Source organism: Rhodococcus sp. 05-2254-6 (assembly GCF_002258565.1).
Lineage (GTDB): Bacteria > Actinomycetota > Actinomycetes > Mycobacteriales > Mycobacteriaceae > Rhodococcoides.
In genome coordinates this window covers 1-51,322 of sequence record NZ_NOZF01000081.1, presented here as the reverse complement: position 1 = coordinate 51,322, position 51,322 = coordinate 1, and the positions used below count along the sequence as shown (strand labels likewise).

Here is a 51,322-nt window from a genome sequence, read left to right as displayed (position 1 = left end):
GTGCTGGTTTTGGGGGTCGGGGCGGGTGCGCACGGCGCACGCGCAATTCTGACGTATCTGGACAGCCCCCACCGCACACCCATCGTGTCCAGGACGGTGCGCCGAGCCCCGGGTCAGTCGCTGTCCACCACGATCGCCACCGGCGTCGACGCCATCCACTCCATCGCCGCGACGATGTCGCTCCCGGTTCAGTTCTCCGCCATCGCCTATCGGGTTGCCACCGATCCCGGCTCGGTCGCCACCAGCGGTACGGCGCGCACGGCCTCGCTCGTTCCGGAAACCGCTGCGCAGGTGCGCTATCTGCGTTTCATCGGGCTGGTGCCCAATCACGGCGTCACCGTGTTGTGCGACATCGGAAGCACCGGAACCACTGTCACCGTCATCGACCTCGCGTCCACTCGCACCCTCATGACGAGGCGAACGGCCACGTTCTGCGGCGACGATCTCGATCACTCGGTTCGGCGGCTGCTCTCGTCCAACGGTGTTCGCATCGGAATCGACGCCAGCCGGTCCATCAAGGAGCAACTGAGCGTCGACTCCGTCGTCAGCACCACCGATCCATCCGGTGCGGCGCGGCATGTGCTGACCCGACGCGACTTCGACGATCTGATCGCCGGACCGGTGCGGTACGCGGGCATGTTGGTGGAGCAGACCATCGAATTGTCATGTGCCAGACCGCAGTCCATCGTCGTGGTGGGCGGCGGCGCGAACATCACCTCGATCGCGCGGTCGCTCGAGTTGCGAACCGGCCTGACGACGCTGGTGCCGTCGATGCCGGAGTTGGTCTCGGCCCGCGGGGCCGCCCTCCTGTCACCCGACAGCTAGGGCGGGCCCGGGAGTGGAGCCTGCGGAACGACCCCGAAGGTCAGCTACCGATGCTGGAAGTTCGGCGTTCGCTTCTCGATGAAGGCCGACATGCCTTCCTTCTGGTCCTCGGTGGCGAAGGTCGAGTGAAACACGCGGCGCTCGAACAGAACACCCTCGCGAAGGCTCGACTCGAACGATCGGTTCACTGCTTCCTTGGCCATCATGGCGACCGGGAGCGACATCTCGGCGATGGTGGTGGCGGTCGCGACAGCGTCGTCGAGGAGATCCGCGACCGGCACGATGCGCGAGACCAGCCCTGCTCGCTCGGCTTCCTCGACCTTCATGTTGCGACCGGTCAAGCACATCTCCATGGCCTTGGCCTTGCCCACTGCACGCGTCAGGCGCTGCGACCCACCGATTCCCGGAATGACGCCGAGCTTGATCTCGGGTTGCCCGAATACCGCGGTGTCCGAGGCGATCAGAACGTCGCACAGCATCGCGAGTTCGCACCCGCCGCCGAGTGCGTAACCGGACACCGCCGCGATCAACGGCGTTCGAGCCAATGCCAATCGGTCCCAGGCGGCGAAGAAGTCGTCGAGATACACGTCCATGTAGGACTTGGGCTGCATCTCCTTGATGTCGGCCCCGGCCGCGAAGGCCCGCTCGGAACCGGTGATGAGAATTGCACCGATGTCGGAGTCCGCGTCGAGCTCCTCGACCACCGAGACGACCTCGCGCATCAACTGAGAATTGAGTGCGTTCAACGCCTTGGGACGATTGAGCGTGATGATGCCGACGCGTCCCCGACGTTCGAGCAGAATCGTCTCGTAGTCACTCACAGGTCTGCTCCGTTCGAGCGCTCGCGGATGTCGTTGATGATGCCGGAGAAGTCGACATCGGTGCCGCCCCCGGTTGTTTCCTTGAAGCGAGCGTACAACTCGGCCGCCCGTAGGCCCAGAACACCCTCGACACCGTTGTCGCGCAGTGCATTGGCGGCCAGGCCCAGATCCTTGTCCATGAGCGCCGCCGCAAAGCCGGGCTTGTACTCGTTGTTGGCGGGGCTCGTCGGTACGGGACCGGGCACCGGGCAATTGGTCGTCAGCGCCCAGCATTGACCGGACGCAGTCGAGGCCACGTCGAACAACGCCTGGTTGCTCAAGCCGAGTTTTTCCCCCAACACGAACGCCTCGCTGATGGCGATCATCGACACTCCGAGAATCATGTTGTTGCAGATCTTGGCGGCCTGGCCGTTGCCCGCTGCGCCGCAGTGCACCACCTTGCGACCCATGACGTCGAGAACTGCTGCAGCAGAAGCGAAGTCCTCCTCGGATCCGCCCACCATGAATGTCAACGTTCCCGCAGCCGCTCCCCCGACACCACCGGAGACCGGTGCGTCCAGACTGCGGTGGCCGGCCTCGTGCACCAGCTTGTGTGCGGTGTGTGCGTCTGCGACGTCGATGGTCGAGGAGTCGATGAACAACGTGCCCGGCGCGGCAGCAGGCAGCAGGTCCGCGTACAACCCGAGTACCAGTTTGCCGTTGGGCAGCATCGTGATGACGATGTCGGCATCGGTGACGGCGGCCACGGCCGATTCGACCACGGTGACGCCGTCCTTCGTGGCCTGCTCGAGCGCGGCGGGCACCAGATCGAAACCCTGCACCGTGTAGCCCGCCGCAGCCAGATTGGCGGCCATCGGTCCACCCATGTGGCCGAGGCCGATGAAGCCGATCGTCTTCTCGCTCATGACTGCTCACCTTCTGTGTGTGCGTTCGACAGGCCCAGTTCCGCGTCCCCGAGAGGTGCGAAGTACCGAGCGACGTCCTCGGACGTGACGTCTGCCGACGTACGCGGTTGCCATTGCGGGTTGCGGTCCTTCTCGACCACCTGTGCTCGAATTCCTTCGACGAGGTCGTGACTGCTCAGGGATGCGACCGACACGCGGTACTCCTCGTCGAGCACTGCCTCCAGCGTCGGCAGCGTGGCTGCCCGGCGCAGCGACCTCAGCGTCACGGCCAGCGACACAGGCGATTTGGACGCGATGTCCTCCGCGGACTTCTGCGCCTCCGGCACCGTGCTGGCTGCCAGAGCGTCGACGATGGCCTGAACGTCGTCGCCGGCGTAGCACTCGTCGATCCATCCCTGCTGACCGGCAATCGTGGACTCCGGTGCCGGCTCGCTGAACGTAGCGACCGCCTCTCCGACGCTGACCGTCTCGAGTGCCGAGTAGAAGTCTTCCAGCTTGTCGGACGGGATGTAGTGATCGGCGAAACCGACTGCGATGGCGTCGCCGGCATTCATCCGCGCCGTGGTGAGCGCGAAGTGGGTGCCGATCTCGCCCGGAGCACGCGAAAGTAGGTACGTACCACCCACATCCGGAACGAAACCGATTCCGACCTCCGGCATCGCGATCTTCGATCGCTCGGTGACGATGCGAGTGTTGGCATGTGCCGAGAGCCCGACGCCTCCGCCCATGACGATGCCGTCCATGATGGCGACGAACGGCTTGGGGAATCGAGCGATCGCGGCGTTGAGGATGTACTCCTCGCGCCAGAATTCCTTGCTGCCGCTGCCACCGTCCTTGGCGTCGTGGTAGATGGAGACGATGTCTCCGCCTGCGCACAGTCCGCGCTCACCGGCTCCGGTCAGAAGGACGACGTCGACAGCGTCGTCGGTTGCCCACTGCGCCAACGCCGGCGCGATCTCACGCACCATCGCATGATCGAGCGCATTGATCGCTTTGGGGCGGTTCAGGGTGATCCGACCGATTCCGCCGGAGACCTCGAGGATGACGTCACTCATGCGGCACCCACGATCGAACGTGCGACAACCACTCGCATGATCTCGTTGGTCCCTTCCAGAATCTGGTGCACTCGAAGGTCACGAACGATCTTCTCGACGCCGTATTCGCTGAGGTAGCCGTACCCACCCAGCAGCTGCAATGCGCCGTTGGCGACCTCGAAACCGGTGTCGGTTCCGAAACGCTTCGCCATCGCGCACATCTCGACCTTGTCCGCAGCGTCGTTCTGCAACGCGTCCGCGGCCCGCCACAGCAGCGTGCGGGCGGCTTCGAGTTCGGTCTTGAAATCGGCCAGTCGGAACTGGAGCGCCTGTGCATCGAGCAACCGTGCCCCGAACGCCTTGCGCTCGGCCAGGTACGCAACGGCCTTGTCGAGAGCGGACTGCGCTCCGCCGATCGAGCACGCGGCGATGTTGATGCGTCCGCCGTTGAGTCCGTTCATGGCGATACGGAACCCGTCGCCCTCGTTGCCGAGCAGATTCTCGGCCGGAATGCGGACTCCTTCGAGAACGACCTGCCGAGTGGGCTGAGCGTTCCACCCCATCTTCTTCTCGTTGGCTCCGAAGGAGAGGCCCGCCGAATCCTTCGGCACGATGAACGCGGAGATGCCACGAGGGCCCGGAGCACCGGTACGCGCCATGACGACGTACACCTCGGAAGTGCCTGCGCCGGAGATGAATTGCTTGACACCGTCCAAGACGTATTCGTCACCGTCGCGCACCGCCTTGGTGCCGAGCATCGCGGCATCCGATCCCGCGCCTGGCTCGGTGAGGCAATAGCTGCCCAGCTGATCCATCGTGCACAGGCCCGGCAGCCAACGCTGCCTCTGCTCGTCGGTTCCGTAGGTGTCGATCATCCAGGCGACCATGTTGTGAATGGAGATGTATGCCGCGATGGACGGGTCACCGGTGGCCAGCTGCTCGAAGATCCGCACCGAATCGACTCTGGTCAGACCCGATCCGCCCACGTCCTCGCGAATGTAGATGCCGCCCATACCCAGTCCCGCTGCCTTGCGCAGTACGTCCACGGGGAAATGCTTGCTCTGGTCCCACTCGACCGCGTTCGGGGCCAGAAACTCGTCGGCGAATTCACGAGCGGTGTCGTTGATCGCCCGCTCGTCCTCGTTCAATGTGAACATCGCCGAATCAGTCCATGTTCGGAATGACGAAGTGATTCTGTGCCGCAGCCTCTTTGGTGCCCGACGGCCAGCGCTGCGTGACGGTCTTGGTCTTGGTGTAGAAGCGGATCGAATCGGGTCCGTGCTGGTTCAGATCACCGAATCCCGAGCGCTTCCAACCGCCGAACGTGTGGTACGCGATCGGTACCGGAATCGGCACGTTGACCCCGACCATTCCCACCTGGACGCGGGAGCAGAAATCGCGTGCAGTGTCGCCGTCGCGGGTGAAGATGGACACGCCGTTGCCGTATTCGTGCTCGGTGGGCAGACGCAGCGCATCCTCGTAGTCTTTTGCGCGCACGACGATCAGGACGGGCCCGAAGATCTCTTCCTTGTAGATCCGCATGTCGGTCGTCACTCTGTCGAACAGTGTTGCGCCCGCGAAGAATCCACCCTCGTGGCCTTCGAGGCTGAAACCGCGCCCGTCGACGACCAACTCGGCACCCTCGTCGACACCGATCTGGGTGTAGTCGTTGACCCGCTTCAACGCATCGCTACCCACGAGCGGTCCGAAATCCGCGTCCTCGTCGTCGGAGCGACCGATCTTCAGCTTCGCAACCCGCTCGGTGAGCTTGGCGACGAGCGCATCCGCGGTCTCTTCACCGACCGGAACCGCGACGGAAATGGCCATGCAACGCTCGCCCGCGGAACCGTAGGCGGCACCGAGAAGGGCGTCGGCGACCTCGTCGAGATCGGCGTCGGGCATCACCAGGGCGTGGTTCTTGGCTCCACCGAAGCACTGTGCACGCTTGCCGTGCTTCGCTGCGGTCTCGTAGATGTACTGCGCGATGGGAGTCGAGCCGACGAACCCGATCGCCTTGACGCGGTCGTCGGTGAGCAGCCCGTCGACGGCGGTCTTGTCACCGTTGACGACGTTGAACACACCCGGCGGCAGTCCTGCTTCGAGGAAGAGTTCGGCGAGCTTGAGCGGGACGGACGGGTCGCGCTCGGAGGGCTTGAGGATGAATGCGTTTCCGCAGGCGATGGCCGGGCCGGCCTTCCACAGGGGAATCATCGCGGGGAAGTTGAAGGGGGTGATTCCGGCTACGACACCGAGCGGCTGACGCATCGAGTAGACGTCGATCCCGCCGCCTGCACCCTCGGTGTACTCGCCCTTGAGCAGATGCGGGACGCCGACGGCGAACTCGACGACCTCGACGCCGCGCTGAATGTCGCCCTTGGCGTCGGCAATCGTCTTGCCGTGCTCGGAGGACAGCAGGCGGGCCAGTTCCTCGGTGTCGCGAGTGACGAGCTGCAGGAACTTCATCAGGACTCGCGCTCGGCGCTGCGGGTTCCACTTGGCCCATTCACGTTGGGCCTGTTCGGCATCGGCGATGACGGCCTCGACCTCGGATACGTCGGCCAGGGGAACACGGGCCTGAACCTCGCCGGTGTTGGGGTCGAACACGTCCCCGAAGTTTCCGGAGGTGCCGGCGACGTGCTTGCCGCCGATGAAGTGCGTGAGTTCGCGAGCCATGGAGTTTGTCCGTCCTCGAGCGTGGAAAGTGAAGTGCGCCCATCCTATAGTCGGATGTCCATGCAAGTCCAGAAGTCGTCACATTCGGTCGTAGAACTGCCTCAGATCGGCACCGGCGCGACTGACCTCGGCCTCGGAGGAACCGTCGGCGCGGAAGATTCGACGCAGGATCAACGGATCGAGATCGTCCATCGCGGGAGCGAACGACACCTGGGGAAGTTGGGGGAACGACGCGCGATCGCCGAACCAGTCATCGGGGTCGAACTCGTCGTCCCCGTCGCCGATGCCCTCGATCAGTTGATCGAGATCGACTCCACGCAGTGTCAGGATGGTGGCGGCGGATGCGTCGATGTGCTCGGCGGCGATGTACATCAGCGCCGCCGCGTGTTTGCAGGGCCACCCGTCGTCGGGGCACGTGCAGTCGAAATCGAGCTGCCCCTTGTCGTGCGGCAGCAAGACCGACGCCAGCGCCTGCGGAATGGCGTTGGAGGCCAACTCGGCCAACATGCCGGGGTTCGAACGCACCCGGCCGACCAGTGCGGCAACCTCACCCTGCGTGAGCGGGTCGACGGTGACCGAGGCCGAGAACGGCTCGAGCTGACTGCCCTGCACCTCGCCGTATATCTGCCCGCGCTCGACCCCGAGAGTGAGCACCTGCCCTTGGCGCGCATACGTTCTACCCCGAGCGATCCGGCCCGGATCCGCGAGGTCTTCCATGGCCGCCACGAAATGCCTGCCCCACCACGTCTGCCCGAAGGCGCCGCGCTTGTTTCTGGACTCGATGCCGCCCTTGGCTTTTCGACGCTTGCCGTACTGCGAGAAGTCGACCATCACTCCCCCACCGCATCCTCACTGAGGCGGAACAGCTCCTGTAGCTCCGCGGTGTCCATCTCGGTCACCCAGTTCTCGCCGGTGCCCACCGCCAGATTCGCCAGGTCCTGCTTGGAGACCAGCATCGAGTCGATCCGTTCCTCCACGGTGCCCACACACAGCAGTTTGCGCACCTCGACGTTCTTGCGCTGCCCGATGCGGAAGGCCCGGTCCGTCGCTTGATTCTCCACCGCCGGATTCCACCAACGATCCAGATGAACAACATGGTTGGCGGCCGTGAGGTTCAACCCGGTGCCGCCGGCCTTGAGCGAAAGCATCATGATCGGCGGACCGTCGTCGCTCTGGAACTTCTCCACCATCTCGTCGCGCTTGGCCTTGCTCACCCCGCCGTGGAGGAACGGCACCTCGGTACCGAACCGTTCGGCGAAGTAGGGTGCCACGAGCTCACCGAACTCCCGAAACTGCGTGAACAACAACGCTTTCTCGTTGTCGCCGAGAATCGAGTCGAGCATGTCCTCGACCAAGCCGATCTTGCCGGAGCGATGCTGACCCCTCTTGAGCACCGGCGAGCCGTCGGACAGGAAATGGGCGGGGTGATTGCACACCTGTTTGAGGCGAGTCAGCGCGGACAGCACCGCGCCCTTGCGCTTCATGCCCTTCGCGTCGGCGATCTGCGCCATCATCTCGTCGACGACCGCCTTGTACAGCGCAGCCTGCTCGGCCGTGAGGTTGGCGCGCACGGTCATCTCGTTCTTCTCGGGCAGATCCGAGATGACCGTCGGATCGGTCTTGACGCGACGCAGAATGAACGGCGACGTGATGGCGCGCAGACGCGAAACCGCGCTCTCGTCGTTCTCGCGCTCGATCGGAACCGAGAATCGCTTTCGGAAATCCGACGGCCTACCGAGCATGCCCGGATTGGCGAAGTCGAGAATGGACCTCAGCTCGTCGAGACGATTCTCGACCGGCGTTCCGGTGAGCGCCAGCTTGTGATCCGCGGGGATCGCGAGCGCCGCCTTGGCCTGCACGGTGCCCGAGTTCTTGATGTGTTGCGCCTCGTCGAGGACCACACGACGCCACGTCTGCTCCGCCAACTGCGCGCGATCCTTCGCCATCAGCGCGTACGTGGTGACGATCAGATCGTGCTCGGCGATCGCCCGGTCGAGCTCCTCGTCGCGTAGTCGCGTCGGACCGTGATGCACCAGAACCCGCAGTGCCGGAGTGAATTTCGCCGCCTCACGCTGCCAGTTGCCGACCACCGACATCGGTGCCACCAGCAGTGTCGGCGTCGAACTCTTCTCGTGCGCGAGCAGTGTCAGCACCTGCAGCGTCTTGCCCAGCCCCATGTCGTCGGCAAGTACCGCCCCGAGACCGAGCCGACTCATGAACGCGAGCCAATCGAGCCCACGCTGCTGATACGGCCGCAGAGTCGCGTTCACACCGTCGGGCACCGGGATCGTCTCCGGCACCGCACCGGGCTCGAGCAACGTGGCCGCCCAGCCGGTGGCGCGGATGTCCTGGACCGGAGCAGGTGGCGGATCGGCCAACGTCATCTCACGCATCAGCGTGCTGAGCGCAGTCCCGTCACCGTGATGCTCGGCGACGTACTTGGCGGCTCGCGCGAGCTGACCGCCGTCCGCGAGCACCCACTGACCGCGGAGCCGCACGAGATCGCCCTTCGAGACGGCGAGCCTGTTCATCTCCGCCTCGGTGAGCACCATGTCGCCGAGTTGGAGTTGCCAGTCGTAGGACACCAGTTCGTCCATGCCGACCGCCCGATCGGCTGCCGCTTTCGTCACCGCCGGTGAATCGACGCGCAATCTCATCGACGGATCGAGCCTCGTCCAGGCCCGGGGAAGCAGAACCGTGGTTCCGGTGGCCTGCAGTGCCGTCGCACCGTGTTCGACGAGGTCGATGACCACCGACGTCGGAAGCAACAGATCCAGGGTGCCTTCCTGAGACGGCAGATCGCGCAGTCTCGGGTACGCCGCCACGGCCTCACCGAGCTTGCGCACGGCGATGGAGAGCAGCGTGGCATCGACCTTGCGGCTCATCGGAACCGGTCGCGGCGCTTCGCCGTCCGCGCGCAGACACACCTGCAGCGTCCAGTACGACTCCACCGCTTCCGCGGAGGAACTGTCGACGGCGTCGTCGCCATCGGGTTCGAGCAGCCGGAGCACCAGCGAGGGTTCGTCGACGGTGAGGCTTCCGCGCCACTTCTCGAGCAACGTCGACATCTGTTGAGTGCCATCGGCATACGGGTCGTCGCGAACCAGAGCCGACAACAGTGGATGCTCCGAGTCGGGTCTACCCAGAACCGATCTGACGATCGGATCGGTGAGCTCCTCCACCATGTCGTCGAGAATCTTCTTGGGCCGCTCACCTGCACGCTGCACCGACGGCATCGCGACGGCGAGTTCGCTGAGCCAGGCACGTTGACGCTCGCCCCCGACCAGACGCCACCGTGGCCACCACTGCCCGTCCATCAACTTCAGGGCCGGAACGACGCGACCGCCGCGGACCCAGCGTTCGATTCCGCGGGCGACATGCGCCAGGTAACGGAGGTCACCGGAGATCGCCGCGTGGTCCGGCGGCGTCCGCAACAGCAGATCGGCGCCGTCGTGCGGGGCGAGTGCGATGGCCGGAACCTGCACCGGGGCCTGCGCGGTGGCGGCGCGTCCGGGTGCCGGAAACGACACCGCAGCACGGTGCCGAAACGTTCTGGTGAGCACGTGCGCGTGGGTCGGCGGCAAGTCGGGCTCGTCGCCGGTGGTGATCTCGTCGTCCCACAGCATCAGCCCGGCACCGGGAGACCAGAGACCGTGCAGCATCGGTCCATCCAATCAGCAAGCACCGACAGACTTCGGGTGAGGCGCTTCGAGTGAGTCGCTGGGTGAGGCACAGTATGTGCATGATCGCGTACGGCTTCAGTGAATACGGCGGACCCGACACCGAATACCTTCTGGACCTACCCGTCGCCGAGCCGGGACCTGGCCAGATTCTCGTCGCGGTCCACGCCGCCGGCGTCAATCCCGCGGATTGGAAGGTGCGGGCGGGCAATCGCAAGGACACCGTGCCGATCACCCTGCCTGCGGTTCTCGGCCGGGAAGTATCGGGCACGGTCGTGTCGGCCGGTGCCGGTGTGGCCGACTTCTCGGTGGGCAACCACGTGTTCGGAGCCACCGCGTCGGGATACGGAGGCTATGCGCAGTACACCGTGCTCAATGCGTCGAGCACAGCCCACAAGCCCGAATCCGTGTCCTGGGCGGCCGCAGCCACTCTGCCGGTGGCCGCCGGGACCGCATACGACGCGCTGGCGCGGCTCGCCGTTGACACGGGTGATTCCATCCTGGTGCTCGGCGCGGGCGGCGGCGTGGGTTCGACCGTTCTGCAACTCGCGCGAGCCGACGGTATCGACGTTCTCGCAGTCGCGAGTACGGGCAAGCAGGAGTGGATCGAGAGCCTCGGAGCCGAATTTCTCGCCTCCGGCGCCGATTTCGTCGACTCGCTGTCACGACCGGTGAACGGCATCATCGATCTCGTCGGGGGCGAGAGCTTGCGCGCCGCCGCGACCGCTGTGACGGCGGGGATACCGATCGTCAGCGTTGCCGACCCGGTGCTCGCGGCGCAGTGGGGTGGTTCCGGTGTCGATCGCGACCGCACCACCGCGGCATTCGCCCGGCTGGCCGACCTGACTGCGTCGGGCATCATTCGTCCGCGTATCGACCATGTGTTCCCGCTCGAGCGTGCGGGTGAGGCTCTCGCTTTGGTAGAGGACGGGCACGTGCTCGGCAAGGTCGTGGTCGAGGTTCGCTGATGCCGGGTTGGCGTGAGCGGAGAACTGTCGGTGTCTTCCGGCACACTGCTGACGCAAGGAACGACAACCGAGGACCGAGATCGACGATGGGGCGTGCGTGAGAAAGCTGTGGGTGGCGGTACTGCTGGTGATCTCTGCGGCCGTGATGGCTGTGTTCGGCTCGTGCGACCGGCCCGTCATCCCCGGTTTCTCCCCCGCCGAACCCGCTCCGGGTAGTCCCACTCGCACTCAGGTCGAGCAATTGCTCGCGCAGGTTCGCGTGGTCGCCGCCAGGCCCGACGCCCTCGGCTACGAGCGCGGATGCAAGAGCGGCGAAGGGTGTGTGTTCGGCCCGGCGTGGACGGACGACTACGACGGGCCGGGTGGTCACGACGGCTGCGGTACCCGCGACAACGTCCTGGCGCTGTCGATGACGGAAGTCGAATTCCGCGCCGGCACCCGCGACTGCGTCGTGCTGTCGGGTTCGCTCGCAGATCCGTACTCCGGTGAGCCGATGCAGTTCACCAAGGCCGATGCCGGAAAGATCCAGATCGATCACGTCTACCCCCTGTCCGCCGCGTGGGACATGGGCGCGAACACGTGGTTGCCCGACAAGCGAATTCGGTTCGCCAACGACGTGGCGTTCAATCTGCTCGCGGTCAACGGAGTCGACAATCAGAGCAAGAGCGACAAGACACCCTCGCAATGGTTACCGCCGAACGAGGCCTACCACTGCTTCTACGCGGGAAAATACCTGTCGGTCGCCGCCCAGTACGAGTTGCCGATCACCCAGGCCGATCATGGTGTTCTCGCTTCGGTTGCCTCGACGTGCGCGGCGTAAAGTCTCAGCGATGGCACCAGCACACGCGCGCAGCTTCCTCGACCGTGAGACACAGCTCTGCATGTCCCTGTCCGGCCGACCGAGCAACATCGGAACACGCTTTCACAACTATCTGTACGACGAGTTGGACCTGAACTTCGTCTACAAGGCGTTCACCACCACCGACCTCGCCGCCGCGGTGGGAGGCGTTCGCGCGCTGGGCATTCGAGGCTGCGCCGTGTCCATGCCGTTCAAGGAAGATGTCATCGAACTGGTCGACGTGATGCACGAGTCCGCCAGCGCGATCGAATCTGTCAACACGATCGTCAACGAGAACGGCGTCCTGCACGCATACAACACCGACTACCAGGCCGTCGCGAACCTACTCGGCGCGAGTGGATTCTCGACCGATTACTCGGTGGCGGTCACCGGCAGCGGCGGTATGGCCAAAGCTGTCGTTGCCGCGCTGCGGGATTCGGGTTACACCCGGGGTACCGTCGTCGCCCGCAACTCGAACACCGGCCCCGCCCTCGCCGAGACCTACGGCTACGACTGGTCCGCCGAAGCGGTGGGCGCAGACCTGTTGGTGAACGTGACCCCGGTGGGTATGGCCGGCGGACCGGACGCTGATTCGGCACCGTTCACCGACGAGCAGATCGACGCGGCGAAAGCCGTGTTCGACGTCGTCGCCATGCCGTCGGAGACGCCGCTGATCGTCGCCGCTCGGGCCGCCGACAAACCCGTGATCACCGGCGCTCAGGTCATCGCCCTGCAGGCGGCAGAACAATTCGTCCTCTACACCGGAGTCCGGCCGTCGGACGAACAGATCGCGCGCGCATCGGAGTTCTCGCGCAGGTGACTCACAGGTGCTGCCACCGCGGCTTGTTGGCGTAGGCGTACCGGTAGTACTCCGCGAGTGCGAGCGACGACGCCGCGGCCTCGTCCAACAGCACCGTTGCGTGCGGGTGCCATTGAATGGCCGACGCCGGACAGTACGCCGACAGCGGTCCCTCGACGGCCGCCGCCACCGCGTCCGCCTTCGACTCCCCCGTCGCGATCAACACGAGGTGCCGCGCCTCGTCGATGGTGCCCAGCCCCTGCGTCAGAACGTGATGCGGTACATCCTCGGGAGAATCGAAGAACCGGGCATTGTCGACGCGCGTCTGTTCGGTCAGCGTCTTCACCCGCGTCCGCGATTTCAGTGAAGATCCGGGCTCGTTGAAGCCGATGTGCCCGTCGGTGCCGATTCCGAGGATCTGGACATCGACGCCACCTGCGGCCGCGATCGCGGCGTCGTACCGCTGCGCCTCTGCAGCTATGTCGTCCGCTTCGCCGTCGGGCGAGAACACCGCGGCGTCGTCCAGGTCGACGCGGTCGACGAAGTTGTCTCGAATGAACGAGAAATACGACTGCTCAGCGGTTTTCGGCAGTCCGATGTACTCGTCGAGGAGGAAGGCGCGACAGTGCGCGAACGACAGGCCGTCCTCCCGATGCCGTCGAGCCAATTCGCGATAGGTGCCCACCGGGGTCGACCCGGTCGCCAGTCCCAGTACAGCCGGACCGGCTCGCACCACTCGTTCGACGATGTCGGCGGCCGTTCGATCCACTGCGTCGACCCCCTCGAGGATCACTACCTCCATCTAGCTGTCCTCTCCGATTGCAGTTCCGCCTCTGATCACCTGCAGTGGCTCGAACGCCGCGTCGACCACCAGGACGTCAGCTCTCATGCCCTCTTCGAGGCAACCGATCTCGGAGTCGAGGCCGATCGAGGCCGCCGGAGTCGACGATGCAGCCCGCACGGCCTCGACCAGGGGCACGCCGGCGTCCAGCACGGCTCGGCGCACCAGGTCCAGCACGGTAGCGGTTCCGCCCGCGATCGGAGCGGTCTCGTTGTCTGCGTCGCGGGACAACCGTGCAACCGCGTGGCGGACGGTCACATCCAGTGGTCCGAGTCGATAGCGACCGTCCGGCATGCCGGCTGCGGCCATCGCGTCGGACACCAGTGCGATCCGTGCGCCACCGACGAGATCGAACACCGCACGCACGGTCTCGTCGGCGAGATGCACTCCGTCGCCGATCAATTCGAGCACCATCATGCTGCGCGCCGCGGCCGCCAGGCATTCGCTCACCGGGCCCGGCGACCGATGATGCCAGGTCGGCATTCCGTTGAACAGATGTGTTGCAGTCATGGGGCCGTCCCCCAACGACTCGATACCGCGTCGAGTGGTGAGCGCGTCGGCGTCCGTGTGCCCGATGCTGGGAAGTATTCCGTTCTCCCGCAACATCTCTGCGATGACGGGGAACCCGTCGATCTCGGGCGCCAGGGTCATCGACCGCACCGCGCCGCGGCCCGCGTCCAGTATGTCGCGGAGCAGTCCGGGATCTCCGCTGCGCAGCGAGGCCGGATCCTGTGCGCCGCAGCGTGCGACGGCGAGAAACGGCCCCTCGAGGTGGACGCCTGCGATGTCACCGGATTCGTACAGATCGGCCAACAGCGACGTCTGCGCGATCAGCCGATCCGGCGGTGCCGACACCAGTGAGGCGAGCATCGTCGTGGTCCCGCGAGAGCGGTGATGCCGTACCGCCGTCATGAGATCGACGGCCGGTGAATCGGGAAACGACGTTCCAGCTCCACCGTGGCAGTGCAGATCGACCAACCCCGGGAGGATCGTCGAATTCGTTTGCGGGACGGCCTCACCGGGCCACGCCGATGTCGGCCCGACCCACAAGATCCGGTCTCCCGTCGACGCGACGACGCCGTCCTCGATCACCCGGTCGCGCGTGACGACCCGTCCGCGGTGCGTCGTCGCAGTGGATGCGGTCATGCTCGGTCGGGTTCGAGCACGGCGTCGTCCTCACGTCCGGGGGTGCGCAGGTTCCACTTCTTGATGACGAAGCTGAACAGGAAGTAGTAGATCACCGCGTACACCAGGCCGATCGGAATGAGCAGCCAAGCCTTGGTGGCGATTCCGTAGTTCAGCAGGTAGTCGATGCCACCGGCGGAGAAGAAGAAACCGTCATGGATTCCGAGGGCATTGGTCAACGCCATCGAGGTTCCGGTCAACACCGCGTGGATGATGTAGAGCGGCCAGGCCACGAACATGAACGAGTACTCGAGCGGCTCGGTGATCCCGGTGACGAAGGCAGTCAGGCCGGTGGACAACATGATTCCGCCGACGATCTTCTTCTGCGACGGCTTGGCATTGCGGTAGATCGCGAATGCCGCAGCGGGAAGGGCGAACATCATGATCGGGAAGAATCCGGTCATGAACACTCCGGCGGACGGGTCGCCGGCGAAGAACCGGTTCAGATCGCCGCGGACCAATTGACCGCTTGCATCCTGGTAGTCCCCCACCAGGAACCAGACGACGGAATTCAGAATGTGGTGCAGCCCGGTGGGAATGAGCATGCGGTTGGCGAAACCGTAGATTCCGCTGCCCACCACACTGTGGTCGGCGACGGTGTTGCCCACCCATTGGAGAGCGCTGTAGAAGAGTGGGTACACGAACGACATGATCACGGCGACGACGAGACCGGTGATCGCCGTCATGATCGGCACCAGACGACGGCCGCTGAAGAAGCCGAGATAGTCCGGCAGCTTCTGGCGATAGAAACGCTGCCAGAGAATTGCCGAGAGCAGTCCGATGACGATGCCTGCCAACACGCCGTAGTCGATCACGGCGGGGTCACCGTTGGCATCGACCTCTCCGTCGAGCACGACCGGCGACATTGCCGTGAAGACGCCGTTCATCACCATGTAGCCGACCACCGCTGCGAGCGCCGTCGAACCATCGGACTTCTTCGCCCAGCCGATGGCGATACCGACCGCGAAGATGAGGGGAAGCCAGGTGAAAACCGACTGACCGGCGGCGGAGATGACCGCAGCAGTGGTCTCCAGTGCGCTGAATCTCCCCAGCAGGTCGTCCTGACCGAGCCGCAGGAGAATTCCGGCGGCAGGCAGAACAGCGATCGGCAGCATGAGGCTGCGACCGAACCGCTGCAGCCCGGCCAATGATCGTGATTCCTTCTTCGGCTCGGTATCGATCGAGTCCGTCTTCTTCGGGGTCATGGCGACCTTCTCTTCGAGGCTGGTCCTTCGAGGGCGATTTCGCTGTTGTGACCGGATGCCATCAGGGGTACTGTCCGGTCATTACCAGTTGTAGTTTGGCCAGGTGGCAGGCTCGTGTCAACCCGGCCGTGTGATCCACCCGACAGATACAAGCCGACAGAAAGCGAGAATCCACATGTCCAAAGCGGACGCGATCGTCGAAGGCCTCGGCGGTGCCGACAACATCGTCGAGATCGAAGCGTGCATCACTCGGCTGCGCACCGAGGTGAAGGACGGGTCGTTGGTGAACGAGGCGGCGCTCAAGGCGGCAGGTGCCCACGGCGTGTTTCACAAGGGAACCGCCGTTCAGGTCATCGTCGGCCCCGAAGCGGACACGCTCGCAGAAGACATCGGCGACATCCTGTGAGCGCACGGGCGATCCTCAGCCCGGTTGCCGGGCAGGTCATCTCGCTCGCCGATGTGCCGGACCCGGTGTTCTCGGCGCAGGTGGTCGGCTCCGGTGTCGCGCTACGCCCGGCTCCGAGCGACGGGGCCGTCGAGGTTCGGTCACCGGTCGCGGGCACGATCCTCAAACTCCATCCGCACGCGTTCGTCGTCTTCACCGAGGACAAGGCGGGCGTGTTGGTGCACATCGGCATCGACACCGTGAAGATGAAGGGCGCGGGCTTCGAACTCGTTGCCGCAGAGGGTGATCGAATCCAGGCCGGCGACCTCGTCGTCACCTACGATCCCGCAGCGATCGCGGCGGCGGGCTACTCGGATGTCGTTCCGGTGGTACTGATGGACTCGAAGCCGGATTCGGTCACCAGTGCAAGCATCGACAACACCGTGGCAGTGGGCGATCTTCTGTTCGAGCTGCCCTGATCTCACCGACGCTGCGGGGTGCGCCGCCCGCCTTCGACTTCCATCGACAGTTGATACCGATCGCAGCGGTACCAGCTCTCGGTGTGTTCGAGCGGCTCGTCGCCGCTGAAGGAGACGCGGTCGAAATACAGCACGGGGGCACCGCGCTTGGTGCCGAGCAGAGTGGCGATATCGCTGTCGGCCGCAGTGGCTTTGACGGTCTGCTCGGCCCGGTCGATGGTCAACCCGTAGTGGATCTGCACGGCCTCGTACACCGATTTGCTCAGGTCGTGCTCGATCAGGCCGGGGAGCAGGGAAGCCCGGTACCACGCGTCGTCGACGCTGACCGGTTCGGCGTCGGCCAGCCGGAGGCGCTTGACGTGGTAGGTCTGTTCGCCGTCGGCCAGGCCGAGGGCACGAGTCGTTGCCGCCGAAGGGCTTTCGAGCCGTGCGAACAGCACCACCGTGGTAGGCGTCAATCCTTGCGCGCGCATCTCCTCCGAGAACGACGCCAGGTGCAAACGAGACTGAACGGTGCGACTGGCCACGAACGTGCCCTTGCCACGCACCCGAACCAGGTGTCCGTCGTTGACGAGCTGGCCGATGGCCTCGCGGACGGTGATGCGGCTGACGCCGTAGTCCTCCATCAGTTTTCGCTCGCTGGGCATCAGATCGCCGGGTTGCAACTCCTTGGTGCAGCGGTGCAGCAGAATCGCGCGAAGCTGTTCGTGCTTCGGGACTTGACTGTCCCTCAGATGTACGGGCATCACCACTGCGCCGGCCTTTCCGTCACTCGCCGACCCAGCGGTACGGACTGGTCCGGTCCAACCCAAAGACTACGTCACGTCGACCGTGCCCCGACAGCGTTCGGCCACCGACTCCGAGCGCCGACCCGGCGCGACGGGAAACGACGCGACAGGCGACGGCCCACAGTGCATCATCGTCAGTCGTGACCACTGCCGACGCCGCCGACAGACCGACGCCGCTCTCGACCCCCGTCAGCGCGGGAATCGTGGCATCACTGGTCGGCTTCACCAGCTCGTTCGCCGTCGTGCTGACGGGCCTGCGGGCGGTAGGGGCAAGCCCGACCGAGGCGGCCTCCGGATTGCTGGCGCTGTGTGTCACCCAGGCCGTGGGCATGATGTGGCTCGCGCGCAGATACAGACAGCCCATCACGCTGGCGTGGTCGACGCCGGGCGCTGCGCTGCTCGCCGGAACCGGCATGGTGGTCGGAGGGTGGCCCGCCGCAGTGGGTTCGTTCGTCACTGTTGGGGTGCTGATCGTCCTGACCGGCCTGTGGCCACGACTCGGTGCCGTGGTCTCGAAGATCCCGATACCACTCGCTCAGGCGATGTTGGCCGGAGTGCTGCTACCGCTGTGCGCGGCACCGGTCGTTGCATTTGCCGACTCCCCCGCCCGGATAGCTCCGGTGGTACTCGTCTGGCTGCTGGTACTTCGCTTCAACGCGCGCTGGGCGGTGCCCGCTGCGTTCCTCGCGGCAGCTGCAGTCATCGCAGCGGACTTGATCGGCGGCGGCACACCCATCGCGGCCTCCGATCTGATTCCTCGGATCGACTGGACGATTCCGCACTGGACGTGGCAGGCGACCGTCGGTATCGCGGTGCCGCTGTACATCGTCACCATGGCGTCGCAGAACATCCCGGGCACCACCGTCATGGCGTCGTTCGGCTACCGAATTCCTTGGCGTGCGTCGATGACCGTCACCGGAACCGGAACCGTCCTCGGCGCTTTCGCGGGTGGGCACACGATCAACCTCGCGGCGATCAGCGCTGCGCTCGCGGCGAATCCCGGTGCCCATCCGGACCCGAAGCGGCGATGGGTCGCGGCGTTCTCTGCCGGCTCCTCGTATCTGGTGCTGGCGCTGGCGTCCGCGGCCCTGGCGACCCTGGTTGCCGCAGCGCCTGCAGGCGTGGTCGAAACCGTTGCCGGACTTGCCTTGTTGGCAACTCTCGCCGCGTCGCTGTTCGGTGCACTCGAACATGCGTCGGACAGGGAGGCGACCGTTCTGACGTTCCTCGTCGCCGCTTCCGGCCTGACGTTCGCAGGAATCGGCTCCGCATTCTGGGCCTTGGTCGTCGGGCTGGTGGTCCGAGCGATCCTGCGTCGGCAGTCCCCGGCGACGCCCGCTTCCGACGCCACTGGTTAGGGTCACGTTCATGACCGATCAGGTGAACCCAGGGCCGGAATTGTCGCACGCATCGGACTTTCCGGCTCTGTGGCCCGTGACGACGCGATGGGACGACAACGACCACTACGGCCACGTCAACAACGTCACCTACTACGCGTATTTCGATACCGCCGTCAACGGTTGGTTGATGGAGACGACCGGACTCGATATCCGGACACTGCCGGCGATCGGTGTCGTCGCCGAAACCTCGTGCCGCTACCTGTCCGAGTTGAGCTTCCCGGATCGACTTCAGGTGGGCCTGGCCGTCGAGAGGCTGGGCACCCGAAGCATCGTGTACTCGCTCGGGTTGTTCCGCGAGGCCGGCGACGATGCGTTGGAGTTGGCGGCGAGGGGTCGATTCGTACACGTGTACGTCGATGGGGTCACCCGTAAGCCGGTGGCGATTCCGCCCGAAATCGAGAGCGCAGCGCGCACTTTGGTGATCGGGACCGCGTCGAGCTGACCGACTACAGGCCGATTTCGTCGGCCGTACGCAATGCCCTGGTGACTATGTCGTCGATAAGCGTCGTGGTCGGCCCGCCTGCCACGGCCCGGTTTCGCGAGTCGGCTTCCATCCGGCGCATGACGCCTTCGGCGATGATCGAGAGCTTCCACAGCGCCAACACTTGCCAGAATCCGACGTCGGAGACGTCGCGCCCGGTGTGCTGCGCATACGACTCGACAAGCTCGGCCCTGGTGGGAAAGCCCGGCAGAGTCGAAGCCATGAACGGACCAGCGACCCCGTCGTCGGCTTGCGGCCAGTAGGCCAGCAGACCGCCGAGGTCCGCCAACGGATCTCCGAGTGTGCACAGTTCCCAGTCGACGACCGCCGCGACACGGCCGTCTTCGCGGGCCGTGATGACGTTGCTCAGGTGGAAGTCTCCGTGCACCAGGGTCACCTCGTGCTGCGGAGGAATCCCCGCTGCCAATCGAGTTGCCAGCGAATCGATACCGGGTACGTCGCGAGTGCGCGAGGATTGCCACTGCTTCGTCCACCGGGCGAGTTGGCGAGCGGCGTACGGTTTGTGACTGGCCAGATCTGCCAGACCCGCGGAGTCGAGATCGACGCGGTGGATGTCGGACAGCGCCACCGTGAGGCCGAGTCCGATGCGGCGTCGGTGATCGGGGTCGAGTTGTTCGGCTGCCGCCACCGAGTCGACGACGATCCCGTCGACGAAACTCATCAGCACGAGCGGGACCTCGGACACCGAAGGATCCTCGGTGATCGCAATCATCTTCGGAACCGGCACCGCCGTGTTCTGCAGGCCGGACAGAATTCGATGTTCGCGCACGACATCGTGTGCGGAGGCCAGCAGATGCCCCAGTGGTGGACGTCGAAGCACCCAGTTACTGCCACCGGCGTCGCGGACGGCGTAGGTGAGATTGGACTGACCGTTGCCGATCCGCTGAAAGGTGAGGGGCGAGGTTGCGCCTATCCCCAATCCTGCGATCCAGGTCGATACTGCGTCTTCGTCCAGACCCACTGCGCCCATACAGAACCCTCACTTCGCCGCGCGACACCGTTGTCGCCTGCCGTCACCGGAATTCGACCGATAGTAGCGAAGCGGAACCTGCCCTGGTGCGAAAGACTCCGGGCTCGGGGCGTGTCAGCTGGCGCGCACGAACGCGGGGACCAGATCCGGAGCGGCAGGTACTGCGGCCGGCACCGCTGCGCCGCGCTTGACGGCGATTTCGTCCACTTCACCGATCAGCATTGCGACCAACGTCTCCGGTTCGGCCGCCCACACCGAGGAGATGTTGCGCACCTCGGCCGGAGCGAAGAGGCCGCTGTTGGTCAGTGCATCGATCCACTCGGCGACGGCCTCGGCGGTGGGCTCGGGCACCGTGGATCGATCGAGGGAGTCCGCCTCGAACTCGTTGCAAAAGAAGGCGCGGACCATGTCGAGCTGTCCCTGAGACATTGCGGTCATGTTCTTCTCCTTCGAGTGTCCGGCGTCCGTAGTTGTCGAATACCCCGTGGCTACGGGTTACGACGGGTAGCACGGTCCGTTTCCAGATCGTTATCGTTTGGGCTGTAACGGTCGAATGCGGGTTTCCGATGCGGCTGAAACTACGCCCTTCCGGTGGGTCTCGCCCAGGGTGAACTGGACTATGTGAGTATCGTCACACAGTTTCACCCATCCGATCAACGCTTTGCAACGAAATCATAGTTCGCTTTACGAACTGCTGTGATGGGGAACAATGGGAGGACAAATGCCCAGCTGAGAGGGCCGAGGGCCGACCCGGGGTGCTGTTCGACACTCGGACATGAGCACCACCGAATCGAATCCACCCCGCTTCGTTCCAGGTCAGAGGATTGCTGCCACGCATGCAAACATGTTTGCGCACCCGAATATGGCGCTGAAACAAACTTCAAGAATTTGACGGCGCGGACTCTGCTCCTCGACAATTCACGGTTCCGCACACGCGACCCGGTGTGATCGAATCGTTACCAGAGCAATGATCAGCCGGTTCCCAAGTTCCTCACATCCGCCGTTCAGCAGGTTCTGGCACCGTGGCACCCATGTCACCACCGAGCCTGGACTCCGGACCGATTCGCGCGTCGACCGACGCAGAGACGACTGCGCTGCCGTCCAGCACCTCGAGCCGCAGACGCAGGCGAGCCGTCGTCGCGCGCTCGGCCGTGTCAGGTGCCTCTGCGGTCCTGCTGCTGATCTTCCTGATGTGGGCACCGCACATCGCAACCACGACGTCCTGGGAATCGACCCCGGCCGCGGCACTGGCCGCTCATCTGCTCGATGCGATCGATGTGACCGCGGTGTTGATCGCCGTAGCCGCGCTCGCCGTCGTGGCGCTGATACGCAAGCTGCCGTACGGAATCGGGGTGGTGATCGCCTGCACCGTCGGTGCCGTCGTCACCAGTGCGATCGCTCGCGAGATCATGGGAGCGTCGATGCCGTCCGCAGACCTTCCGAGCGGTCAACTCGTCGCCGTGGCCTCGCTGCTCGGAGCTGCATCCATGGTGGCGTCCGCGGCGTGGCGGCCCGTGATCCTCGGTCTGGGAACGGTCGCAACACTCGCGGTGGCGGCGGCCGCCCTGATCGCCGGATCCGCGTCCGTCACCGGGATCGTGAGCGCCGCATCGATCGTGTTCGTGTGGTGGCCGGCGTGCTCGATCGTCATGCTCTTCTCGCCCGATGCAGCTGCCCGTGAAGCCCTCAACCCGATCGACACGGCCGCTCTGGCCGTTCGACGCAAGACGGGGCGCTCCCGTTGACATCGGGAGCGCCCCATTCTGCGTTGCTACGAGGTCGTGACTAGAGAGCTTTGAGCTCCTCGGTCACCTCGGATACCGACTTCTTCGCGTCACCGAACAGCATCGAGGTGCCCTCGGCGAAGAACAGCGGGTTCTCGATGCCTGCGAAGCCCGAGGACATGGATCGCTTGAGGACGATGACCGACTTCGACTGATCCACGTTCAGGATCGGCATCCCGTGAATCGGGCTCGACGGGTCGTTGCGCGCCGCCGGATTGGTCACGTCGTTCGCGCCGATGACCAACGTGACGTCGGTACGGGCGAACTCGTCGTTGATGTCGTCCATCTCCTTCATCGCGTCGTAGGCGACGTCGGCTTCGGCAAGGAGCACGTTCATGTGCCCGGGCATGCGACCGGCGACGGGGTGAATGGCGTACTTGACCTCGACGCCCTTCGACTCCAGCAGCTTGGCCATGTCCTTGACCGCGTGCTGCGCCTGCGCGACGGCGAGGCCGTATCCGGGAACGACGATGACCTGGTTGGCGTACGCCATCTGGATGGCAGCGTCGGCTGCGGAGGTGGCCTTCGCCGTTCCGCCGCCTGCACCCGCAGGACCTGCAGCAGCGTCGCCCCCGCCGAATCCACCGGCGACGATCGCCGGAATGGAACGGTTCATGGCCTTGGCCATCAGGTTGGTCAGGATCGTGCCGGACGCGCCGACGATCATGCCGGCGACGATCATCGCAGTGTTGTTGAGCGCCAGGCCTGCGGCCGCCGCAGACAGACCGGTCAGAGCGTTGAGCAGCGAGATGACGACCGGCATGTCTGCGCCGCCGATGGGCAGCACCACCGTTAGACCGAGAATTCCGGCGAGTACGAGAACCGCCACGATCCACCACTGCGACACCCCGCCGCCCGGAGTGGCGTTGATGCCGATGACCACGGCGGCGGCCACAGCACCGATCAGCAGCAGAGCATTGAGCGGCTGCTGCAACTTTCCGATGGTGATGGGCGAGCCGGGCAGGGTCTCCTGCAGCTTGAGGAACGCGATCAGCGATCCCCAGAACGAGATCGACCCGATGATGGCCGCGAACAGCGACCCGATGACGATGTGGACCGTCGGCGATTCACCGTGCTTGAAGTTCGAGAATCCCGACGTGTCGAGGAATTCCGCCCACGCGATCAGCGCAACCGTTCCACCGCCGACGCCGTTGAACAGGGCCACCAACTGTGGCATCGCGGTCATCTTGACTCGGCGAGCAGGCGGGATACCGAGCGCGACGCCGACGACCAAGCCGACGACGATCAGAATCCAGTTTCCGGTATCGCGAATAGAGATCAACGTCGCCACGACGGCGAGGAACATGCCGACAGCGGCGATCTGGTTGCCGCGCACGGCTGTCTTCGGTCCGGTCAGACCCATCAGTCCGTAGATGAACATGCCGAAGGCGACGATGTAGAGAATGTTGACGAGATTGTCCATCAGGAGTCAGCACCCTTCGTGGCCTTGGCAGGAACGGGCTTGGACTTGAACATGCCGAGCATGCGGTCGGTGACCACGAATCCACCGATGACGTTGACCGTTCCGAACACGAGAGCGACGAACAGGATGACCTGCAGGCCGATGGACGGATCCTCGACCTTGCCGAGCACCACCAGGGCACCGAGCACGACGATGCCGTGGATGGCATTGGTTCCCGACATCAACGGGGTGTGCAAGGTGTTGGGCACCTTGGAGATCACCGCGAAGCCGACGAACCCGGACAGCACCAGGATCGCGATGTTCGCGAGCAGCGGGGTGTACATCAGTTCTCCTTCTCACGTGTCACGCAGGCACCGGCGAGGACCTCGTCCGAGAAATCCGGAGCGAGCTTGCCGTCCACCAACATGAGTTCGAGCAATGCCGAGATGTTCTTCGAGTACAGCTCGCTGGCGTGCTCGGGCATCGAGGCCGGCAAGTTCAACGGGGAGCAGATGGTGACGTCGTGCTTGACGACGGTCTCGCCGGGCTCGGTGAGTTCACAGTTGCCACCGGTTTCCCCTGCGAGGTCGACCACGACGCTGCCCGGCTTCATGCCCTCGACGGCCGCGGCCGTGACCAATCGGGGGGCAGGGCGTCCGGGCACCAACGCGGTGGTGATGACCACGTCGAATCCCTTGATGGCCTCTTCGAGAGCCTTCTGCTGTTGCACCCGTTCGTCTTCGGTCAGCTCACGCGCGTATCCGCCCTCGCCAGCGGCGTCGATCCCCAGATCGAGCCACTGCGCGCCGACGGAACGAACCTGATCCGCCACCTCCGGACGCACGTCGTATCCGGTGGGGCGGCCGCCGAGACGCTTCGCGGTGGCGAGCGCCTGCAAACCTGCCACGCCGACGCCCAGCACCAGCACGGTAGCGGGCTTGACGGTGCCCGCAGCGGTGGTGAGCATCGGGAAGAACCGGGTGGACTCCGACGCTGCCAACAGCACGGCCTTGTAGCCGGCGACGTTGGCCTGAGAGGACAGTGCGTCCATCACCTGCGCCCGTGAGATCCGCGGGATCGCCTCGACGGCGAAAGCCTGTACTCCGGCCGCCTTCAACGCCCCGATGCTGTTCTCCGCGTTGCGCGGTGCCAGAAATCCGATGAGCGTCGAACCCGACGTCAGCTTGGCGATCTCGGCATCGGACGGCGGCGCGACCTTCACCACGACGTCGGCCGACCATGGATCACCGATGGTCGCTCCGGCGGCGACGTACAGCTCGTCGGGAATCAGAGCGCCGAGACCGGCGCCGGACTCGACGACGATCTCGACGCCCTTGCCCGCCAGGGAGGCAACGATCTTGGGCACCAGAGCGACACGACGTTCGCCCTCCCCCGATTCCCGAACCACACCGACGACAGTCGTGGATCCCGAACCCTTCTCAGTGCTCTGCGATGTATCCAAATCTCCGTCTTCCTGCGTTGAATGGTGTCCACGAATCGACCAACGGCTCCGAGCCTGCGACGAGCGGACGAAACCATGCGACAAGGCACAAGGTCCCTGATAGTAGCCAGAGGAGACAGACCGCGGGTAGCCCGGAACACAGTCCGATTCGTTCTGAATCGAGTCCGTTTCGACATTCCTCGGCCACGGGGAGCGCAATTGTGATGCGCGCCATATGGGTCTATCGGTGATGAACGGACCCTACAGTGACAACCGTGGAACCTTGCATCTTCTGTGCCATCGTCGCGGGTGACGCTCCCGCGCACCGCGTGTTCGAGAACGACCATGCCGTCGCGTTTCTCGACATCCGGCCGGTCACTCGCGGCCACCTGCTCGTCGTTCCGCGCGAGCACGCCACCGATCTGAACGCGACCCACCCGGACGCGGCCGCAGACGTGTTTCGCGTCGGGCACACGCTGGCGCGCGCGGTCCGGCACTCGGACCTGCGCGCCGACGGAGCCAATCTCGTGATCAACGACGGTAAGGCCGCGTTTCAGACGGTCTTTCACCTGCATTTGCACGTGGTGCCTCGTTGGCATCGGGACCGCTTCCGGTTCGCGGCCGGCTTCGTGACACGTCGTCTGAGTGAGCCCGAGCGTGTCGCAGACGCCGTTCGTGTCGGGTTGGCCCGGCTCGATGGCGATCCGACAGCATGAAGCTGTTCCTGTCGTCGTATCGATTCGGTGGCCACTCCGAGGCTTTCGTCGACCTCACCGGCCCACCGTCCGATCTCGCCGTGATTGCGAACGCATCGGACGCGTGGCCGCGCGCCGCTCGCGAATCCTCGCTCACAAGCGAGTTCGTTCCGCTGCGGGCGCTCGGGTATCGGCCTGCCGAGCTGGATCTGCGCGAGTACGTGGGTCGGTCCGCTGCTCTCGAGCGCGCCCTCGACGACTTCGGCGCGGTGTGGGTGCGCGGGGGCAACACGTTCGTCCTGCGCGCTCAGCTCGCCCGCTCGGGCGCAGACGAGGTCATCGCCGAGCGTGTTCGGCGAGGATCGATCGTGTACGGCGGATACAGCGCGGGCGCGTGTATTGCCGCACCGTCGTTGATCGGCGTCGAGGACGCGGACGACCCCGGCGAGGTTCGGCCCGCGACAGGTGTCGATCCGGTGTGGACCGGACTGGGCCTGGTGTGTTTCTCGATCGTCCCGCACCTGAATTCCGTTCTGGACGAGAACGATTCGGGGCATGCAACGATGCAGCGCCTGCGCAGGGACGGCATCGACTGCCGTGGGTTGACCGACGAACAGGCCATCGTCGTCGATGCGTCGGGAACGCGTGTGCTCGGTAGTTGACCGTCCTTCGGCCCGGGCGAGTCTTCAGCCCAGGCGAGCAAGTGGAGCGAGTCGGTCCAGCGAGGACCACGCCAGCGAGCACCGTCTGGCGGTCATTTCGTCCGCGTCGAGCACCAGCATGTCGAACAACTGGCGAGGGGCCTGATGCCACGAGTCGGCAATTTGCGCGATGGCTGCTCGATCGAAGAGCCCGGACTGTGTCAGCGCCTGAACCCACTCGTCGATCTCGCCTCGGTGAATGCGCTCGATGGTGTCGTATTCGATTCCGCCCCCGAGAAATTCGTACGAGAACATCGCGGCCACGTAGTTCCAGGAGTCACTTCCGGGATCGATCATGGTGCAGCCTCCTTGTCGACTCGCACCGCGTGGAGTGCGAGGTTCGCTGCGCTGGACGCTAGCGTGGCGAACTACAAATTTACGTGTCGACGACGCATCGATCTGGTAACGCCTGAGGCTGGTGTTACTGATGTGACTCACTTCGGTCAAACGCTCTCCCTCTCCCCGACAGGGTGGGTAAAGTCCGCGTTCGTGCGCACTCGAGCCGTTGCAGCCTTGATCGCTGCGGTCGCGTGCGGGCTGGTCGGATGCTCGAACACGCCGGCCACCGAGGCCGGTCCGGATACGTCCGAGACGGCCGACCGACCCATCACCGAAGAACTCTTCGTCGGTGAATGCGGCTCGATGGACGACGCAGAAGTGCAGGAACTCACGGCCGTATCCGACCTGACGGCGGTGTCCGAGAACGCCATTCGTTGCCGCTGGGAATCCGCGAGCGGCGCGTACGCGATGTTCACCTGGTACCGCGGCAGCCCCATCGACCGAGAGAGTTCCGTGGCCGAGGCCGTCGGTCGCACCATCGAGCGCATCGATGTGGACGGTCACCCTGGATTCACCGCCGCGGCGTCGGGAGCGTCGTGCGAGGCCGGAGTCGAGAACGGGGACGGCTTCGTGCACTGGTCCGTCAACTTCGTGGTCGACGGCCCCCGCGATTCCTGCGACGTCGTCGAGGATCTGGCCAGAACCACGATCTCGAAGGCGAAGTAGCCTGATGTCGACATTCCGCTCCGCCGATTCCACCCGCCGCGTCCTCGCCGCTGTCCTCGTCACTGCGGCCGTCGGTACCGGATGCACCACCACCGTGACCGGTACGGCCGTGCCCGCTCGATCCGGCGGCAGCGGACAGTTCGACAAGCTGCTCGAGGAGTGCATCGCCGTCCCTGATCCCACCATCGCCGAAACAGTGGGTGCCGACCTCGTCGAGCAGTACTTCTACGGTGCAGTGTGCATGTGGACCGGCATCGGCGGCGGCGGACTCATCGATGTGACTTTCGCCTGGTTCGAGAACGATGCACTCTCGCGCGAGCGAGACCTGGCCGATCGGCTCGGCTACGCGACCGAAGACGTCACCGTTGCCGGCACCACGGCGTTCCTGTCACGACGGCCGGACGATCCGTCGTCGTGCGGAATCAGCGCGGCGTACTCGGGTGTCATCACTTGGTGGGTGCAGTACCGAGGCGCCAGTCCGGCCGACCCGTGCGCCGCCGCCACCGAACTCGCAGAACTGACGCTGCAACGCAATCAGTGACCGAGCGCCGACCGGCCCCGACTCCACCGCACACGCGGCCGTGACACACTCGAGTGGCGACGGTCACAATTTCGATGTGAGGAGACCGAGATGTCGGTGACGACCGATACAGATGCCCGCCTGAGCGAGCTCGAATCCCTGCTGTCACCCGGCGCGGTGGTCACCGACCCGGACATCACCGAGGGCTACCGCCGCGACTGGGCGAAGGATCCCGACGCCGGCACCCCACTGGCCGTCGTGCGCGCACAGTCCACCGAGGACGTTCGCGCCGTCATGCGGTGGGCCACCGAGCACAACGTGGCGGTCGTCCCACGCGGCGCCGGATCGGGTTTGTCCGGTGGAGCCACCGCCGTGGACGGCGGAATCGTGCTCACCACCGAGTTGATGCGCGAGATCACCGTCGACCCGGTGACCCGCATCGCCGTCGTACAACCCGGGCTGCTCAACGTCGAGGTCAAGAAGGCCGTCGCAGAGCACGGCCTCTGGTACCCACCGGACCCGTCCTCGTTCGAGATGTGTTCCATCGGAGGCAATGCGGCCACCAATGCGGGCGGCCTGTGCTGTGTGAAGTACGGCGTCACCACCGATTACGTTCTCGGTCTCGAGGTCGTCCTGGCCGACGGTACCGCCGTCCGACTGGGTGGGCCACGCCTGAAAGACGTTGCGGGCCTGTCCCTTGCGAAGCTGTTCGTCGGCTCCGAGGGCACGCTGGGCATCATCACCGAGATCACTCTTCGACTGATCCCGGCGCAACCTCCCGCCAGTACGGTGGTCGCGTCGTTCGCGTCGGTACACGACGCGACCGCCGCAATTCTCGCCATCACCCGGAACTTGAGGCCGTCGATGCTCGAGTTCATGGACCGCGCGTCCATCGGTGCCGTCGAAGATGCCATGAACATGGGACTCGATCGCGAGGCGGCAGCGATGCTCATTGCTCGGTCCGACTCCCCCGGTGCCGACCGAGGTCGCGAGATCGAGATCATGGCGGCCGCGTGCACCGAGGCCGGCGCATCGGATGTCTTCACCACCGACGACCCCGACGAGGGTGAGGCCTTCGCTGCCGCACGGCGATTCGCCATTCCCGCGGTCGAGCGACTCGGCAGCCTGCTGCTCGAGGACGTCGGGGTTCCACTGCCCGCACTTCCGGCCCTCGTCGACGGAATCGCCGAGCTGTCCACGAAATACGACGTGCTGGTGGCGGTCATCGCCCACGCCGGCGACGGCAACACCCACCCCCTGATCGTCTTCGACCCCGAGGACGCCGACATGACACGGCGCGCCAACATCGCCTTCGGCGCGATCATGGATCTGGCAATTTCGTTGGGCGGCACCATCACCGGTGAACACGGTGTCGGTCGCCTCAAGAAGGCCTGGCTGCCCGATCAGGTCGGTGAGGACGTCATGGAGCTGACCCGCAGGATCAAGACTGCCCTCGATCCGGCGGGCATCCTCAACCCCGGTGCGGTGCTGTGATCACCCGTCGACGGTGAACCCGTCCGCGACCGTCAGCACCTCGTCGAGGATTTCCAGTCCCTGACGAATCTCGTCCTCCGAGGTCGTCAGCGGGGGCGCGATCTGCAGACGGTTACCTGCCACGAACGGCCACAACCCACGCGACTTTGCCGCGGCGGTCACCGTGCCCATGGCCGCCGCGTCCTTGCCCGACGCAGCGAACGGCACCAACGGTTCCCTGGTCTGGCCGTCCTTGACCAATTCGACGGCCCAGAAGAATCCCTTGCCGCGCACCTCGCCCACGCTCGGATGAGATTCGGCCAGCTTCGACAGGCCCGCCCCGAGTACGTCCTCCCCGACGTGACGCACGTGCGGAAGAATCTTGTCGCGCTCGAACACTCCGATGGATGCCACGCCGGCGGCGCACCCGAGCACGTGACCGGAGTAGGTCAACCCGCCGGGATAGGGCTTGTGATCGAACTGCGAGGCGATCTTCTCCGAGATGACCACCCCGCCCAGAGGCACGTACCCGGAGTTGACGCCCTTGGCGAACGTGATCAGATCCGGTGTCACATCCCAGGCCTGGCATGCGAACCATTCGCCGATTCGCCCGAACCCGACCATCACTTCGTCGGCGATGTAGACGATTCCGTACTTGTCGCACAGCGCCCGAACGCCGGCCAGATATCCGGGCGGCGGGATCAGCACACCGTTGGTGCCGATGACCGATTCGAGGATCAGTCCGGCGATGTTCTGCGCACCCTCGAGCACGATGACCTGTTCGAGGTGTGCCAGTGCTGCGGCCGTTTCGTCCTCGGGACTCGTTGTCCCCCAGGGTGACCGGTAGGGATACGGCCCGAAGAACCGGACGACGTCGACGTTGGTGGGTTCGGTGCCCCAACGCCTCGGCTCACCGGTGAGACCGATCGCAACTCCGGTTCCACCGTGGTACGAGCGGTACGCGGCAAGCATCTTCGTGCGCCCGGTGTGCTGTCGGGCCAGCCGCACCGCGTGCTCGACGGCTTCTGCGCCACCGGTCGTGAAGAACACTCGATCGAGATCACCCGGCGCACGTTCGGCGATCAATGCCGCGAGTTCACTGCGTTTGTTGTTGGCCACGGTCGGAGAAATGGTCGTCAGAACCTGGGCCTGTTCGACGATGGCGGCAACGACGTCAGGGTGCTGATGCCCGAGGTTGACGTTGACCAACTGTGACGAGAAGTCCAGGTATCGCTTGCCCTTGTCGTCCCAGAACCACGATCCCTCCGCACCCTCGACGGTGATCGGATTCAGTTCGGCCTGCGCCGACCAGGAGTAGAACACGTGATCCATCTACTTGCCGCCTTCCTCCAGTGTGACCTCCATCGGAGCGTACGACTCTCCGGTCACATCCACACCGTCGGCCTTCAACAAATCCAAAGCCTCGGTGACGTACTCGTTGGTGTACGCCTCGGCGTCGGGGTCGGCCGTCAGCACCGTCGAGCCCTCGGCATTCCGGGTGGACTTCGCGATGTCGACCGTCTGCTGCCAGGCCGCCTCGTCGATCATTCCGATCCCGTCCGCGGACGGCCAGATCAGTTTGTTGACTTCGTTGACCTGCCACAGCTGATGACTCGCGCCGAGTGTCGAGCCCGCAGCGACGGTGATGTCGCGGCACGTCTCGACGTTGTCGCGGCAGAATATCCAGCCCTTCAACGATGCCGCCAAGAATTTGACGGTCTGCTCCCGGTACGCCTCGTCGGAGAGCTTGTCGGTATTGGCCCAGATCGCGTCCTGCAGCATCGCGACGCCGTCGTCGTTCCAGTTCAGCGACGTGAAATCGTCCTCCGTGTAGAGCGCACCGGTTGCGGGGTTCACGGTCTCGAGCAACTGGGCGTACTCGTTGTAGGACATCGCCTGGGCTGCGGCGATATCTCCGGACAGAAGGCCGTTCATGTCGAACTGCTGCTGCACCAACGTCACGTCGGAGGGACTGACCCCGGCCTTGGTCATACCGGCGAACAGCTCGAATTCGTTGCCGTATCCCCAGTTTCCGACGGTCTTGCCCTGGAGATCGGCCGGTGTGGCGATGTTCTGATCCTTGAACGAGACCTGCAATGTGCCCGACTTCTGATAGATCTGGGCCACGTCGGTGATGCCGGCTCCGGCCTCACGGGATGCGAGCGCCTTGGGTACCCACGCGACGGCGTAATCGGCCTGCCCCTGTGCGAGCACGGTTTGCGGAACGATATCCGTTCCACCGTCGAGGATTTCGACGTCCAGCCCCTGTTCCGCATAGAAACCCTGATCGACGGCGGCGAGGTAGCCCGCGAACTGGCCCTGTTTGAACCACTGCAGTTGCAGCTTGATCGTGGTGTTCCCGTCGGCCGCGGTGTCGGTGTCGGTCGTGGTGGTGCTGCAGGCCGAGGTGACCACCGCCAGAGCCATGACGACGGCGAGAAGGGGTCGGGGGGTTCGAGTGATGTTCATATCCATCTTTCCTGGGGACGACGCCGGGACACGAGTTTCTCGAGCAACAGAACAACCACGAAGAAGAGCAAACCGACTGCGATGGCACCCATCACGTAGGCCCACGCCCGGGGGTAGGCCGTGTTCGCCGCGGCGGAGGTGATCCGCGACCCCAAACCGTTCTGCAGTCCACCGAAGTACTCGCAGATGATGGCAGCAATGACAGCATTGGGAGCGGCAACCCGCAACCCGGTGAAGATGTGCGGAACGGCGGACGGGAGGCGAACGATTCGGGTGAACTGCCAACCGCCCACGGCATACGACGTCATCAGGTCGTGGTGCACGGCCGAGACCTGACGCAGTCCTTTTGCCGCACTGACGAATACCGGGAAGAACACGACGATGGTCACCACGAGTCGCCGCGGTAGGTCGGTGGTCGAGGAGAACATCGAGTTGAACACCGGCGCAAGAGCGACGATGGGAACGGCTGCGGCACCCGCCGCCAACGGGGTGAGCAGTTCGTCGACGATCCGCAGGCGAACCGCGGCCATTGCTGCGAGGAGACCCAGGACCGAACCTGCGATCAACCCCACGAGAGCGTTGGTTCCCGTTGCCAGACTTGCCGATCCGATGTTGCCGAGGTTGCGCACGAATTGCTCGGCGATGGCGCTCGGCGACGGCAGCAGGAACGACGGAACCCCCGCGACGACCGTGAGCAACTGCCACAGGGCGAGTGCCGTAGCACCGAACACCACCGGTGGCAGCCAGAGCTTCATCGCAGATCCGCACTGCGCACCGCACGGCCGTGCAATGCGTCACGAACCGCGGTGATGGACGCGAAGAACTCCGCCGATTCTCGTGGATCCCCGTTCGCATCGAAACTGTCGATCGTGAGTGTGTCGACGATCCGTCCCGGCCGAGGGGACATGACAACCACCCGATCGGACAGGTACACCGCTTCCGGAATCGAATGGGTCACGAACACCACTGCTGCGCTGGACTCCTCGGCGATGCGGAGTAGGTCGTTCTGCATCTTCTCGCGGGTCATCTCGTCCAGTGCCCCGAACGGTTCGTCCATCAACAACAGTCCCGGCGTTCGAGCCAGCGCCCGTGCGATCGCCACTCGTTGCTGCATCCCACCGGACAGCTGGCTGGGAAATTTCTCTGCGAAATCGGTGAGTCCGACGAGGTCCAGCAACTCGCGAACCCGTTCTGCTCGCTGACGTTTGGGAACCTTGTGCAGTTCCAGCGGCAATGCGACGTTCGATTGCACTGTGCGCCAATCGAGCAGCCCTGCCTGTTGAAAGGCGATGCCGTACTTCTGTTCGACGCGGGCTCGGCGAGCGGACAGGCCGAACACCGATACCGAACCGGACGTCGGTTGCTCGAGATCGGCCACGATGCGGAGCAACGTCGACTTACCGCACCCCGAAGGCCCGATCAGCGAGACGAATTCACCGGGGGCAATCGCGAGCGATACATCCTCCAGCGCAGTCACTCCCCCGTCGAACGTCTTCCCCACGCCCTCGACGAGTACCGCATGCTCGGTCATGACCGATCCTTTCGACCGGGCGAGCGGCCCGCATAACGGCCGAGCGCGATATCGAGCAGCGATACCAGTGCGGTCACCACCAACCCGAGCGCCGCTGCGCCGAGAACAGCGGCGTACAGGCGGGACGCGTCTCCTGTTGCCTGCTGCGAGAACACGATGATCTGCCTACCGATACCGCCGGTCGTTCCGGTGGAGATTTCGGCGACCACGGCACCGATCACGGCTGCGGCTGCAGCCAGCCGCAGCGCCGGAATCAGATGCGGCACAGAGGCGGGCAGGCGAAGTCGAACGAGGGTGCTCCACCATCCGGCCGCGTAACTGTGCATCAGATCGAGTGCTGCCCGATCGGGTGCACGCAGGCCGCGTAGCATTCCCACCGCCACCGGGAAGAACGCGAGATACGACGCGATGACGGTGATGCTCATCCACGGCTGCCACGCGTAACCGCCGATGGCGATCTTCCCGCCCCAGCCCGCGACGAGCGGTGCCAACGCGATCAGCGGAACCGTCTGCGAGACGATCACATACGGCAACACCGACCGCTCGACCCACACGAACCGTTGCATCGTCACGGCCAGCAACAGCCCGACCACCGTCCCCAGCGCGAACCCGAGTACGGCGAGCCCGAACGTGAACAGGCCACTGGACACGATCGCGGCACCGACACTGCGAGCGCCGGCGACGTTCACCTCGGGCTCGGTCAGCGCCGCCAACACCGACCACACGTGCGGTAGTGCACCGTCGTCGGTGCGCGGCAGCACCCGCACTCCGGCGACACTCACCCCGTTCTCGGGGACGAGCACTTTCACCAGCTCCCAGACCGCCAGCAACGAGCCGACGGCCACCACTGCCATCACCGGACGCCGCACTCCTCGATTCGCACCGGCGGGAGTGGGTGCGACCACCGAAGCTTGATCGAGAACACTCGTCACGACGTCGCCGTCACGTTCGGGCGTATCTGCGGAATGATGCTCTCTCCGTACGCTTCCAGTGTCGCTGATTTGGCGTCGTGCTGAAGGTACACCGAGAACTGATCGACGCCGAGAGCCTCGAGGTCCTTCAGTTTGGCGATGTGATCGGCCGGGGAGCCGAGCAGACAGAACCTGTCGATCACCTCGTCCGGAACGAATTCTGCGTGCGAGTTTCCGGCTCGACCGTGCTCGTTGTAGTCGTACCCTTTGCGTGCTGCGATGTAGTCGGTGAGTGCCTGTGGAACACCGCCACCATCGCCGCCGTAGCGCGAGACGATATCGGCGACGTGATTGCCGACCATGCCGCCGAACCAACGACACTGGTCTCGGGCGTGTTCGAGGGCTGCATCGGTACCGTCGGTGACGTAGGCCGGAGCTGCCACGCAGATCGAGATCGAATCCGGATCGCGCCCAGCCTTCTCGGCCGCGTCGCGCACCCGACCGATCGTCCAGGCCGCGATATCGGGATCGGCCAGCTGCAGAATGAACCCGTCCGCCACCTGTCCGGTGAGCTCGAGGGCTTTGGGCCCGTACGCCGCAACCCATACCTCGAGCCGGGACCGCTCCGCCCACGGGAACTGCACCGTCGTCTCACCGACCCGGGCGCTCCGACCGTTGGCCAGGCTTCGGATCACCTCTATCGATTCCCGCAGCGTTGCAAGGGTTGTCGGCTTGCCGCCGAGGGCACGGACCGCCGAATCACCGCGGCCGATGCCGCAGACGGTCCGATTGCCGAACATGTCGTTGAGCGTCGCGAACGTCGATGCCGTCACCGTCCAGTCACGGGTGGCGGGATTGGTGACCATCGGGCCGACGGTCACCCGTCTCGTCGCGGCCAGAATTTGGCTGTAGATGACGTACGGTTCCTGCCACAGCAGGTGCGAATCGAATGTCCACACGTGCGAGAAACCATGTGTCTCGGCCTGTCTGGCCAGGTCGACCACACGGGACGCCGGCGGATTGCACTGGAGCACTACCCCGATGTCCATGGCTCAGATCAGATTCTGAGACAGGTCGCGTCGGACGAATCGGCCGTGTCCCGCAGTGCCGGAATAGGATCCAGCGTCGACGATGATCCGGCCTCGCGAGATCACGGTATCGACGTGACCGTCGATCTCGAAACCTTCGTACGCCGAGTAGTCCATGTTCATGTGGTGGGTCTTGTCGACGCCGATGCTGGTGTGTCCGTTCGGGTCGTAGATCACGATGTCAGCGTCGGCACCCGGGGTGATGACGCCTTTCCTCGGATACATCCCGAACATCCTGGCCGGAGTGGTGCAGCAGACGTCGACCCACTTCTCCAGCGTGATCTTGCCGCTCTTGACGCCCTGGAACATCAGATCGATGCGGTGTTCCACCGAACCGATCCCGTTGGGAATCTTGGAGAAATCGCCGATACCCATCTCCTTCTGGTCCTTCATACAGAACGGGCAGTGATCGGTACTGACGGTCGATACGTCACCGGTGCGGAGGTACCGCCACAACTCGTCCTGATGCCCCTCGGCTCGCGACCGCAGTGGCGTCGAGCAGACCCACTTGGCACCCTCGAAGCCCGGTGCACCAAGTTGTTCTTCGAGAGACAGATAGAGGTACTGAGGACACGTCTCGGCAAACACGTTCTGCCCGTTGCCACGGGCCTGCGCAATCTGTTCCAGGGCCTGCTTGGCCGAGACGTGTACGACGTAGAGCGGTGCGCCGGTGACGTGAGCGAGCATGATCGCTCGATGCGTCGCCTCCTCCTCGAGCTGCCACGGCCGTGACGTGCCGTGGAAGTACGGGGCCGTGTCTCCACGCGCGATCGATTGAGCAACGAGTACATCGATCGCGATGCCGTTCTCCGCGTGCATCATCAGCAGTGCACCCGTTTCGGCGGCGGACTGCATGGCGCGCAGGATCTTGCCGTCGTCGGAGTAGAACACACCCGGATAGGCCATGAAGAGTTTGAAGCTGGTGACGCCCTCGGATACCAACTCGCTCATGGCTTTCAGCGAATCGTCGGTGACATCGCCGATGATCTGATGGAAGCCGTAATCGACGGCGCATTGCCCCGCGGCCTTGTCGTGCCATTGCGCGAAAGTGTCCTGGACGCGCTGACCGGGTGTCTGAATCGCGAAGTCCACGATCGTCGTCGTGCCGCCCCAAGCGGCTGCGCGCGTTCCGGTTTCGAAGGTGTCGGAGGCGAACGTACCGCCGAACGGCATCTCCATGTGCGTGTGTCCGTCGACCCCACCGGGAATGACGTATTTGCCGGTCGCGTCGACGACGACGTCCGCCGAGGTCTTCAGGTCGGCGGCCAGGGAGACCGATCCTGGTGCCAGCACGGCCACGATGCTCTCACCGTCGATGAGCACATCCAATGCCTGTGCGCCGGTGGTGGATACCACGGTTCCGCCGTGCACGAAGGTGGTGGCCATCAGGGTTGCACCAGCGGTCCGTATGCGTCGGGCCTGCGGTCACGATAGAAGGCCCACCGGTCGCGTACCACCTTGAGCAGGTCCATGTCGAGGTCACGCACGATTATTTCGGGTTCCGTATCCGACGCCACTTCGCCGACGAATTTGCCTTCGGGGTCCACGAAATAGCTGGTCCCGTAGAAGTCGTCGTCACCGTATTCGGATTCGATTCCGACTCGATTGATCGCGCCCACGTAGTACTCGTTGGCGACGGCCGACGCGGGCTGTTCGAGCTTCCACAGATAGTTCGACAATCCACGCGAGGTGGCCGACGGATTGAAGACGATTTCGGCACCGGCAAGACCGAGCGCCCGCCAACCTTCCGGAAAATGCCTGTCGTAGCAGATGTAGACACCGATACGCCCGACCGCGGTGTCGAACACCGGCCACCCCAGATTGCCGGGGCGAAAGTAGAACTTCTCCCAGAATCCGTTCACGTGGGGGATGTGGTGTTTTCGATACTTGCCGAGATAGGTTCCGTCGGCGTCCACCACGGCAGCGGTGTTGTACAGAAGTCCGGGCTGTTCCTGCTCGTACACGGGCAGAATCATCACGATACCGAGTTCTTTGGCCAACGCGGCGAAACGGTCGACGGTAGGCCCAGGTACCGATTCGGCATATTCGTAGAATTTCGCGTCCTGCAATTGGCAGAAGTACGGACCGTAGAAAAGTTCTTGGAAGCAGACGACTTTCGCGCCCTGCTCGGCGGCGGACCGAGCAAACCCCTCGTGTGCCGCGATCATCGATTCTTTGTCACCGGTCCACTTGCTTTGGACCAGAGCAGCTCGAACTGTGGACATCATTGGCACTCCATCTCTCGCTGGCTTGCACCCTCGAGAATATTTTGCGCCGTGTTACGGGGTCGTTCGGCCGGTTTCGTATGTATTAATCGTCGGGACTGTTTTCACGAGTGTGGAAGGAGTGCGCGCACGGCGTCGATGGAGTCCGCGGTGGCGAGGTCCTTGTCGGGGCGATACCGCAGTACTCGCGCGAATCGCAGGGCCACGCCGCCCGGGTAGCGCGGGCTGACCTGCACACCGTCGAGTTCGATTTCGACGATCAGTTCGGGACGCAGGTACACCGTGTGCTCGTCGCGTTCGCGCTCGTGTTTCGGGAATTCCTCGGTCTGCCACTGCAACAGAACGTCGGTCAGGCCCTTGAAGGTCTTACCGACCATGATCGGCTCACCGCCGTCGGGATCGCGAGCTCCGAGATGCAGATTGGACAGGTAGCCGGTGCGGCGCCCGTATCCCCACTCGGCTCCGAGGACGACGAGGTCGAGCGTGTGTTCGGGTTTGACCTTCTGCCAGCTCTTTCCGCGGCGGCCCGCGGCGTACGGCGCACCGAGCGCTTTGAGCATGACCCCTTCGTGCCCGGCGTCGAGTGCAGCGTCGAAGTGGGCCGCTGCTGCGTCCGCATCGGGCCGAACGGCACTGGGAATTCGGTGCCCTGGCGCTACCCGGTCCAGTGCGGCCAGGCGCTGCTCCAGCGGGGCATCGAGCAGGTCCACGCCGTCGAGGTGCAGGCAGTCGAAGAAGTAGGGCTGCAGCAGCAGCTCGTGTGCACTCTCGGCACCGAACCGACTCATCGTTTCCTGGAACGGTCTCGGCCGTCCGCTGTCTTCGAGCGCGAGGGTCTCCCCGTCCAGGACCACCGAATCGCACGGCAGCTCGAGGACCAGTTCCACCAGCTCGGGCACACTTGCAGTGATGTCGCGCAGGGTTCGCGTGTAGATGCTCACGTCGGTTCCGGAGCGGTGCACCTGAATTCGCGCACCGTCGAGCTTGTATTCCACGGTGAGGTCGCCGGACAACTGTTCCCAGGCAGCGTGTAGAGACTCTGCGGGAGAGGCAAGCATCGGCCGGACCGGGCGACCGACCTCGAGCCGGAATGCATCCAACGCGTCGACGCCACCGCTGATGGCGGCAATGGCCGTCGCAGTCAAACGACCCGAGAGCATGAATGCGCGACGCACCGGTGCCTGCGGCAGGTTCGTGGCCGCGGCAACAGCGTCGACCATGATTCCTTCGAGCGCGCCCTGACGCAGCTCGCCGGTGACGAGCCGGATCAGAAACCGACGCTCCTCGGCTGTGCTGCGGGAGAACAGGTCGGTCAGTATCGCTACCCGCCGCGCAGCAGAACCGGCTCCCGACGTCGCCGCGACCGAAGATATCGCCTCGTCCACCTCGGCAACCGTCAGCGTCGAATCGGCAGCGGCCGCCACGTCGAGATCGGCCAGGGTGCGCCAGCCGACTCCTATCCGCCCCTGCGGCAATTCTCCCGACAGCCACGACACAGCGGGCTCGATGTCGTCGGTCTCGGCCTCGGCGAGCAGGGCAGCGATCTGCCCGATCTTGATCTTGCGCGAACGCGTCGCCGACACTGCACGGGACGTTTCGACGATCCTCGACATCAACACACATCGAACATAACCGCCCCCACCGACAGACCCGCCTGATCAGGTCATTCCGCAGGCTCCACTCCCGCGCGCTGACATCCAATTGTTACCGGTGTGACTCGAGCGACCACTGTTCTTGCTGTTACGTTCGATTCATGTCAGCCACGTCCGTGCGACAGAACGCGCAGGAGTGGAGCCTGCGGAACGACTCCGTTGCATGGACGACGTGTCAGCTGAACCCGAGAACGCGGTCGCCCCACGCCGCGCGCATGTCGCCATCGGGGTCGTCGACGAGAGTGTCGGATGCATCGATCACCAGCGTCCAGCGCGTCTTCTCGGTGTATGGAGCCCAATGCTTGGACGCATCCAGCGCGGCGGGAACACCGTACCGCGCGAAAGCGAGCCAGCGTCTCTGCATCCGCGCGGACACCGCCATTGCGGGCTTTCGGCCACCGAGCCAGAAGGTGGGGTCTCGGTTGAGCGTTCCGAAATTGCCGAAGACGTACGGCAGCTCGGTCGCATGTCCCGCTCCCACCCGTGCGGCCTTGAGCATCGGCGTCGCATGATCGAATCGGTACATCCATGTCGGCGAATGCCTGCTGTGCGCGTCGGCGATCCACAGACTGGGCATGAGAAATCCTGCGTCCCGCGAAATAGCTTGTGCTCCAGCGGGTTTGTCTCGGTCCGGATACGCTGCCATGATTTCGGCGACACGATAGGCCGGCAGATCCGCGTGGTCGTGCGCGATGGCGCGGAACATCTCGGAGACGGTGTCCGAGGTGATCGGCATCAACGGAGACTTCATGAATCGGAAGATCGAGGGCTCGTCGTGGTTGGTGCCGATGATCAACGGGATCTTGTGCGAGAGCCCCTTCTGAAAGGCAGCCACGGGATAACGCGGAACGATATCGCCGTCGACGACCGGCGAAAGACCAAGTGTCCCAGGAACTGTCGTCGGGATCTCGTAACAGAGCGTGTCGCCGGCGGTGACCAGCCGGGTGAAATGCATGTCGAACAATTCGCCGATGTCTTCCCGGTCGACGCCCACCAACTCGAGGAATCTCGACGCCACCGCGGCTCCGCGGTCGGGGCCGTACACCGAGGTCGCAGGCGCGCTCTGCACGATCGCGCGCTGGAACAGCCCCTCGGCCTTGGGAGAAGTCATCAACGTGGTGACCGACGCTCCCCCGGAGGATTCACCGAACACCGTCACCTGATCGGGATCGCCGCCGAACGCAGAGATGCACTCGCGGACCCACTGCAGTGCGGCAATCTGATCTCGCAGCCCCAAATTGGTCTCGAACGTGTGCTCGTCGGTGGAGAACGAGGAAAGGTCGAGGAACCCGAACGGGCCCAGCCGGAAATTGATGGTCACCACCACCACGTCGCCGTTCTCGCTGAGGTTCCTCCCGTCGTAGACCCGCTGGGCGGACGATCCGAGCGAGTACGCACCGCCGTGGATCCAGACCAGCACCGGCCGCAGTTCCGCGCCGGGACGGGGAGCCCAGATGTTGAGCGTGAGACAGTCCTCGGAAATCGACAGCGACGGATCGATCGGCACCGGACTGTCGCGACCCTGCGGAGCCATCGCACCGAACTCGAGGCCGTCGAGCACCCCCGACCAGGGTTGCAACGGACGCGGCGCACGGAACCGGAGCTTGCCCACCGGAGGCGTCGCGTAGGGAATACCCCTCCAGGCCACGATCGGCGCCGCATCGGCAGCGACCGGATAGCCGAGAACGTCGCCGTAGGGCGTGCTCACGAGCACGGTGGAATCGGACGCAGCGGAGTCAGACGCGGTGTCCATGGAACCTCCCCTTCGGTCGTTGCCCAACGTACCAACATCAACCATCCCCTCGGCGACGATACGCACAGCGTCGACGCCCGCGAGCGAAGGAACCGACGATGAAGACAATCGGATGTGCCGCAGTGGCAATCGTCGGGGCGTGCCTGCTCGGAGGCTGCGGCTCGAGCGGGGAAGGCAACGGTCCGATGGCGACCGTGATCACCGACCGCCCCACCCCGATCACCACGGCTCCCTCCGTCACCTCCGCCGCGCCGGCATCACCGTCCACCCCAACGACGACCACGCCGACGTCCACCACGGCGGCACCGACGAGTCCTGCTGCAGCCCAGGCAGAACCGCAGGATTACGCCGGTAAAGCACCCGGCTGGTACTACTTCACGAGCCCGAGCGGGAAATTCGAGTGCGGTATCGCCGTGCTCGAGTCCTCGATCGCCGGATGCCACGGGTCACTGCCTGATTCGGCACCCGAGGTTCCCGGCAGCGGGGCGTCGGGAACGGCGGTGAAACCCAACGCTGTGCAGCTGATTGCCGGGTCTGCGGCGAAGTTCGAGAGCTTGGGTGATCCCAAGTTCCACCGTTTCGACGGCACTGCGGCGGCCTTGCCGTACGGCGAAGTGCTCACAATCCCCGGAAGTGGCTCCACCAACGGCCTCCAGTGCAGCGTCGACGAGCAGACCGGGGTCACGTGCACCGATCAGGTCGGCCACGGTTTCACCGTCTCGGACGACGATTTCGACCTTCGTTGACGGTCTCGTTCGCGCGGCAAACAACCAGGCGTAATGTCCGGGGACGGTACGACAATCCCTGCCGTACGGTCTCCCCAGCGGCCGACGCCTGTGCGCGCGGCCGGAAGGTGCATCACTCATGAATCAGACCTCGGACCGCCACACAGCGAAGGTCATCGGCGTCAGCATCGCCGCTGCTGTGGGCGGATTCCTGTTCGGCTTCGACAGCTCGGTCATCAACGGCGCTGTCGACTCGATCGAAGATCACTTCCTCCTCGGTTCGTTCACCACAGGCTTCGTGGTCGCGATCGCGCTCATCGGGTGCGCAGTGGGTGCCTGGTTCGCCGGCAGCCTCGCAGACCGTTGGGGACGCAAGAAAGTCATGCTGCTGGGCTCGGCCCTGTTCGTCATTTCCTCGATCGGTTCGGGATTGGCCTTCAGCGTCCCCGACCTCATGCTCTGGCGCGTACTCGGTGGCCTCGGAATCGGCATCGCCTCGGTGATCGCCCCGGCCTACATCGCCGAGATCGCTCCGGCCAAATGGCGCGGATCCTTGGCCTCGCTCCAGCAATTGGCCATCACCATCGGCATTTTCGCCGCTCTACTGTCCGACGCTCTTCTCGCAGGCGCAGCCGACGGCGCGTCCAACGACCTGTGGTTCGGCATCGAGGCATGGCGCTGGATGTTCCTGGTCGGCGTGGTTCCCGCTCTCGTGTACGGGTTGCTTGCCACCCTCATCCCGGAGTCTCCGCGCTACCTCGTCGGTCAGCATCTCGACGAGGAAGCAGCCCGAGTCCTCGCCGAGATCACCGGGGAACTGCACCCGGACGAGCGCATCCACGAGATCAGGCTGACGCTGCGCAAGGAGTCGCGTTCGTCGTTCGCCGACATTCGCGGTCCGAAGTTCGGCCTGCAACCCATCGTCTGGGTGGGCATCACCATGGCTGTGCTGCAGCAGCTGGTCGGCATCAACGCGATCTTCTACTACTCGACGACGCTGTGGCGTTCTGTCGGATTCACCGAGGATCAGTCGTTCACAACCTCCGTCATCACCGCGGTGATCAACGTGGTCATGACATTCGTGGCGATCCTGTTCGTCGACCGTATCGGTAGGCGCAAGCTGCTGATGGGTGGCTCGATCGGCATGTTCGCCGGACTGGTGATGGCGTCGGTGGCGTTCTCGCAAGCAACCGGCAGCGGCGACGACGTCACCTTGCCCGCTCCGTGGGGTGCGATCGCCTTGGTCGGGGCCAATCTGTTCGTCATCTTCTTCGCCTCGACCTGGGGTCCGATCATGTGGGTCATGCTCGGTGAGATGTTCCCCAACCGCATGCGCGCCATGGCGCTCGGCATCGGTACCGCAGCCAACTGGATGGCCAACTTCGCTGTCACGCTTGCCTTCCCGCCGCTGACGTCGTCTGTGGGCCTGTGGGTGATCTACGCAGGATTCGCATTGTTCGCCGCGCTCTCGTTCTTCTTCGTCAAGGCCAAGATCCGGGAGACCAAGGGTATGGAGCTCGAAGACATGCTGGGGTGATGCCGGACCGCAGATACAGGGGCAACAGCAGCGCCATCGAGTGACCGGTGTTACTGTCACTGTCGTTCTGACACGGGGTGTGTCCGCCGATGCGGATGCTGAGATCAAACCCGCCGAACCTGATGCAGGTAATGCTGACGAAGGGATGTCAAGGCGATGACGCCTGTTGTATCTGCGGACCCGGTCCGCTTCACCGATCGACTGTGGGATGCGTCCGAGAACATTCGACGTGCGATCGACGACCTCGAATTTCTTCGGCTCCTCGGGGCGGGGACGCTTCCGCTCGACGCGTTCCGTCGGTATCTCGAACAGGACTCGCTCTATCTGGGCGGATACGTCAAATCGCTGTCACTGCTGGCAGCGCATGCACCGAACCCGGTCGTCGGCGCGTTCTGGGCGAGCGCCGCCGCGAGTGCGATGGACGAAGCCGCATCGCACGAAGCGATGCTGACCGGTGGAGCGCTGCCCCCGTCGACCCGGACGCCCGAGCCTTCACCTGCATGCCTGGGCTACACGTCCTACCTGACCGCGACGGCGGCGACCGAACCGTATCCTGTTGCGGCAGCAGCTGTTCTGCCGTGCTTCTGGATCTACGCCGACGTCGGCCGCTCACTCGCCAGGGCAGCGAAGGCGGTTCTCGATCGAGATCCCGAGCATCCGTACGCGCAGTGGGTGGCCGCGTACGACGCGCCGGAATTTCATGCCATCGTCGACGCCGCCAGAACATTCGTCGATGACGCCGCAGCGGCCGCGACGCCGACGCAGCGCGAACAGATGATCGACGCCTTCTTCGTGGCATCGAGATACGAATTGATGTTCTGGGACAGCGCGTTACATCCCACCCCATGGCCCCTGGCCGAGAGTGCGGTGTACGCATGAGAGCCACTCGGATTCTCGCCGCATTGGCGGCGGCCGTCGTTGCCACGACCGGACTTGCGGGCTGCTCGGACTCGACGGACTCGAACACCATTCGGTTCGCCCTCGACTGGACGCCGAACACCAACCACACCGGCCTGTACGTAGCCCTGCAGGAGGGTTATTTCGCAGACGCAGGCCTGGACGTGGAGATCCTCCCGTACAACAACACCGCGGCAGATACTCTCGTCGATGCCGGAAACGCCGAGTTCGGAATCAGCACACAGAGTTCGGGCGTCTTCGCCACCTCCGCAGGCGCGCAGACCGTCTCGGTCCTCGCGCCGCTCCAACACTGGGCGACCGGTATCGGAGTTCGTGCAGACAGAGACGACATCCCGAGCCCGAAAGCACTCGACGGCAAGGTCTATGCCGGCTTCGGTGAGTCCGGCGAGCAGGCCGGCCTGCAACAGGTCATCAAGAACGACGGCGGCACAGGCGAATACGAGACCGTGGTACTGGGTACTTCGGCGTACGAGGCGGTCTACTCCGGTACCGCGGACTTCACCGTCTCCTACTTCGCGTGGGAAGGCATCGAGGCCGAGCACAGCGGAACTCCGATGAAGTACTTCGACTACACCGACTACGGATTTCCCGACGCCTACGCCATCACGATCAGCGGCAACGAACCGTGGCTCGACGCCCACCCGGACGAGGCGAGAAAGTTCGTGCAGGCACTGCAGCGCGGCTACCAGCTCGCTGCCGACGATCCGGACAAGGCAGCACAGGATCTGATCGACGCCAACCCGGGAACCTTCACCGACGAATCGCTCGTCTTCGAGAGCCAGGAGATGCTCGCCGCGAAGTACATGAAGGACTCCAACGGCGAGGTAGGACGACAGAGCCTCGACAAGTGGGCCGCGTACTCGAAATTCCTCTACGACAGCGGTGTGCTGGCCGATCAGAACGGCGCACCTCTGACTGCGGAGCCGGACTGGTCGACCTACTTCACCAATGACTACCTCGGCGATCGATGAGTCGGTAGCCGCTGACCGGGGTTCCTACTCGTTCAGCGGTATCCGAGCCTCGCTGCGGTGGGCGTGGCCCGCGCTGACCGTCGTCGTCCTATTCATCGCCGCCTGGCAGATCTATGTCGAGATCAGCGGCATCCGACCGCAGGTGTTGCCGTCCCCCGGCCGCGTGGTGGTCCAGGGTTGGGCGCAGCGCGACGCGATTGCCGAGAACGCGGCGGCGACCCTGCAGGTGACCCTCGTCGGCTTCGCGGTATCCCTGGCCCTGGCGTGGTTGCTGGCCATCGCGGTGGATTTCTCGCCGTGGCTGCGGCGCGCGTTCGTTCCCCTCTTCGTCGTATCGCAGACGCTCCCGATCATCGCGATCGCGCCGCTGTTGATCATCTGGTTCGGCTTCGGGCTGCTTCCGAAGATCCTGGTGATCGCACTGGCCACGTTCTTCCCGATGGCCATCGGGCTCATCGAGGGTTTCGCGGCGGCCGATCGGGACGCGCGATCGCTGCTGGCCAGCATGGGAGCCTCGCGCTGGCAACAGTTTCGATACGTGCGGCTTCCGTCGGCGCTTCCGCGATTCTTCACCTCTCTTCGCATCGGAATCACCTACGCCGTGGTCGGCGCGATCTTTGCCGAATATGCCGGAGCCAGTGCAGGGCTCGGCATCTACATGAGTCAACAGAAGAACTCGTTTCGTACCGATCTGGTTCTCGCCGCGGTTGCCGTGACGGCCGTGATCAGTGTGGTCCTGTTCGTCTCCACCTTTGTGGTGGAGCGGTTCGTCGCACCTTGGGCGCGCCACGGTTCGGTGGGTCTTCATGTCTGAACCCGACACCTTCATCGATGTTCGCGATCTCACCAAGTCGTTCGGCGAAAAGCCAGTGCTCGACGGCATTTCGTTCGGGGTGCAGCCTGGTGAGTTCGTATCGATCATCGGTCCCAGTGGCTCGGGCAAGAGCACTGTGTTCAACATGCTCGCCGGGCTCGACCGACCCGATTCCGGCACGGTTCGCGTACCGCCGTGCGCCTACATGCCGCAGAAGGATCTGCTGTTTCCGTGGCGTTCGGTGTTGGACAACACCACCCTCGGTCTCGAAGTGCAGGGCGTCGCCAAGAAGGAGGCGCGTGCGCGGGCACGCGAGCTGTTTCCGGTCTTCGGCCTGGACGGGTACGAGTCGGCCAGGCCGTTCGAGCTCTCCGGCGGTATGCGCCAGCGAGCGGCGCTGTTGCGCACGGTGGTTCAGGGTCGATCGGTACTGCTGCTCGATGAGCCCTTCGGGGCGCTTGACTCGTTGACGCGAAGCGACATGCAGGCCTGGTTGCAGCAGGTCTGGTCGGAGTTTCGATGGACGGTACTGATGATCACGCACGACATCCGTGAAGCGGTCTACCTCTCCGATCGCGTGATCGTCCTCTCCCCCAGACCCGCCCACGTTCGACGCCAGGTCGAGGTGACGCTACCCCGCCCACGCGGGCTCGAGATCGTCACGACGCCGCAGTTCGCAGCGGTCGAGAAGCAGCTGATGGACGTTCTGCTCAGCGCGTCGACGCTCTGACCGACATCACGACGCCGACCTCGGGTGGTGTCGTTGCCTGGCCGTTCGAGCGGACTTCGCCAGGCTACTGGGCCCTCACCTGGCAGTTGTCCCACCCAATCGCAGCGCGAGATCGTCGACGGCGGAGAACGCCGCCTCGAGATTGGCTTGCGCCTTGGGAATCTGCGGCGCGAGTGCCGGCACCCGCTCGGCGAGCGTCAAGTCGACCGGAACGAAGTGAACCTCCATTCCCAGCGCAACTCCGAGCACCTGACGCAGTTGTGCAGTGGTGTGATCGGCGGACGCGTTGTCCGTACCGGGGGTGTAGTCGTTTCCCCGACTGGTCACCACGACGACGGGCTTGCCGACGAGGGGTGCGGTGTCACTGTCGAACGGCACGGTGAGGCCCGGAACGTGTATGTAGTCGATCCATGCCTTCAGGGTCGATGGGATCGACCAGTTGTACATCGGCGCACCGATCAGCACCGCGTCCGCAGAGATCAATTCCTCGATCAGTTCGACCTGCAGCGCCTCGGCAGACGGCTCGACGGTTTCGTCTGCGGTTCGCAGATGAGGTGCCCAATGCAGCGCGGAGGTGGGCAGATGCGGCAGCGGACTCGTGTGCAGGTCTCGATGGATCACCGAGTGGTCCGTGCCGATCCCATGCCAGGCGTCAGAGAAGCGGGCCGTGACCCGCCGGCTGGTCGAGCGGACCGGGTCGGCGGACGAATCGAGGTGCAACAACTGCGGCACTGAGCGCTCCTCACATGCTGGGTGCTTCGAGCCTATGCGTACCGCCGCGTTCGCTCGCTCCTATCCTGGACGAATGGACTTCCGATTCGTCATGCCTGCCCTCGACTCGCGATCGGCCACCTCGCTGGCGGCGGTCGTTCACGAGCGCACCGGGTCAGACGTCGACATCAGAATCGGCGGTTCGGAGGTCCGACTCGACGACGCGACACGCAGCGCGGTGTTGGAACTTCTCACCCAGCTCGCGACCGGCCGGGCGGTGGCCGTCGGTACCGTGGACGAGTTGCTGACCACCTCGCACGCTGCCGAGGTGCTCGGTGTTTCGGACACCTATGTCAGACGGTTGGCCGATGCGGGCGATCTACCGATCGAAATGCGCGGCACCCACAGGCGATTTCGGCTCGAAGACCTTCTGCGGCATCGTGATCGATTCCGGTGACGATGACGGTTGCCGTCACCCGGCCTCGCGCTCGAAGTGCTCGGACTGGACCGTCATGAGATCACGGAACGCCTGTCCGGCGGCCAGCCAGAGCTGTTCGGAGTCTATGTAGTCCACCCCTCGGACCTCGACGTCTCCCAGGTAAGCGCCGACGTCGACCGACAGCATTCCGATGACCGAAGAGACGTCGGCATCGAGATACGTGGATTGGGTGTTCTGCAGCTCGCGGAACTGAGCCGAGAAGAACTCGGCTGGGATCCTGCGATCGACGAACTGGGCGATGAGGAACAGGAAGCGGGACGCATGGGCGGAGCCCGTCCGGAAGGAACGTTCCATGGTGAAGACCTCTCCCCACGGTCGACAGCACCCCTCGCACTGTCGACCGTTGAGCTCGCTGGTACCCGAATTTCGATGATCGGACGAACTCTCGAACATCGATTCGACCCAGGGGCTAAAACAGGGAGCTCGTCCTACCAGGGCCAGATTAATCGGACCTTTCTCCGGTTTTGACCGGAAAAGGCGATTTGATGAGGAGTCACAACTACACAGTCCCGGGCTGTGGTTCTCTACTGAAACGATCCCAGCGGAGCACGATCCGGAGTGTCCAGTTGCCAGAACTCCCAACCGTCACGCTCTTCGACATCACCACTGATATGCGTTGCCACCGCACTGGCAGCGACGGAAGGATTGTCGAACCGTCGGCCTTCCATCGGTCCTGCGGTGATCTCGAGTCGCTGCGTTTCGGGATCGTAGCGTCCGCTCAGCCGATAGCCCTCGCAATCGGCGACCACGCGTACTCGGTTGTCGATCACTTCTTCTTCCAAGGCCGCCTTGGCCGACTTACGGGGTGCTTTCACCCGGGGAGTACGTACCCACGTCTGTTCGGGGCCGACATCGATCGTCGTGTCCAGCGTCGAGCTCAGACCCAGCAGGTCCCAACGCTCGCTGCCGTGCAGCACTCGGTCCACCGCGATTGCGTGGTGCCCGGTCCTGGTGCGCAGTGGCGAATCCTGGACCCAGAGGTCGACCTCTCCGCGAATGTCGGTGGCCATCTCTTCCGACGACACCATGTAGAAACGCGGCTCTTCGTTCGCGAGATCGACGAACACCCAGTACGAGGATCCGGTGTCGTCACTCTCGAGCGATTCGTCCTGCCTGCGGGCCTTCCAATCACCCGTCACCTTCGATCGAACTCGAACTATGCACGACGACGTGCCGTCCATCGACCAGACCTGCACGGGATTTCGACGCGACGTCGTCAGCCGCTCCGCACGTCCACCGCGCTGAGCGACGGTTCGAATGAATGCCTTGATTCCCCGGTCGGATGTGTCTTCCACGGATTGCCACCTTCAGCCTCGAGAGCGACCCGTACCTATGAAGAGCGGTGTTGCGACGGGTGGCGCTGGCACGACTCGGTTTCCCTCACCCTACTGCGTCGATGCCTGCTCGAGTAACCGCAGAACGCCCCACCGGAGGAGTGCCGGTTACCGTGGTGACACCGAAACTCGGCCAGGAGGTACCACCATGCCGGTCAAGATCACCCACGACACTGTTGACCACAGGTTCGAGATCCATGTCGATTCCGAGCTGGCAGGCTACTCGGAGTACCTCGAATCGGACGGATCGCGAACGTTTCATCACACCGTGACGCTTCCGCAGTTTCGCGGCCGAGGACTTGCCGCCGCCCTCACCGAATACGCGCTCGACGACACCAGCACGCAGGGTCTGCGCGTTGTCCCCGCGTGCTGGTTCGTTCGCGACTTCATCGCAGCCGCGGGCGATCGCTATTCACATCTGACCGTCCTCTGACCGTCAGCGACGGGACGACATCACCTCGAAGCTGATCTCGGATTCCGATTCGCAGTCCTTCGAGGCCATGTCCTCCGCAGCCTCACCGTCACATGAAATCTCTTCTGCAACAGTTGCTTCGGCAGCTCTCTCCGCCGCGACCCGACGACGTTCGTAGTTCTGCGCACCCCGCGCGACGCGTTGTCGATGTTCGTTCAGGATTTGTTCGTAGTGGTACATCTGTTCTCCTACAACAAGAGTGGACGCCGAGCACAGAGCATTGCTGTGCGGCGAAGTATTGGATCGATTGCTGCATATCGTCGGCAGGAACCGGCCGATTGTGCCGAAGGCTCACTCAGAGAGCATGATCGGCGACCATGGCAATCCGCGTGTAGACGAATCGACGGCGCACGGAATTCGCGTCTGCTGCCATTGTCCACCTCCACGGTCTCTGCGATGTGCCTGTGCCACGATCATGCACGGCTGCAGAGACGAACTCCACCGATTAAATTCAGCGAGTGACAACGAAGGAGTTGTTGTCCACCAATCCTCCTGGTGCAGCTGGTGATTCGCGTCGACTCTGCCCTCTCTGCGATGCCGTGAGACCCCGACAGTGACGACACATCGAACCGACACCCTGGACGCTGCCCGGAACTACTCGTTTCTGACGTTCGCTGAGTCGAGATGGTGATTGTGAGCCCGCAACCGCGCGCCGGCACCTGGGTTCTGGCCTCGCTCTCCGCAGACGCGCGCGCGTTCGTCAGGTGCGCGGGAAATGGTGACTGGTCGGGGCGCGATTCTGCGCGCGGATAGCGAACGCGCTCGCGTCTGCGCCGGAGTACACAGTCCGCTGTCGCGTCGTCTATCCGCACCCCAGTTCAGACACAGACCCCGACTGCCCCGCCCCCGCTCGCCGCAAGTGCGCGCGCGTTCGTCAGGTGCGCGGGATTTGGTGTCTGGTCGGGGCGCGATTGTGCGCGCGCGTTCGTCAGGTGCGCGGGATTTGGTGTCTGGTCGGGGCGCGATTGTGCGCGCGGATAGCGAACGCGCGCGCGTCTGCGCTCCTATGAGCGTCCGCGGTCGCGTCGTCTGTCGGCAACCGGGTCCAGGCCCGGACCGTAGCGGATGCGTGCGGATTCGTGGTCGCCGGTCGCGTCGTCTGCCCGCACTCCAGTTCAGACACAGACCCCGCTCGTCGCAAAGGCGCGCGCGTTCGTAAGAGCGTCCGCGGTCGCGTCGTCTGCCGGCTGACTAGTTCAGGCAGGCCGCACTCGTGGCGGGTGCGCGTTCGTCGTCGGGTGCGCGCGCGTTCGTGAGGTGTGCGCGCGTTCGTGAGGTGTGCGCGCGTTCGTGAGGTGTGCGTGTGGTGTGGGTGATGGGTGGTTTCGAAATGCAGAATGGCCCTCGACCGTGGTCGGGGGCCATTCTGGGATGTTGTGTTCGGCGGTGTCCTACTCTCCCACACCCTGTCGAGTGCAGTACCATCGGCGCTGGAGGGCTTAGCTTCCGGGTTCGGAATGGGACCGGGCGTTTCCCCTCCGCTATGGCCGCCGTAACTCTGCGAAACAATGCAGATCACGAGCGAACCGTGTGTCCATCCCGATAGAGGGCTGGACGCGGATTCGTGTATTCGGTTGTGCTTGCTGAACAACTACTCGTGTGTTGTTTCAGATATTGCACAGTGGACGCGTAGCTTCTTTGTGGTAAGTCCTCGGCCTATTAG

53 protein-coding genes, 1 rRNA gene and 1 riboswitch are annotated in these 51,322 nt (G+C 64.4%); of the genes, 22 read left to right on the top strand and 32 right to left on the bottom strand.

The features are described 5' to 3' along the window. A partial coding sequence (locus CH256_RS09945) for a hypothetical protein (RefSeq protein ID WP_256989417.1) occupies nucleotides 1–825 on the top strand: 825 nt, incomplete at its 5' end. A gap of 44 nt (nucleotides 826–869) precedes the next feature. Here the strand turns inward: CH256_RS09945 and CH256_RS09940 are convergent. The 7 genes from CH256_RS09940 to CH256_RS09910 form a co-directional block, all read right to left on the bottom strand. After that, nucleotides 870–1,646 (bottom strand): enoyl-CoA hydratase, encoded by a 777-nt coding sequence (locus CH256_RS09940; protein WP_094669483.1) that lies wholly within the window; start codon nucleotides 1,644–1,646, stop codon nucleotides 870–872. Beyond that, nucleotides 1,643–2,551 carry a 3-hydroxyisobutyrate dehydrogenase gene (gene mmsB / locus CH256_RS09935; protein WP_068048317.1) on the bottom strand — a complete coding sequence of 303 codons (909 nt, stop codon included), beginning with the start codon at nucleotides 2,549–2,551 and terminating at the stop codon, nucleotides 1,643–1,645. The genes CH256_RS09940 and mmsB overlap by 4 nt, the downstream gene beginning before the upstream one ends. After that, the gene (locus CH256_RS09930; RefSeq protein WP_094669482.1) at nucleotides 2,548–3,606 is read right to left on the bottom strand and encodes an enoyl-CoA hydratase/isomerase family protein; all 1,059 of its coding nucleotides are present in this window, start codon (nucleotides 3,604–3,606) and stop codon (nucleotides 2,548–2,550) included. The genes mmsB and CH256_RS09930 overlap by 4 nt, the downstream gene beginning before the upstream one ends. Continuing rightward, nucleotides 3,603–4,742: an isobutyryl-CoA dehydrogenase gene (locus CH256_RS09925; protein WP_068048324.1), complete on the bottom strand. Its 1,140-nt coding sequence runs from the start codon at nucleotides 4,740–4,742 to the stop codon at nucleotides 3,603–3,605. The genes CH256_RS09930 and CH256_RS09925 overlap by 4 nt, the downstream gene beginning before the upstream one ends. 7 nt (nucleotides 4,743–4,749) lie before the next feature. Continuing rightward, a complete protein-coding gene (locus tag CH256_RS09920; protein ID WP_094669481.1) occupies nucleotides 4,750–6,258 on the bottom strand; it encodes a CoA-acylating methylmalonate-semialdehyde dehydrogenase in 1,509 nt (502 codons plus the stop codon). 78 nt (nucleotides 6,259–6,336) lie between these two features. Beyond that, nucleotides 6,337–7,089 (bottom strand): SWIM zinc finger family protein, encoded by a 753-nt coding sequence (locus tag CH256_RS09915; protein WP_094669480.1) that lies wholly within the window; start codon nucleotides 7,087–7,089, stop codon nucleotides 6,337–6,339. Then, the gene (locus CH256_RS09910) at nucleotides 7,089–9,920 is read right to left on the bottom strand and encodes a DEAD/DEAH box helicase (RefSeq protein ID WP_094669479.1); all 2,832 of its coding nucleotides are present in this window, start codon (nucleotides 9,918–9,920) and stop codon (nucleotides 7,089–7,091) included. Before CH256_RS09910 ends, CH256_RS09915 begins: the two co-directional genes overlap by 1 nt. Nucleotides 9,921–10,000: 80 nt before the next feature. Here CH256_RS09910 and CH256_RS09905 point away from each other — a divergent pair, with 80 nt between their 5' ends. From CH256_RS09905 to CH256_RS09895, 3 genes are all read left to right on the top strand, one after another. Continuing rightward, entirely contained in the window at nucleotides 10,001–10,906 is a 906-nt protein-coding gene (locus tag CH256_RS09905) for an NADP-dependent oxidoreductase (protein ID WP_094669478.1), read from the top strand. Between the two features lie 97 nt (nucleotides 10,907–11,003). Next, nucleotides 11,004–11,726, top strand: a complete 723-nt coding sequence (locus CH256_RS09900) for an HNH endonuclease family protein (RefSeq protein WP_256989416.1) — start codon at nucleotides 11,004–11,006, stop codon at nucleotides 11,724–11,726. 10 nt (nucleotides 11,727–11,736) lie between these two features. Next, nucleotides 11,737–12,564, top strand: coding sequence for a shikimate 5-dehydrogenase (locus tag CH256_RS09895; protein WP_094669477.1), 828 nt, complete (start codon nucleotides 11,737–11,739; stop codon nucleotides 12,562–12,564). 1 nt (nucleotide 12,565) lies between these two features. Here the strand turns inward: CH256_RS09895 and nagB are convergent, their stop codons facing one another. Genes nagB through CH256_RS09880 form a run of 3 tightly spaced genes read right to left on the bottom strand, consistent with a single transcriptional unit; the run spans nucleotide 12,566 to nucleotide 15,774 of the window. Continuing rightward, complete coding sequence (gene nagB, locus CH256_RS09890) at nucleotides 12,566–13,345, bottom strand: glucosamine-6-phosphate deaminase (RefSeq protein ID WP_094669476.1); 780 nt, start codon at nucleotides 13,343–13,345, stop codon at nucleotides 12,566–12,568. Further along, complete coding sequence (locus tag CH256_RS09885; RefSeq protein ID WP_179272058.1) at nucleotides 13,346–14,530, bottom strand: N-acetylglucosamine-6-phosphate deacetylase; 1,185 nt, start codon at nucleotides 14,528–14,530, stop codon at nucleotides 13,346–13,348. Continuing rightward, complete coding sequence (locus tag CH256_RS09880) at nucleotides 14,527–15,774, bottom strand: PTS transporter subunit EIIC (protein ID WP_068048343.1); 1,248 nt, start codon at nucleotides 15,772–15,774, stop codon at nucleotides 14,527–14,529. Before CH256_RS09880 ends, CH256_RS09885 begins: the two co-directional genes overlap by 4 nt. Nucleotides 15,775–15,949: 175 nt before the next feature. On the opposite strand from CH256_RS09880, the gene CH256_RS09875 reads away from it, so the two are divergent. Next, on the top strand, nucleotides 15,950–16,180 hold the full coding sequence (locus CH256_RS09875; protein ID WP_032393491.1) for a glucose PTS transporter subunit EIIB: 231 nt from the start codon (nucleotides 15,950–15,952) through the stop codon (nucleotides 16,178–16,180). Beyond that, entirely contained in the window at nucleotides 16,177–16,638 is a 462-nt protein-coding gene (locus CH256_RS09870; protein ID WP_068048345.1) for a PTS sugar transporter subunit IIA, read from the top strand. The genes CH256_RS09875 and CH256_RS09870 overlap by 4 nt, the downstream gene beginning before the upstream one ends. A 2-nt stretch (nucleotides 16,639–16,640) precedes the next feature. On the opposite strand, the gene CH256_RS09865 is transcribed toward CH256_RS09870, so the two are convergent. Further along, nucleotides 16,641–17,384 (bottom strand): GntR family transcriptional regulator, encoded by a 744-nt coding sequence (locus CH256_RS09865; RefSeq protein WP_176460457.1) that lies wholly within the window; start codon nucleotides 17,382–17,384, stop codon nucleotides 16,641–16,643. Nucleotides 17,385–17,566: 182 nt separating this feature from the next. On the opposite strand from CH256_RS09865, the gene CH256_RS09860 reads away from it, so the two are divergent. Together CH256_RS09860 and CH256_RS09855 are read left to right on the top strand one after the other, a co-directional pair. Continuing rightward, the gene (locus tag CH256_RS09860) at nucleotides 17,567–18,784 is read left to right on the top strand and encodes a benzoate/H(+) symporter BenE family transporter (RefSeq protein WP_068048348.1); all 1,218 of its coding nucleotides are present in this window, start codon (nucleotides 17,567–17,569) and stop codon (nucleotides 18,782–18,784) included. 10 nt (nucleotides 18,785–18,794) lie between these two features. After that, nucleotides 18,795–19,268, top strand: coding sequence for an acyl-CoA thioesterase (locus CH256_RS09855; RefSeq protein WP_068048350.1), 474 nt, complete (start codon nucleotides 18,795–18,797; stop codon nucleotides 19,266–19,268). 4 nt (nucleotides 19,269–19,272) lie between these two features. Here the strand turns inward: CH256_RS09855 and CH256_RS09850 are convergent, their stop codons facing one another. Together CH256_RS09850 and CH256_RS09845 are read right to left on the bottom strand one after the other, a co-directional pair. Next, nucleotides 19,273–20,298, bottom strand: coding sequence for a phosphotransferase family protein (locus tag CH256_RS09850; protein WP_094669475.1), 1,026 nt, complete (start codon nucleotides 20,296–20,298; stop codon nucleotides 19,273–19,275). Between the two features lie 114 nt (nucleotides 20,299–20,412). Then, entirely contained in the window at nucleotides 20,413–20,736 is a 324-nt protein-coding gene (locus CH256_RS09845) for a hypothetical protein (protein ID WP_068048355.1), read from the bottom strand. A 593-nt stretch (nucleotides 20,737–21,329) separates the two neighbouring features. On the opposite strand from CH256_RS09845, the gene CH256_RS09840 reads away from it, so the two are divergent. After that, nucleotides 21,330–22,043 carry a hypothetical protein gene (locus CH256_RS09840; protein WP_094669474.1) on the top strand — a complete coding sequence of 238 codons (714 nt, stop codon included), beginning with the start codon at nucleotides 21,330–21,332 and terminating at the stop codon, nucleotides 22,041–22,043. Between the two features lie 40 nt (nucleotides 22,044–22,083). Here CH256_RS09840 and CH256_RS09835 read toward each other — a convergent pair whose 3' ends face one another. From CH256_RS09835 to CH256_RS09825, 3 genes are read right to left on the bottom strand one after another with little or no spacing between them, the layout of a single operon-like run. Further along, complete coding sequence (locus CH256_RS09835) at nucleotides 22,084–23,505, bottom strand: NAD(P)(+) transhydrogenase (Re/Si-specific) subunit beta (protein WP_037193418.1); 1,422 nt, start codon at nucleotides 23,503–23,505, stop codon at nucleotides 22,084–22,086. Beyond that, nucleotides 23,505–23,828 (bottom strand): NAD(P) transhydrogenase subunit alpha, encoded by a 324-nt coding sequence (locus tag CH256_RS09830; RefSeq protein WP_068048360.1) that lies wholly within the window; start codon nucleotides 23,826–23,828, stop codon nucleotides 23,505–23,507. The genes CH256_RS09835 and CH256_RS09830 overlap by 1 nt, the downstream gene beginning before the upstream one ends. After that, a complete protein-coding gene (locus CH256_RS09825; RefSeq protein WP_068048363.1) occupies nucleotides 23,828–24,946 on the bottom strand; it encodes a Re/Si-specific NAD(P)(+) transhydrogenase subunit alpha in 1,119 nt (372 codons plus the stop codon). Before CH256_RS09825 ends, CH256_RS09830 begins: the two co-directional genes overlap by 1 nt. Nucleotides 24,947–25,191: 245 nt before the next feature. Between CH256_RS09825 and CH256_RS09820 the strand changes: the two genes are divergently transcribed. Then, nucleotides 25,192–25,641 carry an HIT family protein gene (locus tag CH256_RS09820; protein WP_068048366.1) on the top strand — a complete coding sequence of 150 codons (450 nt, stop codon included), beginning with the start codon at nucleotides 25,192–25,194 and terminating at the stop codon, nucleotides 25,639–25,641. Further along, entirely contained in the window at nucleotides 25,638–26,282 is a 645-nt protein-coding gene (locus CH256_RS09815; protein WP_094669472.1) for a Type 1 glutamine amidotransferase-like domain-containing protein, read from the top strand. Before CH256_RS09820 ends, CH256_RS09815 begins: the two co-directional genes overlap by 4 nt. A 24-nt stretch (nucleotides 26,283–26,306) precedes the next feature. Here the strand turns inward: CH256_RS09815 and CH256_RS09810 are convergent, their stop codons facing one another. Beyond that, entirely contained in the window at nucleotides 26,307–26,618 is a 312-nt protein-coding gene (locus CH256_RS09810) for a hypothetical protein (protein WP_068048371.1), read from the bottom strand. Between the two features lie 192 nt (nucleotides 26,619–26,810). On the opposite strand from CH256_RS09810, the gene CH256_RS09805 reads away from it, so the two are divergent. From CH256_RS09805 to CH256_RS09795, 3 genes are all read left to right on the top strand, one after another. Further along, nucleotides 26,811–27,326, top strand: a complete 516-nt coding sequence (locus CH256_RS09805; RefSeq protein ID WP_068282542.1) for a DUF3558 domain-containing protein — start codon at nucleotides 26,811–26,813, stop codon at nucleotides 27,324–27,326. 4 nt (nucleotides 27,327–27,330) lie between these two features. After that, complete coding sequence (locus CH256_RS09800; protein ID WP_094669471.1) at nucleotides 27,331–27,867, top strand: DUF3558 domain-containing protein; 537 nt, start codon at nucleotides 27,331–27,333, stop codon at nucleotides 27,865–27,867. Nucleotides 27,868–27,957: 90 nt separating this feature from the next. Further along, the gene (locus tag CH256_RS09795; RefSeq protein ID WP_094638601.1) at nucleotides 27,958–29,340 is read left to right on the top strand and encodes an FAD-binding oxidoreductase; all 1,383 of its coding nucleotides are present in this window, start codon (nucleotides 27,958–27,960) and stop codon (nucleotides 29,338–29,340) included. Here CH256_RS09795 and CH256_RS09790 read toward each other — a convergent pair whose 3' ends face one another. From CH256_RS09790 to CH256_RS09745, 10 genes are all read right to left on the bottom strand, one after another. After that, nucleotides 29,341–30,651, bottom strand: coding sequence for an aspartate aminotransferase family protein (locus CH256_RS09790; RefSeq protein ID WP_094669470.1), 1,311 nt, complete (start codon nucleotides 30,649–30,651; stop codon nucleotides 29,341–29,343). It abuts the gene before it with no gap. Beyond that, a complete protein-coding gene (locus CH256_RS09785; protein WP_094669469.1) occupies nucleotides 30,652–31,788 on the bottom strand; it encodes an ABC transporter substrate-binding protein in 1,137 nt (378 codons plus the stop codon). After that, on the bottom strand, nucleotides 31,785–32,543 hold the full coding sequence (locus tag CH256_RS09780) for an ABC transporter permease (RefSeq protein ID WP_094638604.1): 759 nt from the start codon (nucleotides 32,541–32,543) through the stop codon (nucleotides 31,785–31,787). The genes CH256_RS09785 and CH256_RS09780 overlap by 4 nt, the downstream gene beginning before the upstream one ends. Next, entirely contained in the window at nucleotides 32,540–33,319 is a 780-nt protein-coding gene (locus tag CH256_RS09775) for an ABC transporter ATP-binding protein (RefSeq protein WP_094669468.1), read from the bottom strand. Before CH256_RS09775 ends, CH256_RS09780 begins: the two co-directional genes overlap by 4 nt. After that, on the bottom strand, nucleotides 33,316–34,251 hold the full coding sequence (locus CH256_RS09770) for an ABC transporter permease (protein WP_094669467.1): 936 nt from the start codon (nucleotides 34,249–34,251) through the stop codon (nucleotides 33,316–33,318). Before CH256_RS09770 ends, CH256_RS09775 begins: the two co-directional genes overlap by 4 nt. Further along, nucleotides 34,248–35,279 carry a TIGR03842 family LLM class F420-dependent oxidoreductase gene (locus CH256_RS09765; RefSeq protein ID WP_094669466.1) on the bottom strand — a complete coding sequence of 344 codons (1,032 nt, stop codon included), beginning with the start codon at nucleotides 35,277–35,279 and terminating at the stop codon, nucleotides 34,248–34,250. Before CH256_RS09765 ends, CH256_RS09770 begins: the two co-directional genes overlap by 4 nt. Nucleotides 35,280–35,282: 3 nt before the next feature. Then, entirely contained in the window at nucleotides 35,283–36,704 is a 1,422-nt protein-coding gene (gene hydA, locus CH256_RS09760) for a dihydropyrimidinase (protein ID WP_068048398.1), read from the bottom strand. Further along, nucleotides 36,704–37,543 carry a nitrilase-related carbon-nitrogen hydrolase gene (locus CH256_RS09755; RefSeq protein WP_197477958.1) on the bottom strand — a complete coding sequence of 280 codons (840 nt, stop codon included), beginning with the start codon at nucleotides 37,541–37,543 and terminating at the stop codon, nucleotides 36,704–36,706. The genes hydA and CH256_RS09755 overlap by 1 nt, the downstream gene beginning before the upstream one ends. A gap of 104 nt (nucleotides 37,544–37,647) precedes the next feature. Next, complete coding sequence (locus tag CH256_RS09750) at nucleotides 37,648–39,162, bottom strand: ATP-dependent DNA ligase (RefSeq protein ID WP_068048404.1); 1,515 nt, start codon at nucleotides 39,160–39,162, stop codon at nucleotides 37,648–37,650. 208 nt (nucleotides 39,163–39,370) lie between these two features. Next, nucleotides 39,371–40,948, bottom strand: a complete 1,578-nt coding sequence (locus CH256_RS09745; protein ID WP_094669465.1) for a carboxylesterase/lipase family protein — start codon at nucleotides 40,946–40,948, stop codon at nucleotides 39,371–39,373. A 98-nt stretch (nucleotides 40,949–41,046) separates the two neighbouring features. Between CH256_RS09745 and CH256_RS28555 the strand changes: the two genes are divergently transcribed. The 6 genes from CH256_RS28555 (at nucleotide 41,047) to CH256_RS09715 (ending at nucleotide 46,643) form a co-directional block, all read left to right on the top strand. Next, a complete protein-coding gene (locus CH256_RS28555) occupies nucleotides 41,047–41,694 on the top strand; it encodes a hypothetical protein (protein ID WP_231893729.1) in 648 nt (215 codons plus the stop codon). 118 nt (nucleotides 41,695–41,812) lie between these two features. Then, on the top strand, nucleotides 41,813–43,210 hold the full coding sequence (locus CH256_RS09735) for a sugar porter family MFS transporter (RefSeq protein ID WP_094638610.1): 1,398 nt from the start codon (nucleotides 41,813–41,815) through the stop codon (nucleotides 43,208–43,210). Between the two features lie 63 nt (nucleotides 43,211–43,273). Beyond that, a riboswitch (TPP riboswitch) is annotated at nucleotides 43,274–43,373 on the top strand. Beyond that, on the top strand, nucleotides 43,367–44,089 hold the full coding sequence (locus CH256_RS09730) for a TenA family protein (protein ID WP_068048433.1): 723 nt from the start codon (nucleotides 43,367–43,369) through the stop codon (nucleotides 44,087–44,089). (Overlaps the previous riboswitch by 7 nt.) Beyond that, nucleotides 44,086–45,099, top strand: coding sequence for an ABC transporter substrate-binding protein (locus CH256_RS09725; protein ID WP_068048410.1), 1,014 nt, complete (start codon nucleotides 44,086–44,088; stop codon nucleotides 45,097–45,099). The genes CH256_RS09730 and CH256_RS09725 overlap by 4 nt, the downstream gene beginning before the upstream one ends. Then, nucleotides 45,077–45,913 carry an ABC transporter permease gene (locus CH256_RS09720; RefSeq protein WP_094669464.1) on the top strand — a complete coding sequence of 279 codons (837 nt, stop codon included), beginning with the start codon at nucleotides 45,077–45,079 and terminating at the stop codon, nucleotides 45,911–45,913. Before CH256_RS09725 ends, CH256_RS09720 begins: the two co-directional genes overlap by 23 nt. After that, nucleotides 45,906–46,643 carry an ABC transporter ATP-binding protein gene (locus tag CH256_RS09715; RefSeq protein WP_068048413.1) on the top strand — a complete coding sequence of 246 codons (738 nt, stop codon included), beginning with the start codon at nucleotides 45,906–45,908 and terminating at the stop codon, nucleotides 46,641–46,643. The genes CH256_RS09720 and CH256_RS09715 overlap by 8 nt, the downstream gene beginning before the upstream one ends. A 75-nt stretch (nucleotides 46,644–46,718) precedes the next feature. Here the strand turns inward: CH256_RS09715 and CH256_RS09710 are convergent, their stop codons facing one another. Beyond that, nucleotides 46,719–47,375 carry an FMN-dependent NADH-azoreductase gene (locus CH256_RS09710; RefSeq protein ID WP_068048416.1) on the bottom strand — a complete coding sequence of 219 codons (657 nt, stop codon included), beginning with the start codon at nucleotides 47,373–47,375 and terminating at the stop codon, nucleotides 46,719–46,721. A 73-nt stretch (nucleotides 47,376–47,448) separates the two neighbouring features. On the opposite strand from CH256_RS09710, the gene CH256_RS09705 reads away from it, so the two are divergent. After that, a complete protein-coding gene (locus CH256_RS09705; protein WP_068048439.1) occupies nucleotides 47,449–47,811 on the top strand; it encodes a helix-turn-helix domain-containing protein in 363 nt (120 codons plus the stop codon). Between the two features lie 15 nt (nucleotides 47,812–47,826). Here CH256_RS09705 and CH256_RS09700 read toward each other — a convergent pair whose 3' ends face one another. Then, the gene (locus CH256_RS09700) at nucleotides 47,827–48,147 is read right to left on the bottom strand and encodes a homoserine dehydrogenase (protein ID WP_094669485.1); all 321 of its coding nucleotides are present in this window, start codon (nucleotides 48,145–48,147) and stop codon (nucleotides 47,827–47,829) included. Nucleotides 48,148–48,377: 230 nt separating this feature from the next. After that, nucleotides 48,378–49,148, bottom strand: coding sequence for a hypothetical protein (locus tag CH256_RS09695; RefSeq protein WP_094638615.1), 771 nt, complete (start codon nucleotides 49,146–49,148; stop codon nucleotides 48,378–48,380). 187 nt (nucleotides 49,149–49,335) lie between these two features. On the opposite strand from CH256_RS09695, the gene CH256_RS09690 reads away from it, so the two are divergent. After that, complete coding sequence (locus tag CH256_RS09690; protein WP_068048422.1) at nucleotides 49,336–49,620, top strand: GNAT family N-acetyltransferase; 285 nt, start codon at nucleotides 49,336–49,338, stop codon at nucleotides 49,618–49,620. 3 nt (nucleotides 49,621–49,623) lie between these two features. Here CH256_RS09690 and CH256_RS09685 read toward each other — a convergent pair whose 3' ends face one another. Both CH256_RS09685 and rrf read right to left on the bottom strand, forming a co-directional pair. After that, nucleotides 49,624–49,839, bottom strand: a complete 216-nt coding sequence (locus CH256_RS09685; protein WP_068048425.1) for a hypothetical protein — start codon at nucleotides 49,837–49,839, stop codon at nucleotides 49,624–49,626. A 1,198-nt stretch (nucleotides 49,840–51,037) separates the two neighbouring features. Then, a 5S ribosomal RNA gene (gene rrf / locus CH256_RS09680) occupies nucleotides 51,038–51,154 on the bottom strand. Nucleotides 51,155–51,322: the final 168 nt, after the last annotated feature.

Excerpts from the sequence above, each read along its gene's own strand:
- mmsB (WP_068048317.1), bottom strand. The coding sequence starts at position 2,551 with ATGAGCGAGAAGACGATCGGCTTCATCGGCCTCGGCCACATGGGTGGA.
- CH256_RS09930 (WP_094669482.1), bottom strand. The coding sequence starts at position 3,606 with ATGAGTGACGTCATCCTCGAGGTCTCCGGCGGAATCGGTCGGATCACC.
- CH256_RS09925 (WP_068048324.1), bottom strand. The coding sequence starts at position 4,742 with ATGTTCACATTGAACGAGGACGAGCGGGCGATCAACGACACCGCTCGT.
- CH256_RS09920 (WP_094669481.1), bottom strand. The coding sequence starts at position 6,258 with ATGGCTCGCGAACTCACGCACTTCATCGGCGGCAAGCACGTCGCCGGC.
- CH256_RS09915 (WP_094669480.1), bottom strand. The coding sequence starts at position 7,089 with ATGGTCGACTTCTCGCAGTACGGCAAGCGTCGAAAAGCCAAGGGCGGC.
- CH256_RS09910 (WP_094669479.1), bottom strand. The coding sequence starts at position 9,920 with ATGCTGCACGGTCTCTGGTCTCCCGGTGCCGGGCTGATGCTGTGGGAC.
- CH256_RS09905 (WP_094669478.1), top strand. The coding sequence starts at position 10,001 with ATGATCGCGTACGGCTTCAGTGAATACGGCGGACCCGACACCGAATAC.
- CH256_RS09895 (WP_094669477.1), top strand. The coding sequence starts at position 11,737 with ATGGCACCAGCACACGCGCGCAGCTTCCTCGACCGTGAGACACAGCTC.
- nagB (WP_094669476.1), bottom strand. The coding sequence starts at position 13,345 with ATGGAGGTAGTGATCCTCGAGGGGGTCGACGCAGTGGATCGAACGGCC.
- CH256_RS09885 (WP_179272058.1), bottom strand. The coding sequence starts at position 14,530 with ATGACCGCATCCACTGCGACGACGCACCGCGGACGGGTCGTCACGCGC.
- CH256_RS09880 (WP_068048343.1), bottom strand. The coding sequence starts at position 15,774 with ATGACCCCGAAGAAGACGGACTCGATCGATACCGAGCCGAAGAAGGAA.
- CH256_RS09875 (WP_032393491.1), top strand. The coding sequence starts at position 15,950 with ATGTCCAAAGCGGACGCGATCGTCGAAGGCCTCGGCGGTGCCGACAAC.
- CH256_RS09865 (WP_176460457.1), bottom strand. The coding sequence starts at position 17,384 with ATGCCCGTACATCTGAGGGACAGTCAAGTCCCGAAGCACGAACAGCTT.
- CH256_RS09855 (WP_068048350.1), top strand. The coding sequence starts at position 18,795 with ATGACCGATCAGGTGAACCCAGGGCCGGAATTGTCGCACGCATCGGAC.
- CH256_RS09850 (WP_094669475.1), bottom strand. The coding sequence starts at position 20,298 with ATGGGCGCAGTGGGTCTGGACGAAGACGCAGTATCGACCTGGATCGCA.
- CH256_RS09845 (WP_068048355.1), bottom strand. The coding sequence starts at position 20,736 with ATGACCGCAATGTCTCAGGGACAGCTCGACATGGTCCGCGCCTTCTTT.
- CH256_RS09840 (WP_094669474.1), top strand. The coding sequence starts at position 21,330 with ATGTCACCACCGAGCCTGGACTCCGGACCGATTCGCGCGTCGACCGAC.
- CH256_RS09835 (WP_037193418.1), bottom strand. The coding sequence starts at position 23,505 with ATGGACAATCTCGTCAACATTCTCTACATCGTCGCCTTCGGCATGTTC.
- CH256_RS09830 (WP_068048360.1), bottom strand. The coding sequence starts at position 23,828 with ATGTACACCCCGCTGCTCGCGAACATCGCGATCCTGGTGCTGTCCGGG.
- CH256_RS09815 (WP_094669472.1), top strand. The coding sequence starts at position 25,638 with ATGAAGCTGTTCCTGTCGTCGTATCGATTCGGTGGCCACTCCGAGGCT.
- CH256_RS09810 (WP_068048371.1), bottom strand. The coding sequence starts at position 26,618 with ATGATCGATCCCGGAAGTGACTCCTGGAACTACGTGGCCGCGATGTTC.
- CH256_RS09800 (WP_094669471.1), top strand. The coding sequence starts at position 27,331 with ATGTCGACATTCCGCTCCGCCGATTCCACCCGCCGCGTCCTCGCCGCT.
- CH256_RS09795 (WP_094638601.1), top strand. The coding sequence starts at position 27,958 with ATGTCGGTGACGACCGATACAGATGCCCGCCTGAGCGAGCTCGAATCC.
- CH256_RS09790 (WP_094669470.1), bottom strand. The coding sequence starts at position 30,651 with ATGGATCACGTGTTCTACTCCTGGTCGGCGCAGGCCGAACTGAATCCG.
- CH256_RS09785 (WP_094669469.1), bottom strand. The coding sequence starts at position 31,788 with ATGAACATCACTCGAACCCCCCGACCCCTTCTCGCCGTCGTCATGGCT.
- CH256_RS09780 (WP_094638604.1), bottom strand. The coding sequence starts at position 32,543 with ATGAAGCTCTGGCTGCCACCGGTGGTGTTCGGTGCTACGGCACTCGCC.
- CH256_RS09775 (WP_094669468.1), bottom strand. The coding sequence starts at position 33,319 with ATGACCGAGCATGCGGTACTCGTCGAGGGCGTGGGGAAGACGTTCGAC.
- CH256_RS09765 (WP_094669466.1), bottom strand. The coding sequence starts at position 35,279 with ATGGACATCGGGGTAGTGCTCCAGTGCAATCCGCCGGCGTCCCGTGTG.
- hydA (WP_068048398.1), bottom strand. The coding sequence starts at position 36,704 with ATGGCCACCACCTTCGTGCACGGCGGAACCGTGGTATCCACCACCGGC.
- CH256_RS09755 (WP_197477958.1), bottom strand. The coding sequence starts at position 37,543 with ATGTCCACAGTTCGAGCTGCTCTGGTCCAAAGCAAGTGGACCGGTGAC.
- CH256_RS09745 (WP_094669465.1), bottom strand. The coding sequence starts at position 40,948 with ATGGACACCGCGTCTGACTCCGCTGCGTCCGATTCCACCGTGCTCGTG.
- CH256_RS28555 (WP_231893729.1), top strand. The coding sequence starts at position 41,047 with ATGAAGACAATCGGATGTGCCGCAGTGGCAATCGTCGGGGCGTGCCTG.
- CH256_RS09735 (WP_094638610.1), top strand. The coding sequence starts at position 41,813 with ATGAATCAGACCTCGGACCGCCACACAGCGAAGGTCATCGGCGTCAGC.
- CH256_RS09730 (WP_068048433.1), top strand. The coding sequence starts at position 43,367 with ATGACGCCTGTTGTATCTGCGGACCCGGTCCGCTTCACCGATCGACTG.
- CH256_RS09725 (WP_068048410.1), top strand. The coding sequence starts at position 44,086 with ATGAGAGCCACTCGGATTCTCGCCGCATTGGCGGCGGCCGTCGTTGCC.
- CH256_RS09720 (WP_094669464.1), top strand. The coding sequence starts at position 45,077 with ATGACTACCTCGGCGATCGATGAGTCGGTAGCCGCTGACCGGGGTTCC.
- CH256_RS09715 (WP_068048413.1), top strand. The coding sequence starts at position 45,906 with ATGTCTGAACCCGACACCTTCATCGATGTTCGCGATCTCACCAAGTCG.
- CH256_RS09705 (WP_068048439.1), top strand. The coding sequence starts at position 47,449 with ATGGACTTCCGATTCGTCATGCCTGCCCTCGACTCGCGATCGGCCACC.
- CH256_RS09700 (WP_094669485.1), bottom strand. The coding sequence starts at position 48,147 with ATGGAACGTTCCTTCCGGACGGGCTCCGCCCATGCGTCCCGCTTCCTG.
- CH256_RS09690 (WP_068048422.1), top strand. The coding sequence starts at position 49,336 with ATGCCGGTCAAGATCACCCACGACACTGTTGACCACAGGTTCGAGATC.
- CH256_RS09685 (WP_068048425.1), bottom strand. The coding sequence starts at position 49,839 with ATGTACCACTACGAACAAATCCTGAACGAACATCGACAACGCGTCGCG.